Raw genomic sequence first — 57,671 nt, 5'->3', positions numbered from 1 at the left:
ACACGTACGAAAATAAGTATTTTAATAGAGTCTGGCGAACCGAGAGAAGTCCATCATTTCGCCACCTTACTAGGTTACGGTGCAGAAGGAATCAATCCATATTTAGCCTTTGATTCCGTAAACGCACTGATCGAAAAAGGCGATATCGATATAGAGTCAGTGGAGTTAGCGGTAAATAACTATATCCATTCAGTTACAGATGGAGTCATTAAAGTCCTCTCCAAAATGGGGATTTCCACGATTCAAAGCTATCGTGGAGCCCAAATATTTGAAGCCGTGGGCATTCACCTGGATGTAATCGATAAGTATTTCACCCGAACGTCTTCACGACTGGGTGGAATCGGCATGAAAATGATTGAAAAAGAAGTGCTCATGCGTCACGAAATCGCGTTTGGTGAAAATCGTGGAGACAATCAGACATTGGAGGCAGGCGATGAATTCCAATACCGTGCGAACGGGGAAGATCATCAATACAATCCGAGTACAATCCATACACTTCAACATGCATGTAGAACGAATAACTATGAAGTGTTCAAAAAGTACACAAAACTATTAACAGACGAAACAACCAATCTCCAATCATTACGAGGGCTCTTGAAATTTAAGAAGAGAGAGTCTGTGCCGATTGAAGAAGTAGAATCTGTCGAGGAGATTTGCAGACGTTTCAAAACCGGTGCGATGTCTTATGGCTCCATTTCGAAAGAAGCACATGAAGCCTTGGCAGTTGCGATGAACCGTGTTGGCGGGAAAAGTAACACGGGTGAAGGTGGAGAAGATATCGACCGCTTTACGCCGGATCCAAATGGAGACTCAAGAAGAAGTTCCATTAAACAAGTGGCATCAGGCAGATTTGGTGTGACGAGCCATTACTTGGTCAATGCAGATGAAATACAGATTAAAGTGGCACAAGGGGCCAAACCTGGTGAAGGTGGGCACTTACCTGGTAAGAAAGTATATCCGTGGATTGCGGAAGTACGTGGCTCCACAACTGGAGTTGAACTGATCTCTCCGCCACCGCATCACGATATTTATTCAATTGAGGATTTGGCAGAGCTCATTCATAATTTGAAAAATGCTAATCCTCGAGCTCGCATTAGCGTTAAATTAGTTTCCGCTGTCGGGGTGGGAACAATAGCTGCAGGCGTTGCCAAAGGAAGAGCGGACCTTGTCTTGATCAGTGGTTACGATGGCGGTACGGGAGCAGCACCTCGTACGAGTTTAAAACATACTGGATTACCATGGGAAATCGGATTAGCCGAAACCCATCAGACACTCCTGTTAAATGGACTTCGTGATCGCATCGTTGTGGAAACGGACGGCAAAATGATGACCGGAAGAGACGTGGTATTAGCTACACTTCTCGGTGCGGAAGAGTACGGATTTTCAACAGCCCCACTTGTGGTGCTCGGCTGTGTCATGATGCGCGTCTGTCATATGGATACATGTCCAGTAGGAATTGCAACGCAAAATCCTGAACTGCGCAAAAAATTCACGGGAGATGCTGAACATGTCGCGAACTTCATGCGTTTTGTTGCTACTGAAACGAGAGAGCTAATGGCTGAGCTTGGCTTCAGAACCATCAACGAAATGGTCGGACGTACAGACGCGCTTGAAGTAAACGAAGCGATTGACCATTGGAAGGCAAAAGACATCGATTTGTCGGCTCTTCTGTACTCACCTGATTTGCCAGCAAAAGTAGGGCGTTATCATACTGTTGATCAAGATCATGACTTAGAGAAGACGCTCGATTTCCAGGAACTGATTCCAATTTGTCGTAAAGCCATCGAAAATCAGCAACCGGTGGAATTTACAACAGCGATTCGAAATATTAACCGGGTCACTGCAACGATGCTTGGCAGTGAAATCACACGACGATACGGGGAAAAAGGATTGCCTGAAGATACCATTCGTCTGACCTTAAAAGGATCTGCTGGTCAAAGCTTTGGTGCATTTATTCCCCGGGGAATAACACTTCGACTCGTTGGGGACTCAAATGACTTCGTAGGAAAAGGATTGTCTGGCGGGAAAATTATTGTCCATCCCGATCCAGTGGTCACTTTCCCTCCTGAGAAAAATATTATTATCGGCAACGTAGCTTTCTATGGAGCTTCTGCTGGTGAAGCCTATATACAAGGAATCGCCGGTGAACGTTTCTGTGTACGTAATAGTGGCGCCAATGTAGTAGTTGAAGGAGTTGGCGATCACGGTTGTGAATATATGACGGGTGGAAAGGTTGTCGTTTTAGGTTCGACAGGACGCAATTTTGCTGCAGGAATGTCAGGTGGCGTAGCGTATGTTTTTGATGAAGATGAAACATTCCTATCCAATTGCAATACGGAACTAGTTCAAATACAACCGGTTGAAAATAATGAAGAGATGAAAGAGCTCTACTCGATGATTGAAAAGCACGTGGATTATACAAATAGTGGACTCGGAAAACGCATTTTAGCGTATTGGGAGAAATATTCTTCACAATTCGTCCGTGTTATTCCAAAATCCTATTTGACGATAAACAATCGAATCAAAGAGCTTCAGGACACTGGTTTGTCCATATTCGATGCACAAATGGCGGCATTCGAGGAAAGTAAAAAGGTTGGATCCGCAAAATAATCTGGCGAAAAGGAGGGATATGATGGGAAAACCAACTGGATTTATGGAGTATGAGCGTCAATCACAACGTGAACGCGAACCACAGCAGCGTGTAAAGGATTGGCAGGATTATACGGAACCGATGACGGAACAGGAAGTCCAGACACAAGCAGCACGTTGTATGGATTGTGGCGTGCCTACATGTCATACTGGAACCGAAATCAATGGGGTGACATCCGGATGTCCGGTCTATCACTTGATACCTGAGTGGAATGACCTCGTCTATCAAGGACAATGGAAAGAAGCATTGAAGCGCGAACATGAAATGAATAACTTTCCTGAGTTTACCGGCACTGCCTGTCCAGCTCCATGTGAAGGAGGATGCGTCCTTGGAATAAACGAACCTCCTGTCGCCATTCGTACGGTGGAACGTGCCATTATTGAAAAAGGCTTTGAAGAAGGTTGGGTCGTTCCGGAACCTCCCGAAAAACGGACAGGTAAAAAAGTAGCGGTCATCGGGTCTGGACCAGCTGGTCTCGCAGCTGCAGCGCAACTCAATAAAGCCGGTCACTGGGTAACGGTCTTTGAACGTAACGATCGCGTAGGTGGCCTCCTGACGTACGGGATTCCTGAAATGAAACTGCCATACGAAATGGTAGAACGACGTGTTGCTTTATTGGTGCAAGAAGGCATTACGTTTATGACAAACATGGAAGTCGGCAAGAATTATCCCGTCGAAAAACTGCAATCAGAGTTTGATGCCAGCATTTTATGTGGGGGTGCAACCATTCATCGGGACATTCAAGTGGAAGGACGCGAATTGAAAGGAATCCACTACGCAATGGAATTTCTTCATGCCAACACCAAAAGTTTGCTAGATTCGAATCTACAGGATGGCAAATACCTTTCAGCGAAAGGAAAAGATGTCATTGTCATCGGTGGTGGAGATACAGGGACAGATTGTCTGGCAACTGCCGTTCGACATGATTGTAAGAGTTTAACGCAGTTTGATATATACGATAAAAAAGGCGCAGTGCGTGATGAGCTGGGCAATCCTTGGCCGCAGTATCCGATCATTCATCGGTTGGAGTATGGGCAAAAGGAAGCGGCAAGTAAATTCGGAGAAGACCCACGAGCTTATGCCGTTCAGACCACGCGTTTTGTGGGGAACGAAGAGGGTCACGTTAAAGAAGTTCATACTATCCATGTGAAACTCCGAATCGATGAAAATGGAAATCGAATACGCGAAGAAATACCGGGTACTGAAAAAGTATGGCCAGCAGACCTTGTGTTGCTAGCCATTGGATTTAATGGTCCGGAACAAGGACTTCTTCAGCAATTGAATGTGGAAACAAACCCCAACTCAACTGTGAAAGCCGAATACGGCAAGTATGCAACCAATGTAGAAGGCGTTTTTTCTGCCGGTGATATGCGCCGTGGACAAAGCTTGATTGTATGGGCGATTAACGAAGGACGTGAAGTAGCGAGGGAATGTGATCGCTACTTGATGGGGGCGACGGTACTACCATAGACATAAAAAAAGGAGTGTACTTCCACGATGGAAAGTACACTCCTTTTTTATGAAAAAATTTCTTATTGAGCTGTGTAGCCACCATCAAGAATTGCCGCTTGTCCTGTGATACCTTTTGCTTTATCACTTGAAAGGAATAGAGCATAGTCAGCAATTTCATCAACTGACAATAAACGTTTTTGAGGAACAAGAGGGTAGATTACTTCTTCTAATACTTTCTCCAGTTCTACATTGCGTGTTTTTGCTAAGTCCGATAACTGATTTCTTACAAGTGGCGTGTCCACGTAGCCAGGACATAATGCATTGACCGTAATGCCATGTTCTGCACCTTCTAAAGCAGCAACTTTTGTTAAACCGATAACGCCATGCTTCGCACTGTTATAAGCTGCTTTTCCGGCGAAACCAATTACGCCATTAATAGAAGCCATATTAATAATACGACCATATTTTTGTTTTTTCATCTGAGGGAACACATGCTTAATTGCCATGAACGGAGCAGTTAACATGATTTTGATCAGCAATTCGAATTTTTCTGTTGGGAATTCTTCGATTGGTGATACATATTGCATGCCAGCGTTGTTAATCAAGACATGGAATTCACCGAAGTGCGCAATCGTTTGATCGATGGCAGCTTTCATTTCTTCTTCGTTTGTTACGTCACACTTGATGCCAAGAGTTTCGTATCCTTTGTCAGCAAGTTGCTGAGCGGCTTTTTTAACGCCTTCTTCATTTAAATCTGTCAGGACAACCTTTGCTCCATTTTCAGCAAAACGTTCCCCAACTTCATAACCAATTCCTTGAGCCGCACCTGTAATAAATACTACTTTATCTTTTAACATAATCAGATCTCCTTTTAAATTAATAAAGTCCCATACTTGCTAAAATTATCGCTGCAATGACAGCAATGGTTGGAATGATAAAACCAACAACCGCAACGTCTAAATATGAATCTTTGTGTTTTAGCCCCGTTACAGCCAATAAGGTCAGTAACGCGCCATTATGTGGCAGAATCGACGCCCCTGAAGCGACAGAAGCAATTCGGTGAAACGCCTCTGGGTCGATGCCGGTTGTTTGGGATAATTGATAATATTTATCCCCTAAAGCTTCGAGCGCAATCCCCATACCGCCAGATGCAGAACCAGTAATACTTGCTAGTAACTGAACAGCAACTGCTTCTGAAATCAAAGGATTTCCTTTAATACCAAGAATCAAGTCGGTTAACTGTTTAAAACTTGGTACGGCCGTAACAACTGCACCGAATCCGACAGCCGCACTCGTATTTAAAATGGCCATCGCTGAACCTGCTGCACCGCCATTAATCGATTTAATGAACGTTTTGAATTTCTTGAAACTCAACAGCATGATCGCAATGATCCCAATCAATAAAGATGGAAGAATATCCAGTTTTAAAATATTTAACACAAACACTACGATCAGTAATGGCAAAATGGACAGGTAAGGATTTGGAAGAGTGGAAGCATCAATTTCTTTCACTTCATCCCCGTTTTTAGGTTCTGTGTATCCATCGCCTTTGCTTTGCAGTCGTTTACTTCTCCAAGCTAAGTAAAGGTAACCACCCACTGCCATGATTAGTCCAGATACCACACCCATAATTGGGCCAGCAGTCGGAGTCGTCTGGAAGTACTCAGTCGGAATAATATTTTGAATCTGCGGAGTTCCAGGAAGTGCCGTCATCGTAAACGTAAAAGCTCCAAGTGTAATAGTAGCCGGAATGAGCTTTCTTGAAACATCGGCTTCTCGGAATAGCGCAATAGCTAGAGGATAAATAGCAAAAACAACCACAAATAAACTAACGCCTCCGTAAGTCAGTACAGCTGCTCCAACCAATACACCTAAAACCGCTCGTTTTTTTCCTATGAATTGAGTGATTTTATATGCTACTGATTGGGCCATGCCCGTTTCTTCCATTAGTTTCCCAAAAATTGCCCCGAGTAAAAATACAGGGAACCACTTTTTAGCGAAATTTACAAACCCAGTCATATAAATTTCTGTATATGCTGGCAATAAATCAAGTCCCTCTAACCCTGCAACTAAAAGCGCAATGAGAGGTGCTATCCAAATGATGGACCACCCTAAATATGCGAGGGCCATTAGCAAAATCAATCCGATAATAATGTTAATCATGATTACGTGCTCCTTTATTTAAAATACCCCTATAGGTTTGTAATTTTGGCAACAAGTACTGTAACTGTCAAGGAAAAAGTCGCACATTATTACAAGTAAGACTAGGTATAATATTCAGTTTTTAATCACTCATATTCCTTTGGTTGTAATACCCACTTTGCAAGTGCTTTGAACATCCAGGATTTCACATATGAACAGACTTAAGTTAAATGGATAGGTTATATAATACGGGCAACAATAGTTGTAGCGCTTTACCAAGTTTTTAAGAAGACCAGGAAAGGGTGGTAAAAATGAAAGAACTATTTACAGCAACTGTTACGGCGACTGGAGGGCGGGAAGGAAGAATCCGCTCAGAAGATGGCGTACTCGATCTTGCCTTGGCAATGCCAGGTGTCAAACAGGATACAACGAATCCAGAACAACTTTTTGCGGCGGGTTATGCAGCTTGTTTTGATTCCGCTTTAAATTTGGTGGCCGCACAAGAAAAAATTAAACACGGCGGATCGGAAGTCACAGCTCATGTTACATTGCACCAAAATACGGATGGCTATTCACTTTCCGTTAAACTAGATGTTCTTGTTCGCGATGTAGAGTTGGAAGTTGCTCAAAAGCTTGTCACAGCTGCACACAATGTATGTCCATATTCACGCGCGATAAAAGACAACATCAATGTGGATGTTGGCAGTCGAATTAGTTAAAGTCCTAATAATTTCTCCAATTAGCTGAAGCCAACCGGATATTCAATGTTGGTGAAATTGTTATATGGAAATGAATGTTGGTTCTCATTAAAATAATCAAAACACCTTCGACAGACGTACTTTATGTACATGACTCGAAGGTGTTTTTACATTTTGTTGAATGTTCTATAATTACGAAAGGGTAAATAAAGGAAGTTACTGTATTGGTGTAGAAAACAAATCCATGGAATTTATTTGAGAAGTTGTGGAGTTATAACTTATAGCAATTTCGCGATGCGTTATAACGAATTCGTTTTTTGGAGAGGAACAGAAATATGAAATTTATTATAATCGTAGGACCGCAGGCTGTCGGGAAAATGACAGTCGGGCATGAACTGGAAAAAATAACGGATTTAAAGTTGTTTCATAATCATTTGACTATCGAGCTTGTCCATCCGTTTTTTGATTATGGCACGGAAGCCGGAAATCGGTTGGTTAAATCATTTCGTCAGCAAATGTTCGAGGAGTTTGCGGTAAGTGATCTGTATGGCGTGATTTTTACATTTGTGTGGCGCTTCGACGTTCAAGTCGACTGGGATTATGTCGAGAAAACCAGCCAAATATTCGAATCAAAAGGCGTAGAAGTTTATATCGTCGAGTTGCAGGCAGATTTGGATGAAAGACTTGAAAGAAATAAATCCCCTCATCGACTTGAACACAAACCAACGAAACGTGACATTGTATGGTCAGAGGAGCATCTGAAAAGCGTAGCTAATAAATTCAGGCTCAATTCGTTCGATGGAGAAGTGACGAGAAAGAACTACATAAAAATTAATAATACAAATTTAACTGCAGCCGAAACAGCGAAGTTAATTCAAGAACGATTTGATCTGTAAGTGTGCAATGAGAGTGGAGGTAAAAGTTGATGACCGAAAAAGAGAAAATGCTTGCGGGTGAAATGTACGACCCCGCAGATCCAGAACTTATAACTGAACGCGGAACAGCCCGTCTTAAAACCAGACTATATAACGAAACCCTAGAATATGAAACGGACAAAAGAATAGAGATGTTGAAAAATTTGTTTGGCTCCACGGGTAAAAGCTTATACGTTGAACCTACATTCAGATGTGATTATGGATACAACATCCATGTAGGAGAGAACTTTTTCGCTAATTTTGATTGCGTCATTCTCGATGTATGTGAAGTTCGAATAGGAGACAATTGCTTTGTGGCACCTGGCGTCCATATCTATACAGCTACTCATCCGATTCATCCGACGGAACGCAACACGATGCGCGAATATGGCAAACCAATCACAATCGGTGACAACGTCTGGATCGGAGGACGATCAATCATTAATCCTGGTGTTACGATTGGTGATAATGTGGTAGTTGCTTCTGGGGCGGTCGTGACGAAAGATGTTCCTGCTAATGTGATTGTCGGTGGAAACCCGGCAAGAGTGATAAAGAAAATAGAATTTTAGTTTTTGTTTAAGAAATCAATTTTCAATTATAAGGGACACGGAAATGGAGTACAGAATTAAAAATCTTGATTTTGAAATGACTACAATGCAAGATTGTGTCCATTTTTATTTCAATATATTGTTCGGGGGACGTGCAATTATTAATCAGCCATAAAGGGTGATAATCTTCATGTGGTGGGAACCCTGCTAAAGTAATTAAAGACATAGAATAGAAAACTAAAGGGTTCTAATACTAAAGTATTAGGAAGAAATATTTCTTTTGCTGAATAGATAACAATCTTTTTCTTTGAGATAATAACTGCAAACAAACCATTCTTGTTTGTCCCAGCATCGGTCAGTGTATTTCATTGGACTGGTCTGGGTTTTTTAAATTGTTCATTCCTTTAAACCTCTTCTCAAAAGAAGGGGTTTTCTTTGTCTTTACTACATAAATCAATTAAGTTATTATTATCAGAAAATTTTAATATTAAGCAATTAGGGGGGTGGTCCAAGTGAAAATTAATTCCAGATTACAAAAGACTGAGAGTTTTGCTAGTAAAGCGATGATGTTCATTTCAATTATAGGACTATGGATTTTTGTGCAATTCGGTTTGATGGATTTGAACTCCTTGCAAGAGCCTCTTATTTTTGGATTTTTAGTGTTGTCTTTAATAATTGTCGAGCTATATCCGATGCCAGTTTGGCGTGGATTTACTACGATAAGCTTTCCTCTTGTGTATACCATTTACATAATGCATGGTTTGGGGTACAGCGTAGTAATCTATGCAATGATTGTTTTTACAATAAACCTTTTGAAGAGACGACCATTAAGAATTGTTTTTTTCAATCCTGCCCAACTTATTATTGGATTTGTAAGTGCATACTTTCTAGCCAAAAAGATTCTTCCAATTCTACCAATGGACGACTTTTCCACACTCACTCAGGGCATCATTCATTTTAGCTTAATTATTATCCCATTCTACCTATTCAACAATTTAATTGTCGACTTCATTTTAGTGGTAAGGCCCCAACCTTATGCGTATAAGGTATGGAAACAAAAGACCTTGCAAGAATTAAATAGCTTATTGATTTCCTATGTTTATCTTGTACTCTTTTATGTCCTAGGTAGCCAGAACAGAGGAGATATCGACGTCATTTCCTTTTTCTTCTTTTTCTCCCCATTAGTTGCATTGGCGTTGCTCAGCTCAATCATTGTCCGTTTGAACAAAGAGAAGACCAGATTAAAAGCGCTTTTCAAAATATCCAGTGAGTTGAATAGAAAGATTCCAACAGAAGAATGGCTCAGCTTTTTAGAGTCACACCTGCAGGAATTTATCGCTGCCGATGCGTGGACTTTATGGATAAATGAAGATGAGGATTGGAAATTGAAGGTAGCGAAGGGTCTTGAAAAAAATCATCTTGAAAAAATCGAGAATATAAGGATTACATTAGACACGATTGAAGAACTCACCATCTTCCATGATGCAAAAAAAGACGGCGGTCCGGCCTTATCTATTTTCAATGCTGAAATTCGAACTTTATTATATGCACCTTTAATTCTTGACGATGAGGTAGTCGGTCTATTTATTTTCGGACGTAGCAGAACAAATAGTTTTCAAGAAGAAGACATTCAAGCTGCAGCAACCATTGCCAACCAATTAGCTGTTCTAATAAAAACCAAGATGCTTATTGAGGAGCAGGAAAAAACAATTATTTTAGAAGAAAGAAATCGTATAGCCCGTGAAATTCACGATGGAGTTGCTCAGTCACTTGCAGGTGCCGTTATGAAGCTGGAAACAGCAGAGCGTAAATTCAGTAAAATGCCAGAAGACTCGCTTCGCCTCATGCATGAAAGCAAAGAGAAGCTTAGGCAGAGCTTAAAGGAAGTTAGGGAATCCATTTATGCACTTCGACCTTATCCAACAGAAAGAATAGGGTTGAAGGCAGCCTTGGCAGCACGAATCAACCTGATTCAAAAAGACCATTCCATCGAAATTGCACTGGAATCACGTGGTCACGAATTTACGCTGAGTTCAATGGTAGAAAAAATCATTTTTGATATTTTTCAAGAGAGTGTTCAAAACGCCATTAAGCATTCCAAAGCAAACAAGATTGAGATTCTATTAAGCTATCAGAAAGAACATGCTTTGCTCAAAGTAAAGGACGATGGTGTCGGATTTTCGCTTTTTCAAGCCATGCTCAAGGCTCGTAAAGAACCACATTTCGGAATTTTGCATATGAATGAAGCGGCAGAGAAAATCCATGCATCCTTACAAGTTGATAGCAGGGAAGGTGAAGGAACAGAAATAACGCTTACCGTGCCAAAGATGGGAATTGAAGGGGGAGAATCTGATGATTAAACTGATGTTGGTCGATGATCATGCAGTATTACGTGATGGACTTAAGAATATTTTAGGTTTGGAAGACGGGATTGAAGTAGTGGGTGAAGCTATTTCAGGCAATGATGCTCTAGAAAAGGTAGGGACACTTTTACCGGACGTCATATTGATGGATATCAATATTCCTGATAAAAACGGGATTGAAGTCACGAGTATTATAAAAAGGGACTATCCGGATATAAAAGTTTTAGTTTTAACGATGTATGATCATGACGAATACTTTATGTCTGCTATCCGTGAGGGCGCGGATGGTTACTTGCTTAAAGATGCACCATCACAACAAGTGGTAGATGCAATTCATTCTGTGTCAAAGGGACAGTCGGTCTTCCACTCATCGATGACAAAAAAGTTTTTAAGCTTCAATCAGTCTGAGCCAGAACCTATCAAGCCTAAAGATACCCTTACTGAAAGGGAAAAAGAAGTGCTCAATTGTTTAGTTCAGGGAATGAGTAATAAAGAGATAGCAAAGGTATTATTTATTACTGATAAAACAGTCAAAATTCATGTCAGCAATATTTTTAAAAAGCTGGATGTAAAGAGCCGTTCCCAAGTAGTGATTTATGCCGTGCAAAATCAGCTTGTCCCTTTGCCATAATACTTTTGGCGTATATGAGTTAGTACCTTTGCTAATGCAAGTTATAGCCTCTGTAGAATAGAACTTTTCTGAAAAAATGCAATAATTAATTTAAAAGTTAGAATATTCAGGGAAGAGGCGATTATTTTGAGATGGTTATCAACTATATTGGCAATTTTACTGATTTTTAGTTCGTGGTTTATGACACCAGTCCCTTCGGCCTATGCTTCAACTTCAACCAATACGTCAGCAGTAGTTGATTCAAAGTTAACAGAGCTTTTGGAAAGTACAACTACTGCACAAGAGATTATTGTCACCTTTAAGAAAGAGAGTATACCACAAGCAGAGATATTGAATGTATTGAAAGATGCGGGCATTTCTAAGGGTACAGTCTTGAAGGAACTGCCGATTGCTGGGGTCCTCGCAACAAAAGCGCAGGTAGAAATATTGGCGTCTAATGAAAACGTTTTTTCCATTTATTCGAATAAGAAATTGCAATACGAAAATAAAGAAGCAACAGAATTGACGGGCGTTGACCGTCTAAGAACAGATACTCAAATTCGCAACGAAAACGGCGGCTTGCCTGTTACAGGTAAGGGAATAGGCGTTGTTATTAACGATAGTGGTATTGATGCGACACATAAAGACCATGAATTAGGTTCACATGTAGTCCAAAACGTTCTTGGGGGCACCAATTTACACGCTCAAAATGAATTGCTGCCGATTACGTATGTTGAAAATGTTCCAAACACGGATACTAGCTCTGGCCACGGAACGCATGTTGCAGGAATTGTAGGTGCTACTGGGGCGATGTCAGGTGGGGAATATGAAGGAGTGGCACCTGGAGCACAGTTGATTGGATATGGATCCGGTGCAGCAGTAGCGATGTTGGATACAATCGGTGGTTTCGATTATGCATTGACACACCAAGCTCAATACAATATTCGTGTCATAACGAATTCCTGGGGAGATACGAGTGATTCAGGGACTGATTTTGACCCGTACAATCCGATAAACGTTGCAACGAAAGCACTTTATGATCGCGGAATTGTCACGGTTTTCTCTGCCGGAAACTCTGGACCTGCAGATGCGACGATTACTGGAAACTATAAAAAAGCTCCGTGGGTGATTACAGTGGCAGCTGGGACGAAACAAGGTCAGCTTGCAGACTTTTCATCTCGTGGAGTGAAAGGGAAAGGTGGAACAGTTGTAGTAGATGGAGAAACGTGGAATTGGGAAGATCGTCCGACCGTCACATCTCCTGGGCAAGCCATTGTTTCCACACGAGTGATTTCACCAGTCGCTTCATTAGGTGCGCCGGACGACGTGGAAAATATACCACCTGCGTACATTCCTTTTTATACGACAATGAGTGGAACTTCAATGGCGGCGCCGCATGTAGCAGGTATTGTTGCTCTCCTCTTGGAAGCAAACCCACAACTTTCGCCAATGGAAATTAAGAGCATAGTAGAGCAGACTGCTGCGAATATGCCAGGCTACGAAACATGGGAAACAGGTTCCGGCTATGTGAATGCCTTCGCTGCAGTAGATGCTGCATTTACGAACAAGAGCTATGGTTCTACGTTAAATATGAATCGTACGTTTAATGCAAACGCTAAAATGACAGAGAACAAACAGGACTTTACGATAGAATATAATCCGGCATCACTTGATTCGAATAAAACGACATTCTCCGTTCCGGCTGCTCAGACCGAGTTAACCGCCCGCTTCAACGCAAAAGGATTGGTTGAACAGACGGGAAATCCAGTGAATCTTGTTTTGACATCACCAGATGGCACAAAATACAGCTCGGGAATTTCAGTACTATTTCCGCTTTACACGGATCGGACGGTACAAGTAGTGAATCCGTCGCCAGGTACATGGACATTAAGTGTTGAAGGTCTGCGAGGAAGTGTCTCTTTACCGGAAACTATTACTGGAGTAATAGGTATGAAGCAAATGAGTGGTTTTTCCGGCTTGAACGATGTCAGTAGTCATGCGGCGGAATCGGCAATAAAACTTGCGGTCAATGAAAGACTAGTGGACAGTAAGAATACACGTAATTACGAACCTAACCAAGCACTAAAACGAAGTGAATTAGCAAGGTTCCTTGTTATGGGAGCAGGTGTGAGACAATACCTGCCTTTTGATGGATTAAAGACGGTTAATGATGTAAAAGCGGGAGATATGCAATTTGTTGAGGCCGTTTTAGCTGATGGAGCTGCTTTAAAGGATGGGAGGCAAGTTTCGAAAGGTGTGATGCTGCCAGTCGTAGCAGGAAAGTTCTCACCCCATGATAACGTAACGCGCGAAAGCTTGGCGTATTCACTTGTGCAGGCGCTTGGTTTGGAAGAAGAAGCGAAGACAAGAAATGGAGACTCTTTGACGGTTCAATATAAAGAGAGTCGGATTGCTATTTCCGATGCTTCGTCAGTTCCGGCTGAATTAAGAGGGTACGTCCAATTGGCGCTTGATTTAAACATTCTCAATGCCTATTTCTCAGTGGAGCAAGGACCTTATGACTTACAACCAACTGTCGTTGCTAAGTTTGAACCGAAAAAAACAGTAACACGCGGTGATTACGCGGTAACGATTACCCGTTATTTTGCAAATTACCACGTTCAATAATAATATCAATGAATTCCCTCGCAGACTTTTGCGGGGGATTTTTTAATGATGATCGGAGCTATCAGCATTACATCTATAACTTTTGTATGACATAAAGATAGTACTTTTACTTACCTCATTACATCCTTTGCTGAATAGTAATATTGCTTTAATTTTCAGATAATAAAAGAAAACAATAAAATATGAAGAGGAGATTGAATGTATGAAAAAATGGCTACATGGTTTTATGTGTGTTTTGATGATTAGTGCCGTGTTCTTTGGTGGTCTTCAAGGTGGAAAAGTAAAGGCAGCCACTACCGCGGTAATTGACAGTAAGCTGACTAAGGTTCTTGAAACAGCTACTGGCCCTACGCAAGTGATTGTCACTTTTAAGGGGGATGGAGCTCCTACAAGTGCGCAACTTGGTATTCTGAAGGATCTTGGAATTTCAACTGGTGTCACAATGAAGGCAATGCCAATCGCAGGGATTCTTGCGACGAAGGAACAAGTGAACAAACTAGCAACGTTTGATAGTGTCAGATCTCTCTACTTAAATAGTAAGTTAAGTTACTCCAACTATGATGCAACACAATTGACTGGTGTTGACAAGGCGCGCACGGATGCAGCCATGAAGAAGGCTAACGGTGGTTTTCCGGTAACTGGAAAGGGCGTTGGGGTGGTAGTCAATGATAGTGGGGTTGACGGAACACATAAAGATCATGAATTTGGAAAAAACCTTGTACAAAATGTAATGGGAAGCACAAATTTAAATAGCCTTGAACCCGAACTATTGCCAATCACTTACACAGAAAATGTTCCAAATACGGATACGAATTCTGGACATGGTACGCATGTTGCCGGTACAGTCGGCGGTACGGGTGCAAGTTCTGGTGGTAAGTATGAAGGTGCGGCACCAGGAGCTAATCTGGTTGGTTATGGATCTGGTGCAGCGTTGTTTGTATTAGACGGGATTGGCGGATTCGATTATGCGATAACTCATCAAACACAATACAACATCCGTGTAATTACTAATTCATGGGGTTCATCAGGAGATTTCGAGCCGAATGATCCTATTAACGTAGCTAGTAAAGCTGCATATGATCGTGGAATAGCGGTTCTGTTTGCCGCAGGTAACGAAGGACCTGGAGAAAATACACATAATCCTTATGCAAAAGCTCCATGGGTCATCTCAATCGCCGCTGGTGAAAAAGATGGCAAACTTGCCGACTTCTCCTCAAGGGGCACGAAAGACGTAGGTGGAACCTTCGATTTGGATGGCAAGACTTGGACTTGGCAAGACCGTCCAACAATTACTGCACCGGGTGTCGATATTGTTTCAACCCGAGTTATTGGACCGGTATCCTCGTTAGGAGCAACTGCAGATGCGGAAACGATAGAACCAGCTTATCTCCCTTTCTATACAACGATGAGCGGAACATCGATGGCAACACCACACGTGGCTGGAGTCGTTGCATTAATGCTTGAAGCCAAGCCAACATTATCACCTGAAGAAATCAAACAAGTTCTGCAAGATACGGCAACAAACATGCCTGGATATGAAACATGGGAAGCGGGAACAGGATATTTGAATGCTTTTGCAGCACTGGATCATGTGTTGTTTGGAAACGAGTATGGAAGTACGGTAAATGCAAATCAACAATTCAATAGCAACGTAGAGGCTACTACGGAGAGAGCATCTTTCGAAGTAAACTATAACCCTGCAACACTTGCTTCCAATAGTTACACTTTCCAAGTTGGGGAAGGAATCTCTCAATTGACAGCTAAGGTAAACGGAGAAGGAATTCTTGAGGAAACGGGTAACCCAATCAATCTAGTTTTAGTAGCACCAGATGGTACTGAAGTTAGCTCAGGTACTAGCCTTTTATTCCCTCTTTACACCGATCGAACGGTTTCAGTTAATTCGCCGAAAGTAGGAGAGTGGAAAGTAGAAATTCGCGGTTTGAAAGGAAATGCAGCTAATCCGATTGGTGTAGCTACCCCTGAGACAGTTAAAGGCACACTCGCATTTTCAAAAGTTGCCGGTTTTACAGGCTTAGCTGATATTGAAGGTCACGCTGCTGCTTCTGCTATTAAAATGGCTGTAAACGAAAGATTAATAGATGGATATGCAGATGGTTCGTTCAAACCAGATCAAAATCTCGTGCGTAGCGAACTGGCACGTTCGCTTGTCATGGGAGCTGGGATTCGCCAAAGCCAAACACTTTCACCAAAAGACGTGAGTAGTTCTGATATGCCATTCGTTCAAGCGGTGATTTCAAAAGGCGCGGCAATCCGCAACACGGACCTCTGCAATAAAGGAGTAATGCAACTTAATCCATTAGGTGAATTTAATCCGGGTGGAGAAGTGAATAGAACGGAATTAGCATACTCATTCGTTCAAGCATTAGGATTGGAAAAAGAAGCAAATGAACATATCGGTGAAGTAACAGTTCTTTTTAACGGGGAAAGAATTGCAATTAAGGACAGCGATAGCATTCCAGAAGCAATGAAAGGATATGTACAGGTAGCTCTAAATCTAAATATTCTTAATGCTACCTTTAATGTCTCGCAAGGTCCCTATGATTTAAAACCAACTATGGAAGCAGTATTTTTACCAGAAAAGAAAGTAACACGAGGAGATTATGCCGTTGCAGCAAGCAGATACTATGGTTCTTGGTTTACACAGCAATAAAGGGAAAAACAATTAACTTTATGAGGGAGAAATGTGTGAATGGAAATTTATCACCCATTGTTGCAAAGCGGTTTAATTAAACCACCTCCACTAGAAGAGATGTTGCTAGATGAGAATCGAATGGTTAGCTCAAAGGAAATACGAGATCAAACCAAATCAATGAGGTTGAAAGAAGTGAATAAGAAGACACGTCCAACTGATAAAAAAAAGTAACAAAGGAATCTTTTTGAAAGTTTTTTCGTGAACACTATAAAGGAAACCAAGAGAATGAGACGACCTTGAAGAGATTGATTCTTTTGGGTCGTTTCTTTTCAATTCCATTTGTACAAGAGTATAGAATTTGTGAAACCTATGGTCACGCCAATGAAAAAAGGTCATCAAAAATTGATGACCATGGATTAACATTAATAAAGCAAAATATCATTTCACATCACTCAACCGAACAAAGCCTTTGAATCCTGTGTTTGATTGATTAATTATGTTTGTTTTTACCTGCATTGCTTCAGAACTTTTAGTACATACAAACACCTTCCTAAAGTTCAGGGTCATGCCAAAAGTTTTGAGGAACATGCATTTCAGCCCTATAAGGTTGAATCGAATACCCTTGTTGCTGAAGCCAAGAAATGATTCCTGGTAACGCTTTAGTGGTCTGCACACGATCATGAAGCAATATGACGATGTGTTGATCCTTAGCCTGGCGAGCTTTCTCCACGCCTGTTTTAACCCTCGTTATGATTTGTTGGAAATTGGCTTCGTTCACTTGCCAGTCCAATGTATCGACATCCCAATCCCACAGTTTGTAACCTTCCTGTTTAAGCAAACCACGCATTGCTGACGTAACGTATGGTTTACTTCCATAAGGGGTCCGAACCAACGTAGGCTTGAACCCGGTCAGTGAATGAATCATTTCAGCCTCTTGTTTCATTTCATTAATGAATGCTGGCGCGGAAGCGTAAACCTTATTGCGATCGTGCGTCATGCTGTGAAGCGCAAGTGTGTGACCTTCCTTATAAGTCAACTGGGTCAAAGATTTATAACTGGCGATCTGATTTCCTACAAAAAAGAATGTACCTTTTACATTAAATTTTTTCATGATGTTTAAATGCTCGGATGTAAACCGATTCGGACCATCATCGAAGGTCAAATAGACAATGGGTTTTCCAGGATCAACAGGTGTTGTTGGTTTAGGTAATGGAATTTCTTTACGCTGCTTCTTCAATTTTTGAATAAACTGTGGATGGCTCATATGTGGGTAATGATCTGTATAAAGTCGGACAGTCAAGATATCGGACAAATAATCGACTTTAAAACCTGTTGATTCTCCTAACAAGCGAACGGGGATGTACAGAATATCGTCAATTATTTTCATTGAGTAACCGGGAATAATCTCTTGATTGATTGTTGTTTCAGAGGTAACAAAATTATAAGAAATAGACGTAGCGTTTTTCGTGATAGTAATTTGTTCGTCTGACTTCTGAATATCCGCATACAAGTAGCGTGCCATTTTTTCAAATGGAACCATTATTTGTGCGTTCTCCAGACGGACTTCTTCTTTTTCAAAGGCCAATAAACGGTCATGTAATGCAATGTACCGGTTTGAAGTGTTTGTGGCTTGACTGGAAGTAGGCAAAGAAAATAAAGTGAGGACAAAAAACAAGATGCACAGCAATAAATATTTAAATTTCATCATTCATAACCCCTTTATCTATCAAACTTCTTAGTAAGTGTATGAAAGAAGGTCTCCCGATAGATTTGAAAAGGCTGAAAAATTTTTTGCTCGCTTCCATAAAAATCGATTTTCATCTCAAACGTAATGCCCAATCCCCCTTGTCATGCATAATATAAAAAAAGAATGGCAGGAAAGGGGTGTAAGTAGCGATGGGATTATTTATTAATACAAATAAGCACCCGGATGTTTATAAGAATCATGGACAAATAGTGGAGCCTAATCAGAAGTCTTTCAAACAGAATCACGTAGCTGATTTGCTAGAAGCGCAGGAAAAAACGAATGAAACATTACATCAATCATTCAGCGAGCTAAAAGATTTATTCGAAAAGCAAGCTACGAAACAAACCAACCAGTGGAAGTTTTTCCAACACGGGATTAGTGAACAGAAGAAATTGAACTTCCACCATGAAAAGATTGAAACTCAAGTGTTGGAATGGTTGAGGAAGTTAGATGAAAAAAGTGTCGCACTGCAATCAACATTGGAAAATGAAGTTTTAGCCAACAAAGATTTAATTAACTACATGAATCAGCTAAGCCAATCAAACCAAGAGGTTGTTCATCAGTTGGATAAAGTGGGGTTGAGAAATGAGCAACTGGAGCAAAAAGTGGATGAGCAACTAATACTCCAAAAACAAATCGCGCAACATATGAATACTCAGGAAAATACTCAATCTGAAGTACTGAACCGATTAGATAACCAAGAAGCATTGACGGAAAAAATCTTAAGACAAATCGACCATTTCCGTTCCGTTCTCTTTGAACGAACCAATTACTTAGCAGAAAAAATTGATACTGGGTATAACTACACGGCTTCTTATTTAGCAAAACTGTTCACGGGGTCAGATCAATCAATTTTTCTGGTTAACCAAAAACAAAAAGACAACGAGAAAAAACAACCTTGATAAAAATGTAAAGACGTTACCTGGAAGAGGGGCGTCTTTTTATATTGAAGTGGAAAATATTCATGGAATTGGTGCGAACGCAAATAGACGACAAAAATCCGTGAATTGAACTTCCGAAACCGCGAATATTCCTAGCCGCCAATACTTCAAAAGATTGACATATGACCTCTTAAGGATTAAAATCCTTAATGGCTTACCTGTTTATCAGGCAGAGCGGGTTGGGAGAGGGCTAATTTAATAGAAGGTTGAAAACATGCTTAATTGGTTTGACCGATTTTTCGGTCTTAAAACGAACGGAACGACAGTAAAGCGCGAAGTAATGGCGGGAGTCATCGGATTTTTCACGGTGGTTTACATCATTGCTGTAAATGCACTTATTCTGTCTGAAGCGGGAATGCCGCTTGAAGCAGCGATTGTCGCAACGATTGCAGCATCAGTGTTCGGATGTCTAGTTATGGGCTTCTGGGGGAATGTACCGATATTGCTTGTACCGGGAATGGGAATCAATGCGTTGTTTTCCTATACGATGGTTCAATCAATGGGTCTTTCTTGGCAGGAAGCATTGGCAGTTGTTTTTGTATCTGGCGTTATTTTCGTGTTTATCGCGTTTACGCCATTTTCAAAAATACTAAGTGCCGCTGTACCACATTCGCTTAAAGAAGCGATTACGGTCGGTCTTGGATTGTTCCTGATGCTCATTGGTCTAGAAAAAGGCGGCATCGTCGAAAAAGGCTCAAGTTCCATTTTGGCACTCGGGTCTTTGGGAGAAGCACAAGTGCTTGCGACCGTGCTGACATTTCTTGTAGCGATTGTGCTATTCATCCGCAACGTACCTGGGAATTTTCTTATTACGATTGTGGTCGGAACCATCATTGCGTCTTTCTTCGGATTGATTGATTTTAATCAGACAGACAGTGCTTCTTTAGGCTTGGCTGACGCATTTGGTGCATTCGGTGCATTATCGTTCGGGAATTTCCTGTCCATGACATTCTGGATTGCGGTATTTTCACTGACTATGGTCATTGTCTTCGAGAACATCGGGCTAGTCCATGGACACGTTGGGTTCATCAACCGTCCAGACAGATTCAGTCGTGCGTTTCAAGCGAACTCCGTGTCTGCGATGACATCCGGTATTTTCGGAACGAGTCCGACGGTAGCTTCGGTTGAAAGTGCTGCCGGTATGGTAGCGGGCGGTCGAACAGGACTGACAACTGTGACTGCAGGATTGTTGTTCTTAGTGGCAGCGTTTTTCATTCCGGTAATCAAACTGATTCCGGACAGCGCCATTGCACCGATTCTGATCATTATTGGCAGTTTGATGTTGCAGAACATTCGCAACCTCGAGTTGAAAGACTTGAGCGAAAGTTTCCCTGCATTGTTCATCATTGCGATGATTCCGTTCACTTATAGTATTGCAGATGGCATTGCAGTCGGCTTCATTATGTATCCAATCCTGAAAATTGCGATCGGTAAATGGCGGGAAGTAACACCGGCTCTTTACGTAATCGCAGGATTGTTCCTGATGAATTTCGTTGTTCATGTCATTGGCTAATTCGAATAAAAATGCACCCGCTTATCAATAGCGGGTGCATTTTTTTGATTCTAGTCAAAGTATTATGACTTCAATTGTTTAATATAGGTGTCTAATTGATCGAACGTTCCGGCCAATCCTTGTTGAATGCCTTCACGTGCGTTTTGGAATATGGAAAGTTCTTCTTCAGTAGCAGAAACCGGCATCCCTCGCATTGCAAGAACCGTTTTCCCGTCTTCATCTATGAAATTTAATGTATTAAGAATTTCAAGAGGCCAACTTGGATGGAATGGTGCTCGACAAGTTTGTCCATCTGGATTCGAAAAGGAACTGATGTAGACAAGTCTGTCAGGCTTTTCAATGTCTTTGTAGACAAATTTCCCCCACATCGTGTGACCTTCAGGAGACGTTTGATTGTAATGAAACGCTCCTTCCGGATGCAATTCAAACTTGACCACATCAATTGAATATCCTGTAGGAGTCCACCAGTGTTTTAAATGGTTCGCATCCGTCCATAGTTGAAATAGCGTTTCTTTAGGAACATCAAAGGTACGTGTGACCTGTAGTTCTGGATTTTCTGCCATTTTTAATTCCTCCCTATTTAAAAAATACGATTGTTTACTATTTCGGCATCAACTGTTTAAAACCCTTTCCAAGACTACGACAAAGATTTGTTGGGATGAATGGGGGAAAGGGAATAAGTCGCTCGTGAAGAGGAATAAACACAGCTTGAGAGTGAATCAAGGAATTAAAATTTATTAACTGTCCACCACGGCATCCTAAATCATGATTCAGACGTCTTGTTTATAAAGACTTTGATGAAACGGGTGGATATTATGAAAAAAAAGATCGTCTTAGCTGGAGGAACAGGCTTTATTGGACAATATCTGGAAGATAAATTTACAGCTACAGGTTATGAAGTGAAGATAATCTCTAGACAACCTCAACATATTGCGTGGTCAAATCAGGCGGGTATAATCAGTGCTCTGGATGGTGCGGAAATGCTCATCAATCTTGCAGGTAAATCCGTTAACTGTCGATACAATGACAAGAATAAAGAAGAAATCATCAGCTCCCGTACAAAGACAACTCAAATTCTTGGAAACGCACTGTTGGCTTGTGGCAGTCCTCCTCCCTTGTGGATCAATTCCAGCACAGCTACAATCTATCGGCATGCAGAAGATCGTCCCATGACAGAAGAGAATGGAGAAATTGGCACCGGTTTTTCGGTAGATGTAGCCAAAGCGTGGGAACAATCCTTATTCGATTATCAACTTCCACGTACTAGACAAGTAGCATTACGCATGTCAATTGTACTCGGTGCAGAGGGTGGAGTGATGGAGCCTTACTTCAACTTGGTACGCTTCGGACTCGGGGGAGTACAGGGGGACGGTAATCAAATGTTCAGTTGGATTCACATTGAAGATGTGTACCGGGCCATTCTGTTTCTTCAGGAAAGAACTGATTTAAAAGGTGCCTTTAATGTGTCGGCGCCACATCCAGTTTCAAATCGTGAATTCATGAAACAACTGCGCAAGACGATGAATCGAAAGCTTGGATTGCCGGCTCAAAAGTGGATGCTCGAAATCGGTGCAGTCTTCATGAAAACCGAAACGGAACTCATTTTGAAAAGTCGATGGGTGTTGCCAGAGCGACTCGAAAAAGATGGGTTTCAGTTTACATTCGATACACTCGAAAAGGCATTGCAGCAAATCATCCTAAAAAAACAGGCCATTTCATAATACGAAAAACCTTCAGGAGATTTAAGATCTTCTGGAGGTTTTTTACTGTTGAATTAAGTGTTCCCACACAGAGTTTTCAACAAGTTGTTCCCCAAGTGCATAGACTATTTTTAATACCAACTAAGTGAAGGGGAATACTAAGAGATGATGCATCCACATACGGAATTACGTTATATTAATGATCAAATTGGTTTCGGGGTATTTGCGACGAAATTTATTCCAAAGGGAACCATAACATGGGCAATGGATGATCTCGATCACATATTGGACGCAGATTATCTCCATAAGATTGACGAATACAGAGGAGAGATTTTGAAGAAATATGCGTACCGAAATCAAGAAGGGAAATACATTCTCTGCTGGGATCTCGGAAGATATGTAAATCACAGTTTTCATGCCAATTGTATGGGTACGGCTTATGAATTTGAAGTGGCCATTCGAGACATTCATCCCGGCGAACAGCTGACGGATGATTATGGAACATTAAATATCGATGAACCATTTGATTGTTTCCCGGAAGACGGGACGGACCGGATACGCGTTTACCCGGATGATTTACTTCGTTTCCATGAAGAATGGGATGCAAAGGTCATTGATTCCCTCCGATATTTTTACGAAGTGGAACAGCCACTTTACCCACTTATTCGCCCCGAATTTCTAAAGAAAGTAAACATCGCAGCTACCAAACAAGTTCTAATGGATTCAATTAAATCCATTTTTTACGATCGAACTGATTTGAAATCAAGAATGCCAAGAAGATGAACAGGAAAAAGCGAACTCCTTTAATTAATGGAGTTCGCTTTTATTCGTCTAAGCACTTGTATTAAATTTCAATAATGATGGGTAGAATCATCGGTCTTCTTTTCGTTTTTGCATATAAAAACTTCCCTAAAGTAGCTTTAATGCTTTGTTTCAGTACATTACGCTGGCGTCCATTTGGAGCTTCAGTCGTTTGGATAGTGGTTACCACTAATCGATCTACTTCCTTCATCAGCTCTTCTGCATCTCGTGCGTAGACGAAGCCTCGGGAAATGGTATCAGGACCTGAAATAATTTGACCATCTGACTTACTAAGAGTAATGACGATGACAATCATCCCGTCTTCAGAAAGCAACTTGCGATCACGCAGAACGATATTCCCTACATCCCCAATACCCAATCCGTCGACAAATATGTTTCCAGAAGGTACTTTTCGCGTTTGACGCGCAATGGAGTTATTGACGTCAACTACATCTCCATTATTGATGATGAAGACATTTTCTCTTTCCACCCCGACAGACTCGGCGATTAAACGATGTTGATGCAGCATTCTTAGCTCGCCGTGAATCGGGATAAAGTATTTCGGTTTCATCAAGGTCAGCATCAGTCTTAATTCCTCCTGGCACGCATGTCCGGATACATGCATCCCTGTAGCACTGCCAGAACCATAAATGACTTTTGCCCTTAAACGATACAAATTATCGATAACTCGCGAAACATTTCGTTCATTTCCAGGGATTGGTGAGGAAGCGAATATGACTGTATCTTCAGGCAGAATCTCTACTTGTCGATAGTTGGAGCTTGCGAGGCGCGATAAAGCAGCCATCGGTTCCCCTTGGCTTCCTGTACAAAGAATAGCCACGTTCTCAGGTGCCATACGCTTGATATCATGTGGTTCAATGATCATTCCTTCAGGAACATTTAAATGACCTTGTTCCATGGCGACGGAGACCACATTCACCATACTGCGACCTAATAAGACGAGTTTACGATTTGTTTTTTGGGCAGCATCCACGACTTGTTGTACTCGATGAACATTGGATGCAAATGTGGAAATAAAGATTTTTCTGTTGGCTTTCCGGAATGCATCTTCAATGTGCCCACCGACCAATGATTCGGATGGTGTAAACCCAGGACGTTCAGCATTCGTACTTTCCGACAATAATACGAGAACACCTTTCTTACCAAGTTCGGCCATTTCATGAATGTCTGCATATTCATTGTTCACTGGAGTCAAATCAAATTTAAAGTCACCAGTATGAACAATTACTCCTTCTGAAGTGTGGAAAGCAATGCCTAAACAATCTGGAATGCTGTGGTTTGTTTTAAAGAAAGTACATGTGATGGCATTGAAATTAATTTTCGACTTGGAATCAATCAGATTCATTTCGGTTTGTCTTAACAGGCCATGTTCTTTCAATTTAATTTCAATTAACCCCAATGTCATTCTGCTAGCGTAAACCGGCATGTTTAATTGTTTCAATAGATAGGGGATGCCGCCAATATGATCTTCATGTCCATGCGTAACGATTAATGCCCGAACCTTGTCCTTATTTTCTTGTAAATACGAAATATCTTGAATGATTAGATCGATGCCGAGTAAGCTTTCATCTGGAAATTTAGATCCGCAGTCGATGACCACAATGTCATTTTCAACTTGCAGGACATACATATTCTTTCCGATTTCATTTACGCCGCCAAGGGCGAAAATGGATAATGAGTTTTCTACAGTATCCAAATTAAATATCCTCCTAAGTGAAATGGCTAAGAGAAGTATTCCCACAAGAAATTATTTTTATGATTGTTTGGGAAAAGTTTTACATGTGAAGTCCTGTATCAAAAGCACGAATAGACTCATCCTATGACAGTATTTTAGTTTTTAAATTCTTCATATTTACATGGTTAAAGAGCTTATTTCAAACAATATCCATTTACTTATGTTCGAGGATTTGTTACGATTCCGATAAGTTGTCTGTCGTCAGACAACCTCCAATTTACATTAAACGCGAAAGAAAGCGTTTTCTTCTTGAGAGGGACAAAAATAATAAAAGAGGTGACATACTTGAATATTATCTGGGGAATCGGTGGTATTTTAGTTGTATTAGGAATCGCATTTCTATTATCAAGCGCGAAAAAATCGATTAATTATCGAACAATTTTAGGCGGCTTGGCAATCCAGATCCTGTTTGCTTTTATCGTATTGAAATGGGAAGCGGGACGAGCTGGATTAGTATGGTTTTCAGAAAGAGTTCAGAATGTAATCGGTTATGCAAATGAAGGTATTTCCTTCCTATTCGGACCGGCTGCTGATGTAGAGAATTTTGGATTTGTCTTTGCTTTTCAAGTACTGACAGTCATTATCTTCTTCTCAGCATTAATTTCTGTTTTGTACTACTTAGGGATTATGCAAATTTTGATTCGTATAATTGGTGGAGCTTTATCTAAATTGCTTGGAACAAGTAAAGCTGAATCCATTTCAGCAGCAGCGAATATTTTCGTTGGTCAAACGGAAGCACCATTGATTATTCGTCCATTCATCGCAAAAATGACGAAGTCAGAACTATTTGCAGTTATGACAGGTGGACTAGCATCTGTTGCAGGTTCAGTTCTTGTTGGATATGCGCTTCTTGGTGTACCTCTGGAATACTTACTGGCAGCAAGCTTTATGGCTGCGCCTGCAGGTTTAGTATTGGCTAAATTGATGATTCCAGAAACGGAAGAAATCGATGATTCGGAATTTGAATTAGAAAAAGATCAAGAATCAGTCAATGTAATTGATGCAGCCGCTCGTGGAGCAGGTGATGGTCTTAAATTAGCATTAAACGTTGGTGCAATGTTATTGGCGTTTATCGCTTTGATTGCAATGATTAACGGAATTCTTGGTGGTATTGGTGGCATTTTCGGATACGGAAATCTATCACTTGAAATGATTTTGGGTTATGTGTTCTCACCACTTGCATTTGCTATCGGTGTACCTTGGTCTGAAGCAGTAACTGCGGGAAGTTTCATCGGTCAAAAATTAGTTTTAAATGAGTTCGTTGCCTATTCTGCATTTGCTCCTGAAATTGCAAACTTATCTCCGAAGACAGTAATCGTCGTGAGTTTTGCATTATGTGGATTTGCAAACTTAAGTTCTATGGCAATCCTTCTTGGTGGATTAGGTGCACTTGCGCCGAACCGTCGTTCAGATATTGCAAAATTAGGTTTACGTGCGGTAGCTGCCGGGATGTTGGCATCTTTACTAAGTGCTGCAATTGCAGGTATGTTTATTTAATCGAAATAGCTATTAGCTTCCCAAAATGAAGTATTTGGTGTGTTCGATTGTAAATCACTTTTCTAAAATATAACCTTAAATAGACATCCAATTAGTTATACAATTGTATGTCTATTTTTTATTGAAATAACAAGTTTAGTGTTTATTTCTTTTTAATTTCTTCATTTTTCCAGGTCGATAGGTGTGGTTACAATGTTGTTGAAATGAGAAAAAACACTGAGTAGTATCTCAATGTTTTTCTAATTGTCCTAATTATTTTATCCAGATCTAGAAAAGGCATAAAACACCTAATCAATTCATTTAACTTTTTTATACAAATTAACTTCAAATAAAAAGAATGTGATTAAAGGAAGTACAAACATAATGAAGTATGTAAGCAATGAAGGAAATGCAAAATCCTCGTTCTTAATTAGACTAACGACGGATCCCATAGAAAAAGTAATCAGAAGCCAACCAATACAACAACTGTAAATGAAATTAAACAATTTATGGCTTTGGTTTTTGTTCTCAGTTAAAAAACCAATGCTGATGATTAACATTATAAAGACAAAAACAAAGTATAAATAGAGCAATCAATTCACTTCCTTACTATGTAATAAATTCATTCACTTTTCATTAATGTTTATTCAACAAAAAAAGTTCACATCCTGCTTATCTCCTTCGTTTTTGGACGTTTTACGTGACCTATGACGACGCTTTACTGATATTAAATGCTCTTTTTTATTTCTGAAAAAACGAACCCCCTTTATATGAGAAAGGAGGTTCGTCGTTATTAATGCCGTTTAATTTTTGAGCTGATGCTTTGTAATTGATTTTTCTTCATTTTCCTCGTGGTTTTCTCTTGCGATTTCCTCATTTAATGTTTCATCTTCAAACTTGTTATCTAGAAATACTTGAACTCCGTTTACACTCACAATCGTATTGGCTGGATCGGAAAAAATCTCTTTTTCGCGATTAAAACTCACGTCATATCACTCCAATTGATTACCGCTTAATTACCTTTTAGTTCGACCTTGTTGATCTGTCGATTTTCCAGCATTTCTATTTTTATTACTAAGTTCAGTGAACTCACGAGAAAATTCTTCTCTTGCTTGCTGAGGCGTTTGTTTCAAAGCTTTTGGTGTCTGAGGCAAGGAATTTTTGTTGTTGCTCGATGAATTATGGTTGTCTTTACCCATTTGTTCGCCCTCTTTCCAAAGTATGTGTTCTTGTAAAGTATGGCTAAAAAAGGGTGTTTTCATGTAACTGAGAATTACCTCATTAATCTCTAATCAATGCAACGCGATAAGGGAATAATGTAGCTGTCATAATACCTTCTTTTACTGCCGGATCGTTTTCCATCAACGTTCTTGCTTCATCTTCAGAGTCCACTTCCAAAATAACAATGCCAAATCCGGATGAATCCATCTCTAAAGTTCTGCCCGCCAAAATGAGCTTTCCTATTGCTTTCAAGTGCTGTAATTCTTCGAAGTGCTTCTGGACAATATTATTTTCTTGATCCGTCCAATTTGCTTCTTCCAGTAAAGACGGAATTAATTTTAGTTGATATAAAAATTGTAATTTTTCCAAGTTAAATCCCCCAAAAACATGATGAGTATATATTCTCCACTTTTAATACGGATTCCTTTCAGCAATGAGGAAATTGATTTATTTACCTATGCACAAGGAAAGCAAATACATATATATAATCATAAACTTAACAAAATAATTTGCCCTGTCTAAGTCAGAAAGGCTTTTTTATTTGTTTTTAGTAAATTGAGATAAGCAGAAAGGGGAAGACAGAATGAAAGATGAGTATTTAAGCTCATTGGTTGGAAGAGCGGTTCAAGTTTACAGAGGTGGCCCAGATTCGAATGTAGGCGTTTTATTGGATGTAAACGAAGATTATTTAACGCTACAAAAAGAAGATGGCGAAATTATTTATTACAAAACAGCTCACATAAAGAGTATTAAAGAAAATTCGCAGATTAGATACAATTCCATTTTAAAAGTTTACGACGCCAACAATTTAGTAAAAGCAGCTACATTTAATGAGCTTTTAGGTCATTTCAAAGATCAAACAATTCGAATTAACGGGAAAGGTCCAGAATCGAAGTTTGGAACATTGATTGATGTTAAGGATGATTTTTTAGTTCTTTACACGGAACAGGACGGATTAATATTTTACAAAGAACAACATATCAAGAGCTTCAGTCATGCCATTCCAACAACTAGCCAAGAAGTTGTGGAAGAGAAAGAAAGTGTTGACCAACCCACTGTAACAAAAGAAACACCAGAAGAAGTAACGGAAGAATCAACAGAAGAAGTAACTGAAGAAACAGCAGTGAAGAAAATGAAGGAAGTTTATGAACAAATAATTGCTGATAACACAGCTAATTTAATGACAAATCTTAAATATTCCTGGATTAAGATTAATAGAAAAGGTCCTGAAAGCATGGAAGGTCTATTAGTGGAAGCCAATGATGATTATCTTGTATTGGTTGTAAACAATGAAATTTTCAGAATCGCGACCTATCATGTGAAAAACTTCAGTTTGAGCATTAATCCATTAGAAGAGCAAAAAGACGAACAAAAAGATAATCAAAAAGAAGAAACCCAAAATGCTCAAACAACTAATACTTCAACTGATAACGAGCAATCTAATGAATCACAAAAGCAGGAATCAACTGATCAAGAAACATCAACTCGGTCAAAACTCACATATGAAGAAGAGTTGAATCTTGCTAATAAACGAAGAAATAGACGTTTGAAGAAAAAAGCTCGACAAGGAAAAACAAAGAAGTAGTAGTTGAGCATCCTGTCGTTTCGGCAAACAAATAAACGCAACCGCAGAATTCAGGAAGAAGAATATTAAATAGAGGGTGAAGAACACTCTCCATTTCAGTAGAAAGGAGGGAGGAAATGATCATTTTTTCTTTGTTAATGGTCTCGGGACTATTCTTTTATCAACTTTTAACACCTCCAATAGAAGAGCAGGCATTACCGATTGACCGTAAGAATAAGAAGAAAATGAAATTCCGTTTTAATGGGGTTAATTCAAATGCATGAATACGTACTCGTTTATACATTTACGATATTTGCACTCACGACTCTCTTTATCATGTGGAGACCTCGGGGAATAAATGAAGCCATTCCAGCAATTATTGGAGCTATGTTACTCTTTGTAGCAGGCGTTGTTCCATTTAGTGATATTCTCGAGATATTTAAGCTAGTAAGCGGCCCATCCATCACCATTATTTCAACCATAGTCATGTGTATAGTGTTGGAAAGTATCGGGGTATTCCGATGGGCAGCTGTTAATCTCGTCAATAAAGCAAAAGGGTCTGGAATGAGGTTATTCCTGTACATTATGGTTCTATGTTTTTTAATGACCATCTTTTTCAATAATGATGGCAGTATTCTGATTACCACACCAATCATTCTCCATATCGTAAACATGTTACAGCTGAAACCCCATCAAAAGTACCCTTATTTATTCGCAGGTGTATTTATTGCTACGTCAGCTAGTTTACCGATTGGTGTAAGTAATATTGCCAATCTGATTGGCTTGAAAATGGTTGGTCTGGATTTAATTTCGTATACGCATTTTGCTTTTGTTCCTTCCATGGTTGGGATTTTCACACTCAGCCTGCTACTATATCTTCTCTTTAAGAAAGATATCCCTAAGAACATATCCACGTTAAACAATACCTCGATTGAACGATTTATTTCAAATTCAAATCATGCACATCCATTGTCAGGGATACCTCAACCGTTGGAAGCTATCAATTGGCCGTTGTTCAAAGTGTGTATTAGTATGGTCGTCATCATAAGGGGAAGCTATTTTATTTTACCTACGTATGGCGTCTCTATAGAAGCGATAGCCATAGTCGGTGCAGTTTTATTGATCATGATTCGATGGATCAGTATGCGAATGGGAATCATGGACGTAATTAAAAAAGCGCCGTGGCATATTCTGGTTTTTGCATTTGGAATGTATGTCACGGTATATGCATTGAACAATACGGGAATCACCACATTTTTCAATGAATTGTTTGAAGGCTTGATGAAACAAAATTTCGTCTTTGCAAGTTTTATCACGGGTCTATTAGTTAGTATTCTTTCCAATCTGATGAATAACTTACCTTCCGTTATGTTAGGAACATTGATGATTACAGATATGGGGTTGGATTTGCAAACGCTACAAGTTTCTTATATAGCGATCATCATCGGGAGCGATATTGGCGCCTTGTTGTCTCCATTAGGAACATTGGCCACATTGTTATGGATGTTTGTATTAAGGAAAAATGGCGTTCATATCACCTGGTCCAAATATTTTAAAGTCGCTTTGTTAGTCATCCCATTAACTCTTTTCGTCACGTTGATTGCATTTAATTTGTGGCTTCTCTTCATTTTATAAGTAAAGGAGTTGAATAAATGAATAGCCTTAAATCTTATATAGGAAAAATAATAGAGGTTGAAATATCCTCCAAAAAAACGATTGTAGGAAAGCTATTGGAATTAGGTACTGACCTAATCGTACTCTTTAATGGTCAACAATATGTGTATTTGCCGCTCGTCCATCTTCTTTCCGTTAACAAAGGAGAATCCTCTGATACGGAATACATCATTGAAGAAACTGCACCATTTGAGGGGACGCAGCTATCCTTGAAACAGATCTTGACGAACGCATCGGGCATATTTGTGGAGCTTTTCTTAACCGGCAATCATATAGTTCACGGTTATATCCAAAACGTTCAGAAAGACTATATTGTATTCGATTCACCGGCATTTAAAACAATGTACATTCCAGTTGCGCACCTAAAATGGCTAATCCCCTACCTCAACCAAACCCCTTATCAAATCAAGACAGGCCAACAAATCAATTCTTCTGGCGAATCATTCGCTCAAACGTTTGAAGAGCAAATGAAAAAATCCTTAGGAAAAATAGTGCTATTTGATTTAGGGAAAGATTCCGAAAAGATCGGAATCCTGAATGGTGTTGAAAATGTTTTGGTGGAATTGGTAAAAGGAAATGGGAAAACCATTTATTTGAACATGGCCCATCTGAAATCGATGCATGAGGGAAAATAAAAACAGGCAGCAGTTTTGCCTTTTATATAGAGAAAAGAAGCAGGTATCCATTTTAGGAAAACCTGCTTCTTTTCATTTACATTTAATTACTTGTTGTTTTTACGTTTTTGAGCAGTTTTTTGATTTTGTCCTGTTTGCGTGTTTTTGTTAATGATTTCAGTCAATTCACGAGAGAATTCTTCACGACCTGTAGCACCATTTTTTGCTTGACCAGTTTTCGGTGGTGTTTGCGTGTTGTTGCGAGTGTTTTTACCTGAAGAATTCTGATTGTTTTTTGGCATTTGATCATGTCTCCTTTCAAGTTGGCCGTACGTAGTAAGTATGGGTAGAAAAGTTCCTCTTCATGTATTCAAAAAAAGTTTTTCTAAAATAATTTTATCGATAATAATTTGGTTAGTTATCGATAAGTTCTGTATATGAATTATTCTTCACTTTCCCGGCATAAATATTCGCCACTTGTTATACTAACAAGTAACTGCTCCTTCAAAGAGCATGCTAAAGGATGGGAATAATTTGAATCAACTTACGCCAACTGGTGACTTTATATATACATACGCATATACCGGTGACGAAGAATCTTTATGTCACTTGGAAATGAGGTCTTTTTTTGAAAAGGATACCAAAGCTAAAATACTCAAAAGCTCTATTGAAATAAACCCAAACAGAAGTCCTTTTATGAAGGAACGAATTCAAGTGATTTTCGAAGGAGACGAGCTTTCGGATATTTTAAAACAAGTGGAAGATGTCAACATGTTGGATTCCACGTTTAAAGTCATTTTCGTCAAAATTAATGATTTGGCTGCAACGGAAAAAGTGGAATACAAACAAAAGCGCGAAATTGAACGGGAAATAGGCCTGATTATTGAAGGGGAAGCGGATGTTCATCAACCCGATATAACATTTGGTTTAGTGCCATTTGAAGGACGATGGTATTTTGGGAAATATCTGAAAAACGAAGCCGTTTGGTTACATCATTTAAAAAAACCACGTGAATATTCCACTGCCCTAAGTACTCGAGTTGCAAGAGCAGTCGCGAATATTGCAGTACCGAATCCAGAAGGTGTCAAAGCAATAGATCCTTGTTGTGGAATCGGTACGGTCTTAGTGGAAGCACTGTCAATGGGAATTGATATAGTAGGCCGCGATATTAATCCACTGGTCGTTTTAGGATCACGTGAAAACATAGCGCATTTCGGACTATCCGGAGACGTTGACCTTGGACCAATTGCGGAAGTAACGTCCAGTTATGATGCCACGATTATTGATATGCCATACAATCTCTTTACTCACGCCACTCCTGGGGAACAACTTTTCATTCTCAAGCATGCAAGACCTTTTTCAAAGAAACTCGTGGTAGTCACGATTGAGACAATCGATCACATGATTGAAGAAGCTGGTTTCGACATCATCGACCGATGTGTAGCCAAAAAAGGCCTATTTTCCAGAGAAATCTTAGTATGTCAGTAAGGTAAAAAGTAAAACCTGTCCTCCAAATTTGTGGAAGACAGGTTTTTTGATAGGATAAGGTTTCTAATGGTTTTCTTCTATATAAATAGCGCGGAATTTTTAATAGGCTATGATTCCTACAATGTGAGGTAGATATTCCGCGAAACAGCTACGCTTTTAACGCCAAAAGATGCTTTTACAACGTGAACCTCGATTTTTCCTACGTCAGCACCTATAATTCCTACGTCAACGTCGATTCTTCCTACGTGACTGTCGATTATTACAACCAAGCCAAAAGAAAGACTGATAGCGTCACTCAATTTGCAGGTTTATTGGTAATAAAAGATGACAGCTTGCAGGAATTCGGCTAAGTTAAGTTGAATTAAGATGAAAAAGGAGAGATTTCTATGTTAGCAGCTTTAAACGAATTGAATGTACTTGCCATCATTATTGGTGGTTTTTTATACATGGTATATGGAGGGGTTTACTATTCGGTTAGATTGGGTGGTGATCAACATCCGGATAAAAAGCATAATGAAATTGAAGGGCCAATGAAGTATATCTTTTCAGGAATTGTAGCGTTCATTAGCTCATTCATCATCGCAATTTTAGTAGAGGCGACAGGGGCGGAAGGCTTTGGACCAGGGATGCTCGTAGGATTTATGGTTGGGTTTATTATTACCCTGGTATACATAAAAAATAGATTGTTTGGACTTATGACAAATCAATCGTTGATGATAGCGATTGGCGATCATCTAGTGATTTTTATCTTATTAGGTGCGTTGCACGGGTTCATGTCATAGGAAGTCATTATATTTTCAAATAATACAAAAAATTACAAATAAATATAGTCAGATAAGTTTAATAGAGTTATACTAAATGAAAATGAACCAAAATTAACAGCAACATTACTACAAAGGTAAACATTTTACCTATTGTATTATGTATATACACAAAAAAACATAGTTTTGGGGAGAGAATAAGACATGAAAAAATTGTTAGCAATTTTATTTACGGCATCATTATTCTTCAGTTTAGGAACAACTGCATCAGCAGAAGAACTTGAGCTTTCTGTGGTAAATGCACTTGAGCTTATCGAATCCACAAACGAAGCAATCGATGTAAAAATTGAAGAAGGTGTGAAAGCTGCAGATGAGCTTCAAGCTCAATACTTTATTGACGTTCGTAAAGCTAAAAGTGCATCTGAATTCCTTCAATTAACAAAAACGTATAATGCAAATCTTGATGTGATTATTGATGACGTTTATAACGAAACGCTGAAAATGTCTCAAGAAACGATTGCAATAGCTGCTGAAGCAGGAGTTCAAGCTGAATGTTCATGGGTACTAGTACGCTTTGCTCATCGTTTGGTATGGATTGATCCACTTCGCGTAATTGGAATTGGCGGACACTAAAACATCGAAATTATTATTTTAATAATCCTCTATCGTTTTATTTAAATATTGGTATAATTAGAAAAAATGAGTTCTTTCATAGAACTCATTTTTTTTGAGAAGTTTGTACAGAGGAGAATTCAGTATGGAAGGTTTTAGCATAGGACATAAAGGGTCATTTCTGGAGAAAGTAATATATGATAAAAACGAAATAAGCTTACTAGCTGATGGTGATGGAGTTGAAGTATTGCTTCAAACTATTGAGAAGGATAGATTATTCTACATTTACCCTACTGAGAATCCAGAAGTGATGGAGTACTATTTTATTTTGTCGGGGAAAATTGTCTGCGAATTTAATGGGGAAAAAGTGATTTTAGGTCCACATGATTCTTTCACAGCTAAAGGAATAACTGAGCCGACCCATTTTACAGCATTATCAGACGTAACCTTTCTATGGGTAATAACTGAAAAAACTTTTAGCGTCCTTAAAAATGAAATGTCTTCATTGATGGAGATTGTTAAACAAGTAGAAATCAAGGATCAACATACATATATGCATAGTGACCGAGTCGCTAATTATGCATTGAAAATAGCTAGGAAATTTAAATTAAATGAAGAGCAATTAGAAAATCTTGCAACGGCGTCTTTTTTACACGACATAGGTAAAATACACATTCCTAAAGAAATATTGAATAAGCCGGATAAACTGACGACCGAAGAATTTGAAGTAATTAAGAAGCATCCAGCTGATGGGGCTGAAATGATAAAAGGAAGCGCTTACGAGGATGTAGCCATCATTATCGAACAGCATCATGAACGGTTGAATGGCAGCGGCTATCCAAAGGGATTGAAAGATGACGAGATACTCCTTGAAGCCCGTATTATTGCCGTCAGTGATACATTCGATGCAATGACGGAAGACCGTGCATATCGGAAAGCATTTAGTGCTCAATACGCATTGGATGAATTGAAAAAACTATCGAATACTCACTATGATAAAGAAGTAGTAGATAAATTTGAACTGGTATTAAAAGAGGAAGGCGTTGTTTAATAAACTTCATCTTTTAACCATGCAAGAAAAGACTTATCACAGCGACAAGTCTTTTTTTGTGTTTTTAAATAACATTTTTAGAACATAGGATAACAATTAACTTCGCATTCAATCCCTCTGATTCGTAACGTAAACCATCAACTGGTTCTGCAATGAAAGCATTTCCTCATTTCCATCAAGGTTAGCCAACATTCCTTTTATGACAGGAATTCTGGGCTTATCTTTTTTTAATTCCTCCGCAATTACATCCAAGGTTACAAGTAAATCTTCATCGACTGTGTTCGTTCTGCAATCAAGGACTTCCTGAAGGAGGACTTTTTTTGGCGAATTAGAGGCTATATTTTGCAATAAATTCTTATTTAACATAGGCAGACTTAAAAAAGGTTCTGGCATTCTTGATAAAAAAGAAGCAACGATATCGTCTATTCGATCCATAAGAAAAGCGGATAATTGATGCGTATTTAATTGTTGGCGATGTGTCAGGATAATTTCGATATAGCCATGAACAAGACCTTTTACCATCACAATCAGATCGGCAACGTACGGTTCAATATCTTTCCCATAAGCATCCACAAACGTTTTATGCAAAATTGTATGATGTTGTATCTGCATCGAAGCCAACAGTTCTGTCATATTCTTGTTCAATGGGTTCGTCTGTTCTCTAATTTGCATCAAGATAAAATCGGCATGTCGGTCAATTTCTTCGAACTGAATAATCAACAACTGATGAAATTTTTCTTTAGGAGTTACGTGTTGCAAAGCATCAAGCTCTGTGAATCTTTTCGATATTTCACTGAAAAAATATTCAAAAATCGAAAGAAGCAATTCATCTTTTGATTTAAATGATAAATAAAAAGAACCTTTTGAGATGCCACAAGCATCGGTAATTTCTTGGATGGATGTAGATTCAAATCCTTTGGAGGCGAATAAGTGCAGAGCCTGTTCAATGATTAAATGTTTTTTATTTGTCATATTTAAGCCTCGTTTCTGAAAAAACAATGTAAAAAAATAGGTTGATAGTTGACCTTTGAATGACCAGTCAGTAATATTATGAGTGATTATGACCGGTTGGTCAAATAACGTAGGGTGGAAGTGAACAAACACAATGAACCACATCATTAATTTTGTTTTAAAGAACAAGTTTGCAGTATGGTTAATGACCATTGTTATAACAGTAGCCGGTATAACAGCTGGTTTACAAATGAAACTTGAAACAATACCGGATATCACGGTTCCTGTTGTTACTGCTACAACGATTTATCCAGGAGCGACTCCTGACCAGGTAGTCAGTGAACTATCTGAACCATATGAAAAAGCCGTTCAAAATTTAGAAGGCGTTAAGATGGTTATGTCTTCTTCTTATCAAAATGCTTCTTCACTCCAAATTGAATTTGAATTTGGTACAGATATGAAGGAGGCGGAAGCGGAAGTAGCTGCAGCTCTTAAAAATATTCCGTTGCCAACAGGTGCTCAAGAGCCCAAGGTTGCGCGGATTAGCATTAATGCATTTCCTGTAGCGGCAATCAGTGTATCAAGTGAAAAAGATAGTCTAGCCGAACTGACGGAAAACATAGAAACAAACCTCGTTCCTACGTTAGAAGGAATTGAAGGTGTATCTTCTGTTGCAGTTACTGGTCAACAACTGAATGAGATCAGTTTTAAATTCAATCAAGATAAGTTGGCTGAATACGGACTAAATGAAGAGACAGTAAAAGGAATGGTTAAAGGGTCTGACGTAACATTTCCTTTAGGTTTGTTCCCGTTTGAAGGTACGGAAAAATCTGTAGTTGTCGATGGAGATATTACATCTATTGAAGACTTGAATGCAATTCAAATTCCGGTTGTTCCATCGAATCCAGGTGCTGCTCCCGCACAACCTTCTATGGTTGAATTGGGAGAAGTGGCCGATATTGAATTCGTTGGAAAAGCAGAATCAATTTCTCGTACGAATGGGAAGGAATCGATCGCTGTCCAAGTTGTAAAGTCTCAAGGTGCCAACACAGTAGATGTTGTGAATTTGATGAAAGAAGAAGTGAAGGCATTTGAAAAGGACAATGCTGACTTCGAAATCGTCTTAACATTTGACCAAGGTGAACCAATTGAGAAATCAGTAGAAACGATGTTGAGTAAAGCATTATTTGGTGCTGGGTTTGCTGTATTGATTATTTTACTATTCCTGAGAAATATACGTTCAACTATGATTGCCATTATTTCAATCCCTCTATCATTATTAATCGCTGTATTGCTGATTAAACAAATGGACATCACACTGAACATGATGACATTAGGGGCTATGACCGTAGCAATTGGTCGAGTAATTGATGACTCTATCGTTGTTGTGGAGAACATATATAGAAGAATGGCATCACCAACTGAACAGCTAAGAGGGAAAGCCCTCATTCGAGAAGCGACAAAGGAAATGTTTGTCCCAATCCTTTCATCGACTCTTGTGACGATTGCTGTATTTTTACCAATTGGTTTAGTTGGAGGAATGGTTGGCGAATTATTCTTACCATTCGCATTAACGATTGTGTTTGCATTACTGGCTTCACTATTAGTGGCCATTACGTTAGTACCAATGTTATCCCATTCACTATTTAAAAAAGGATTAGGTGACAAGCATACACATGATCCTGAGAAACCAGGTAAAATTGCTGGTGTTTACCGTTCCATTCTTAAATGGACACTTAATCATAAATTAATTACAACATTATTGGCAATTGCCCTTTTCGCAGGCAGTCTAGCTTTAGTACCTTTCGTTGGAACAAGTTTCTTGCCTGAAGAAGATGAAAAAATGATGTATGTTACCTATACACCTAAACCAGGTGAAACGAAAGAAGATGTAGAAGAGGCAGTTTCTGATGTCGAGGCTTTCTTCATTGATCGTAAAAATGTGGAAAGTGTTCAAGTATCAATCGGTGGTGAAAATCCGATGATGCCCGGACAAAACAACGGAGCATTGATGTATGTGATTTATGAAGATGAGACACCAGAGTTTACATTAGAAAAAGAACAAGCGATGAAAGAAGTTCAAAAGTTCAAGACGGCAGGGGAATGGAAATCACAAGACTTTGCAACAAGTGGTGGCAGTAATGAAATAAGCTACTATGTATATGGTAAAGATTTGGAAACGATTGAACCTGTAATTCGTGATATTGAAGAGATTCTAAATGAAGGTAAAAACATTGCTAATATAGGATCAACGATTGCAGATTCCTATGAAGAACACACTTTAGTGGCAGATCAAACAAAACTTGCTCAATACGGATTGACAGCCGCTCAAGTGGGAATGGCACTAAATCCAAATGTGCAGCGTGAAATGTTGACGACGATTGAGCAAGATGGCGAAACATTCGAAGTGTACATTGATACTGTGAAACAAAAACCAGATTCATTGGAAGAATTATTAAATAAAACAATTCCTTCTCCACTTGGAATGGAAGTAGCAGTTAAAGATGTTGTCACAGTTACAGACGGAAAAACGTCTGATACCGTTACGAGAAGAGATGGACAGATTTATGCGAGTGTGAAAGGGAAAATAACGACCGATGACATCTCTGCCGAATCGAAAGTAGTGCAGGAAAAAGTCGATAAACTCTATATTCCTGCGAACGTTAGCATCGAAACAGCTGGAGTAACGGCGGATATGCAAGAATCGTTCACGCAACTTGGTTTGGCTATGTTAGCAGCGATTGCTATTGTCTACTTAATTCTAGTGGTGACATTTGGCGGAGCGATTGCACCGTTTGCAATATTGTTCTCATTACCTTTCACTATCAGTGGCGCATTAGTTGCTTTGCTAATCGCTGGAGAAACAATTAGCATTTCCACGATGATAGGAGCACTTATGCTTATTGGAATCGTGGTAACAAATGCCATTGTATTAGTCGATCGTGTCATTCATAAAGAAAAAGAAGGTTTGAGTACACGTGATGCAATTTTGGAAGCTGGCGTAACAAGATTAAGACCAATCTTGATGACAGCAATTGCAACAATCGGCGCATTGATTCCATTAGCGATTGGCGCAGAAGGCAGTGGCTTGATTTCCAAAGGATTGGGCGTTACGGTAATTGGTGGACTTACAAGCTCGACGTTACTAACACTGATTGTAGTGCCTGTGGTATATGAATTTTTAGGGAAGTTCCGAAAAAGAAAACTTTCCGAAGAAGAAGAATAAAAATTAGATGGCAAAAACGTGCCATTGCAGTAAATGTTGATTTCCTTTGCGACGAGTAACCGCAGGAGCAGTCTTGTTTTCGCCGCCTCCACTCCAATCAACAGAAAGCGCTTCTCACAGAGTTTCGCTTTTAAAATATTTAGTAAATGTAGCCGACCACAATTATAATAGAGTTGTCTATATTTAAACGTGCAGAGGATTATTTTATCCTTCTGCACGTTTTTTATTTATCGCGATTATTAAGATTGTTTCGATTGAATTTTGGATTTGATTCAAACGACTTTTTTAAGTTATTGTGAATAGCATTTTCATTTCGTTGCAAACTAGTTCTGATGCACATTACATGAAACAAGGAGGAAATTCATTAATGACTCAAAATCCACAAGGTCAAATGCACGAAAATATGCATACAGGTCCAGTGCCTCCACAAATGAATCATGGTGGACACGAACTGTTTGATGTTCATGAAGTATTGTCTTCTGCTGTTGCGGGATTAAACCAATACACTTTATTGCGCCCTCATGTGCAAGACCAAGAATTATTAACGATGATGGATCGTCAATTCCACTTTATGCAAGAGGAGTACAACATTACGGCTGAGTGTTTCAAAACAGGGATGGACCCATCGAAACCAACGCAAAAATACATGATGAAACAAGACAATGATTTCATTTATGGATTAAAACCTTCACAACCGAAGAAACCGATTCAATCCTCTGCTGAGCTGACGGATGAAATCATTTCAGGCTTTATGCTAGGCGTCCACAAGTCAGGTGCAGCACTCAAAACAATGGCGGCCTTAGAAACGTCAAATCCAGTCGTTCGTCGAGTACTGGCAGACTCAGTACCGAACTGTATTGAAATGGGATACGAAGTCTCAATTTATCAAAACAAACACCACTACTATCAAGTGCCACAACTTGCACAACAAGACACAATGGCTATTGTAAATTCTTACGCACCATCAAATATTCAACCAGGTACAATGCCTAATTAATGTTAATTTTGTTTCTTGTCACGATTTAATCGTGACAAGAAACTTTTATTTATTACCACGTTTAATTCCATCGATCAATTACTTGTCCGTAATTTCCGAATACGGGATCCATTGAAGGGGAGGCAACTTGCTTAATTTCTTTTAAAACATGTGGTCTTTCATTGGATTGACCTGTTTTAAGGTTGTATTCTTTGCCCTCAGCGTATGCACCAACAACTTCGAAATCTGCACTGCCCTTTATTTTTTTATGCCCCGTACCGGCAGGCAATATCAAAACATCTCCTGTTCTAACTTCAACCGTTTCCCCGCTTTTACCACCCAGAATTAATACGGCCGATCCAGCGCGCACCCCTAATACTTCATGCGCATTGCTATGGTAATGATGATAGTCAAATACGCCATCAACCCAACTGTTTCGCCAATTATTCAATCTGAAAGTCGGTTCGATTTCTTGTGGATGCTGCTTGAACACACCGGGATATAAGATAACTGGTAATTCCGGATTATTAGGAATAGTGCCATCATCATCAAACTTGAAAAGTTTATAAGTTGAATTAATCACAATTACTCCTCCCTCTTGTTGCTGTTAATAGCATAACTACCCGTTTGGACAAAAAATAATCTTTCGGTTTGATTGAATCCAAAGAAGGAAAGATTATAAGTATCAATAGGGAAACACGTTACCTAGAATAGTTCATTTAGGAGGAAGAGAATGATAGATTGCACAGTAGTAGGTGGAGGTCCAGCAGGATTAAATGCCACTCTCGTATTAGGAAGAGCAAGAAGAAATGTAGTGTTAGTCGATAGCGATGAGGCGCGCAATAAAATAACGGATGCATCTCACGGTTTTATCACGAGAGATGGCGTAAAACCAGCAGAATTCAGAGCCATTGCCCATCAAGAGTTCAGTCAGTACCCAACTATCCAGACTTTGAAAGACAAAGTGGTGGAAATTACGAAAGAAAAGAATGGGTTCTTAGTAAAAACTGAAATGAAAAAACAATGGGCCACTCGTAAAGTCATTTTGGCCACGGGTGTGAAAGAAAAATTTCCGAACATCCCAAATTTGCGCGATTTTTATGGGACAAGTATCTTCAACTGTCCGTATTGCGATGGTTGGGAAGTGCGAGATCAACCACTCGCTTTATTTGGAATAATTGATTACACCCTTCACACAGCCAAAATATTACGCAATTGGTCTCAAAATCTCGTCATATTCACGAATGGGGAAGAACTGACGAAAAGCCAAGCGAAAGAAATTCAAAAAAATGAGCTTAGGGTTGAGACAAGTCCGATTCGACTTTTGATTGGAAAAGAAGGTAAGCTCCAAAAAATTGAGTTGGAAAATGGAAACATCATTGAACGAGTGGGTGGGTTTGTTACACCAGAGCTCGTACAGGCAAGTGAGTTAGGTACTCGTCTTGGAATTAAACTAAATGATACGGGTGGGCACCATTCAGATGAGGTAGGAAAAACGAAGATTCATGGCCTATTTGTTGCAGGAGAAGCGTCTAATGTTTACCCAGCTCAATTAATCATAGCGGCTGCTAGTGGGGCCGAAGCTGCGATGGCAGTAAATGTAGAGTTAACTCACGAGGGAATATTAGGAAGCGATAAATAAGATTCATCACCTTCATTTGTAATTAATGGGGGTGATTTTTTTTGATATGCCATGAACTAGTATGGCAGGTGTTTTTATAACCACTTTAAATTTAGAAATGAATGTTGACTATAGGATGCAATTAAAAGTTGTTCAATCGATGTTCTGTAAACACATCATCTAGTGGTAGAAGGTCATTATGAATTAACCTCATACTCGTAATAAATGTAAGGCAGGGAACGCCACGAAGACTCCTGTGGGAATAGCTTGAGCTGAAGACCCCCGTAGGTGGCTGAAGCCAAGCCCACGGAAAGCGAAGTGGCGGTCACTGCCATTTTTCCACGTCGATTTTTAAGTGAATTAGTCAGAAATACCTATGTTTTGTTGAACTTTAAAAAAGCAATATTTTTCCTTAGTAATATAAACACCCTCAAATTGTAAAGAAATATCTTATGTTTTGTCATGAAACTGTAATGTTTAAATGTTATTTTATTTCTACAAACGAGAAATAAAGGAGAACTACCAACTTGAAAAAATTCAGTTTCGTGTTAAGTTTTGTACTAATGTTCCTCGTCGCATTTGCCAATGATTCGGAAGCTGCTGCTTCTGTGCACACTGTAAAAAAAGGTGACACATTATATAAAATTTCCAGACAATATAACATTACAGTTTCTTCATTAAAATCAATTAATAACTTAAAATCCGACTTAATTAAACCGAACCAAAAAATCAAATTAAAAAAAGGCACTACTACTGCTGCAGCTAAGAAAAAGACTCCATCCCGTTCGAATGGCACAGTCGTAAAAGAGTTCATGGTATCGACAACTGCCTACACAGCGAATTGCCGAGGGTGTTCTGGCATTACGGCAACTGGAATTAATTTAAAAAAGAACCCACACTTAAAAGTAATTTCTGTTGACCCACGCGTTATTAAACTTGGAACAAAAGTATACGTTGAAGGTTACGGATACGCGATTGCAGGCGATACAGGCAGTGCAATTAAAGGAAATAAAATCGATTTGTTTATGCCAAACCAGACAAGTGCTTTAAAATGGGGACGCAAAACAGTTAAAATTAAAATTCTAAAATAAACTTATTATTAAAGCTCACTTGCCATAACGGTAGGTGAGCTTTTTTGTCATGAATCCATGGAAACTTCCAACCTTTTTCGCATACTTAAAAGAGCAGTAAACTAATAGAAACATCTATTATTACTCTTCCTCTTCCAGTTCTTCTATAAGTTTTTTCATTTCTTTTATCTCTTTACGCTGTGCCTCAATTATACTATCTGCAAGCACTTGTACACGTGGGTCTGAGAAATTTGCACGCTCGCTTGTCAAGATTGCAATAGAGTGGTGGGGAATCATTGCTTTCATCCAAGAAGTATCTTCGACTGTTGATTGACTACGGACCAGTCCAAGTGAGCTAGCAAAAACGATTGCACTAACAACAAAGATAATCACATTCAATCGTTTATTCGTGTACATATGGCGCATAAAAAGCAACATTACGACAGCCATAACAGATCCCATAATAAAGGCCATGTAAAGTCGAGTTTCACTGAAAAATATATGATCTAATTGATAAACATTAAGATACATAAGTGCATACATAATAGTGGTAGAGGTAACAATCATTAATCCGAAATTGACATATTTCTTCATTAAAACCACTCCTTCTATATTTGGAATCATAAAAAATACCTTAATTTAAAAGCTACCCGGTTAAATGTTTATGAAACATAGAGGACAATCTAAAAGAATATTTGGTTAAAAAATCCATTATTGGATTCAATAGCATTCAACAATATTGTTCATTAATCTATGTTAATAAACCAATCACCCTCAGTTTTAAACTCGTCTTCTCGTGGATATGACAGGCGTCTCATACTTGTTATAAACATGGCAGGGACCATCACGAAGACTCCTGTGGGAATAGCTTGAGGTGAAGACCCCCGAAGGTGGCTATAGCCAAACCCACGGAAAGCGAAGTGGCGGTCCCTGCCATTTTTTATAATTAGTGAAAAGTATTCGTTACGTCATCTAATATTACATGGATATGACAAAACTTGCAGGAAAACCTGCAAGTTGTTACAATGAAGGAGTCAAGCAGTTCGATTAACCGTTTCGGAGGGAATATTAATGAAGGATTTACTGCATAAGATAGAAAATTCCTATAAGGATTTTTCGGCAGGGCAAAAAAGAATTGCAGATTTGTTTAAAGAAAATCAAATCTTGCTGGCTTTTTCTTCAGCTTCAGAGATCGGCAAAAAGGTAGAAGTTAGTGAATCAACCGTAATCCGGTGGGCACAGAAACTTGGATATAAAGGATATGCGGAGTTCCAGCATGTACTTCAAAAGAAACTTGCAGAGCGACGTATTGAACAAGTAGAAGACCAAGATACAACCGAATACTCTTCACAATCCATCGTGAAAAATTTGCTTGATGCAGATATAAAGAGCATTTCACAATTGAAGGAAACATTGAAGGAAGAACAGTTACTTCAAGTTGTGGATTTGATTGGCTCAGCTAAGAAAATATATGTGACAAGCAACTTTTTCGATTTCGGTTTAGCTCATTCGTTTACTCATTGGATGAATAGGGTATTAGACAAAACAGAATTGTTAATGCAAGGAGACATGCAATACTACCATCAATTGTCCAAACTGACGCAAGATGATATCCTCATTGCCTTCGCTTTTCCGCGTTACACAAAAAATGTGATGGAGACATTACAAACGGCCAAAGAACAAGGTTCTACCGTTATTGTCATCACAGATCATGTTGACGCACCTGTTGCCCCGTTCGCGGATGAATTGCTACTCGTACCGATTACTACGACGCTAAGCATCGATTCCTACACGGCTGTACACGCTTTACTTACTTCAATCATGCGCTTCATTTATGTGAAAGAGCACGAAAAGGTAAAACAAAACTTGGCAAGAATTGATGCCATGTACGAAAGAAAGGGTATTTTCACCCGAAATGAAACAACCGAACTAACTGACGAAAAATAACATCTAAGGGGAGATTTATTTTGAAAAAGAAATACTCATTTTTAACTGCGCTTGCAGCAACAGCTATGCTTATTACAGGTTGTGGAAGTGATGAATCAAAGTCCAATGGTGAAACTAATTTAACTGAGGATGGGAAACTTACCTATGCATCTAGTGGATTATATAAGCCATTTAACTATGAAGAAAGTGGTAAACTGACTGGTTTCGATGTTGAAATCGGTGCTGCTATCGCTGAAAAAATGGGGTTAGAACCTAACCCAGTTACGACTCCGTGGGAAACAATTATTCAATCCCTTAAAGGCAACAAGTTCGATGCAATCATCGGATCAATGGCAATTACAGATAAACGCTCAGAACAAGTAAGCTTCTCTGATCCTTACTATTACTCTGGTGGAATGATTTTTGTGCCAGCCAACAGTGATATTTCTTCAGCAGAAGACTTAAAAGGCAAGCGAATTGGTGTGGTAGCACAAAGTACTTACGATACAGCGGCTCAAAAATATAGCGATGACATCAAATACTATAGTAGTGATGTTGTAGCATTGAAAGATTTAACTGTCAAAGGGCGCCTAGATGCAGTAATCACTGCGGACGTTGTTGGGTATGAAGCGATTGCTTCAGGAATGGAAATTAAAGAAGTAGGCGAACCGTTATGGATCGAACAAGCTGCAGTTGCCGTACGTCCGGAAGATGAAAAATTATTAAAAGACATTAATGCAGCTATCAAAGAAATGGTAGAAGATGGAACATATGAAAAGATTTCAAACAAATGGTTCGAACGTAATCTCCTTGATGTGGATTTAGAAGGAATCGAGATTTTGAAATAATTCACATTACAAGTATGAAAGGAGACGACCATGGAATTATTGAACACAGTATTTGAAGTATTCATGCGAACTTATCCAGGGTTCCTCGAAGCGGCGCTAATGACATTAAAAATCACAGCTGTCGCACTAGTATTAGGGACAATTCTGGGATTAGTTTTTGCACTGATGAAAATATCACGCTCAAAAATTTTACAAACAATTGCTAATGTATATATTACGATTATCCGAGGTACACCTTTAATCGTACAAATCATGTTCCTGTATTTCGGGATAACTGAATTAATTACCCTGTCTGGTTTTTGGGCAGGAGCCATCGCACTAGGGATTCATAATGGTGCCTATATTGCGGAAATTTTCCGTGGCGCTATTCAAGGGATTGATCGCGGTCAACGCGAAGCAAGTAGCTCACTTGGGATGACAAGAGCGCAGAGTATGCGACGCATCATTTTCCCACAAGCTTTGAAGCGCTCAATTCCACCTCTTGGCAATCAGTTCATCATCACATTGAAAGATTCTTCATTGGTTTATATCATCAGTGTGCAAGAACTGTTTGCCTTGGCAAACCGAGAAGCGGCCCAGTCTTATCAACCACTGGAAACCTTCTTAGTAGTAGGGGTTTACTATCTAATCTTGGTTATGATCTTCACGTATTTACTGAAACTGTATGAAAACAAATTGAATGTCGACAAATAAGAAGGAGGAGATCAAATGTTAAAAGGGACAAATATCCATAAGTCGTTTGGCGATTTGGAAGTTTTGAAAGGCATTGATCTGGAAGTCGCTCCTTCGGAAGTGGTCGTCCTGGTCGGAGTCAGTGGATCCGGTAAAAGTACGCTTTTAAGATGTTTCAATTTTCTTGAACGAATTAATAAAGGTACCATTGAGGTGGATGGACAAGTAGTGGATCCCAAGAAACATAAATTATCAAAAATCCGTGCAGAAGTGGGGATGGTTTTCCAACATTTCAACCTGTTCCCGCATATGACTGTGCTTGAAAATGTCATCGAAGCACCGATGATTGTGAAAAAGATGAAAAAAGAGGATGCTGTTGTTTTGGCTAAAGGCTTACTTGAAAAAGTAGGTTTGGCTGACAAAGCAGATGTCTACCCAAGTAAATTGTCTGGTGGACAAAAGCAGCGTGTCGCAATTGCACGTTCACTTGCAATGGAACCTAAAGTTCTATTGTTTGATGAACCAACATCAGCGCTTGATCCGGAGCTTGTAGGGGAAGTGCTGAGTGTTATGCAGCAACTAGCACAAGAAGGCATGACGATGGTTGTGGTGACACATGAAATGAAGTTTGCGCGTGAAGTAGCAGACCGTGTCATTATGCTAGATGAAGGTCGGATTATAGAATCTGCAGATCCAGTTACTTTCTTTGAAAATCCGAGTCACGAACGTACTAAACAATTTATTCAATTAGTTGATTAAATGGAAAAAACCCCGATGATCAGTTTAAGCTGGTCATCGGGGTTTTTGTATGGGGAGAAAAAGAGGAGTATCTGTTCGGGATTCGTCTGACAGTCAACCCCACATTTGGACTTTACATCAGAACGAATGAAAATATTCGGTTTATCGGCGACCGAAGCCGTATGGGTTCATCCCGCCAAAACGCATTTGGTTCGGAGGAACAACAACGTTTTGAGTAATTTCACGGTAATAAGTTTTAGGAACGTCAACGATGTGTTGTCTGTTGCATGTAATTAAAGGTTGAATATATGGAACTTCACGTTTCACATACGAGTCCGTGTAACGGCATAAAGGAGGACATACAACTGGTTGAACACCTGGTTGCATACCTTGTTGCATCCCTTGAACACCTGGTGGCATATTGGTTTGCATCCCTTGAACGCCTGGTGGCATATTTGGGTGCATCCCTTGAACACCTTGACGGCCCCAGTTTGATCCTGGCATATTGCGATACATAATGAATTCACCTCCATTCTATCTCTATTAATAGATGCTACTATGTTCCTTTTGGAAACGGCGTTCAAATCATTTATTGCAGAGGGATTTTTATTCACGTAAAATAATTAGAAATAGTATGAACCGGGGAAAGGGTGCGACGAGTGTAAGAATTCTTCTTTCAATCTAATAAACTGAATAGAGTGAAGGAGAGATTCATGTGAACAATCGTCGTTCTTTTTATTTTCTATGGGTAAGTCAGATGATGGCCAATGGTGGGGATGTCCTTTATATTGTAGGACTGATACAACTGGTTTATGTCTCTAGTGGTTCTGTATTAACACTGACACTTATTCCATTAACCATTACGTTTTCACGGCTGGTTGGGAGTTTCTTAACCCCACTTCTTTTGCATCGGTTCCCTTTACGTCAAATATTACTGTTTTCGATGGTCGGGAAAATCATTTTCTTAAGTGCCGTTTTTTTCAGCAAAGAAGAAAGTATCCTATGGATTCTTATTTTGGTTAGTGTCATCGCCTTTCTGGATGGGTGGGCAACGCCAATCCGACAAGCCATGCTACCTGAATTGGTTGGGAAATCGGATTTGCCAAAGGTTAATAGTTTAGTAGCCATTTCCGATAACACAATCAATCTGGTAAGTTGGCCGATCGGCGCATTTTTTGTCGCTCTTTTTAGTGGGGGAACCCTCTTACTTGTAACCATTGGGTTATATATATTCGCATGGATGCTCACGTACGGAATTAAAGCGATACCCCATGCCAAGACGGAAGTGCAATCATTATTTCAGCAGCTTTCCGGAGGGTGGAAGTATAGCTTTTCCGTAAAACCTATACGTAATATACTGCTGCTTGATACATTGACAGCATTTGCAGGAGCGGTTTGGATTTCTGCCATTCTGTATGTTTATGTTGACGAAGTTCTTGAGAAAAGCACGGCTTGGTGGGGATATATCAACGCCTTTTATTCAGGTGGCTTTTTGATTGGTGGGTATTTGTTTGCCAAATTAATGAGAGTACCTGCACATCTGATAATTGGAGCGGGTTGTTTCCTTACAAGCCTATTAACTGTGTGGTTTCTGTTTCCACATTACGCATCTATTGCGCTGGTCATTTCATTGTTCCTTGGCGTCTTTGGTCAATTACAACTGATTGCCCAATTGACTGTAATGCAAACGCAAACGGATACGGATCAACTAGGTCATGTATTTTCAGTTCAATCTGTATTGGTGACTGGTGCATTTGGCTTTGCTACATTAATGTTCGGGTGGATAGCGGAATCTTTTGGAATTGAAAATGCCTTTTATTTCTCTGCTCTATTATCGTTAGGAGCGGGCGTATTTGCTTTCAGTAAAAAGAACACTTTGATGTATGTGATAAATAACTAGTACGCAGCACTTGGAATTCGGTGAATTCCAAGTGTTTTTTTTGTTCTAATTACCGTAGGGTTCTGTTTTTTAAAAGAAGAAACATTAAAAAGTACTTGAGGTATTTACTATTAACGTCTTTATCATGAATTTCTAAAGAGTTAGCACATTAAAATGTTTCATACAAATGCTGTCGTGTAGTGTGAGAGTATGGAGTGTGACTAGATGACTACAGATGAGCAATTATTCATCTGACTTTATAGCCAGGAAAAACAGTCTTTGGCCGATTTATATGACCGCTACTCTCAGATTTTATGGAAAATATCGTACAGGACTGTTGCTGATGATGCTATCTGTGAGCAAATTTTACGCGAAGTCTTTCAAGATATATGGGCAAATCCATCGATTTACTTGTTATTCAAAAGATTTCCTAATCAAAATGTCGATTCAGAGAATAATGAAAATGTTTCACGTGGCACATTTTGTTGAAATTTAATGAAGAGTTTCCTTTAATATCGAAACATGAATGTTTAACATTGTGAAAACTTGAGGGTTAAAAGAGATGTATCCTAATATATAGAAGAATCAAACGCATACAATGTAAGTTAAAAAATCGAACCTAACGAGTAGGATCGATTTTTTTAATGTTTTAGGAAGTGTTAATCGGAAAGTCGAGCCTTCTTCCGAACTTTTAATCAACTGTAAATCCCCACCGTGTGCGCGTGCAATCATTCTTGAATAGGAGAGACCTAATCCTAGACCACGTACGCGTGTCAAAAGAAAAAAGAGCGCGAAATTCGCACTCTTCCATTATTACCACTCAATTTTTTCAGGATACTCTTTTGTAATGGACATATCATGAATATCGCTTTTCGTTGGATTGGCGGACTTAATTACTTGATTGCGAACGGCATGATAGTCTTTGTCTTGGACTGCCAGTTTTAATGCCAGTTTGCCCAACCCTTTTTCGCGTTGTTCTTTCGTTAAGTCAATATAACTTAAATTCAGCATATCAACAAATTGGACCGCATACTCTTGTACATTTGTTTCATTGCTGCTCAGGATCTTCATAAATTGATTATGCTCTTCTTTGGTCATAACGGATTGCAAGGCTTCTCCAACCACAGATTGAAATTTACGAAGCGTTGTGACATGAACATCCAACGTTGGATGTGGGTGCTTACTGGTGTATAAACGCACAAAATCATTTAACGCAATGACTGTAAAAATGAGCTCGGGCCATAATACTTCTACAGAATAATATATATTTTTCTCAGAAGTCACAATTTCATGTTGTTTCATCGTTTCTTTATTTAAACCATTCGCTACAAAATCAACATGATGCTCAGCGCGTGAGGCTTGTTGGATGAAAATTGCAACATCCAGTATCCGTTTCCGTGAGCCAGCCCAGTCATAATACTTCTTTTCATCGCCAATTACTTGATTAATAGCTTGATTGACTTCGTCGAGATCCCAATAGTCGCCACGTATAAGTGCGCCGGTGAAATTTGGTGTATGAGTTATCGATAACATTGGTATCGCCTCCTACTACTCTATTACCTTTTTGGCGAATAGTTAAGCGTCCTAAATAGTTCTTCCAGCTCTACTTTCGTTAAATCGCGCCATTCACCGACCGTCAGGCCATCCACATGAATGTTCATAATCCGTATACGTTGTAAGCTTTTGACTTCGTATCCCAGTGCAGAACACATTCGGCGAATTTGACGGTTCAGTCCTTGTGTCAACGTTATTTTAAACATATGGGAAGAGAGTTTTTCTACTTTACAAGGTAATGTTTTCGTATCCAAGATTTCTACGCCTTCAGACATTTCTTTAACAAAGTCTTGCGTGACGGGTTTGTCCACTTTAATAATATATTCTTTCTCATGCTCATTTTCTGCACGCAAAATTTCATTTACTATATCTCCGTCGTTCGTTAGTAAAATCAATCCATGCGAATCTTTATCCAGTCGGCCGATATGAAAAATACGTAAAGGATGATTGACGAAATCCACGATATTTCCCTTAATATGACGTTCGGTTGTGCTTGTAATACCTACTGGTTTATTCAGGGCAATGTAGACATATGGATCTTCGTGTTTGACCGGTTTGCCGTCTGCACGTACATCGTCTCCAGGTTCCACTTTGCTGCCAAGTTCAGCTTTTTTACCATTGATTGTGATGCGTCCATCTTCAATCCATTTATCGGCACCGCGTCTTGAGACAATGCCGGCTTCACTTAAAAATTTATTTATGCGCATATCATCACCTGCTTCATTTAGTACATTAATTATACCCCATATTCTATACCTATATGATTCACGTAGGAAAAATCGAGGGTGACGTAGGAATTATCGGGGGTCACGTAGGAAAAATCGCGAGTGACGTAGGAAAAAATGACGTCCACGTAGGAATCATCCCAAATCTGTCCATGTCGTGCAGGTAATACTATCCAATAGAAAAGGTTCTATGATAACCTTGACCCAAGAGTAAACGAAGAAAGGAGTGTTTTGATTGAAAGAAGGGATGATTGATACGTCCGTTGAACTGCAAGAGTTGCTTTCCATACGCCACAGTATTAAAACGTATAATAAAGACTCTTATCTGTTCCAAGAAGGCGACCCTATCAAAGGGATTTACTTCATACGAACTGGAAAAGTTCAAATTGGCAAAGTCACACCTGAGGGTCGAGAATTGACGCTGAGGATTTGTGGACGCAATCAGTTCGTCGGGGAATTCACGCTCTTTGCAGAGTCAGCCAAATATATGTTGGATGCCAAGGTCATTGAAGAAGTGGAATGCATCAAGATTAGTGTCGAGGACCTGGAAGAAGAACTGACCCATAATGCCAAGCTAGCTGTTACCTTTATGAAGTGGATGGGCATCAATCACCAAAAAACACAGACCAAATTCCGTGATCTTTTGTTACACGGAAAAAAAGGGGCTCTCTATTCAACATTAATCAGAATGACGAATAGCTATGGCGTTCCTAACGAAAAGGGCATCCTGATCGATATGACACTCACCAATCAGGAACTTGCAAATTTTTGCGGCATGACACGTGAAGTGGTAAACAGGCTACTAAGTGACTTGAAAAAACAAGACAAACTTTCCATGGTGGATGGAAAGATCCTAATACACGACTTAGATTTTCTGAAAGATGAAATCAATTGTGAAGACTGTCCGATTGCTTTCTGTAAAATTGACTAATGAAGTGATTTGCCTCCTAGGTAAGTCGCTTTTTTTGTGGGGAAAATCGGGTGATGCCAATTGAATTTAGCTGCACGCCGATTAAAATGTCTGCGATGCGATTTAAGACCCATCGCCAACATCTAGCCCAATACAGACTAATTCTAATTTTGACAAATTAACGACACTCGTGGTAAATACCACGGCATCTGTGATTTATGTCACAGTAACAGACGCATCAATGGCTTACGCTGAAGATACAATATAGAAACGCAAAGAGGTGAATGAGATTGAGTAAAAAAGGTCAATCGTCAGATTTGAATTTAAAAGGAACTTTAATCAGTGTATTTTCAGTCGGGGTCATAATTATCGTCATGTGGTTTGTTGTTTATTTCATGTATGTAGCACGATGAAAGGAGTAGATTTATATGCATTTTCATAAATATGAAAAGATTTGGCTTGTCTTTGGTTTAGTATCACTCATCTTGTTTTTAAGTATAGTCGGCGTAAGCGCATTCTCCCACGGCCACACACCATCGGGAGGAATGGATACCATTGATCCTAAAAAAGTAAATGAAACCGCACCATTTGACAAACCTGGCGTGACACAGCTCGATGATGATACGTATCAAGTGGCGATAGTGGCATTGGCTTTCGGATATAATGCACCAGAACTGAAAGTACCTGCAGGAAAAGAAATTATTTTTAAAGTAACCAGTACGGACGTTGTTCACAGTTTTACGATTGATAATACAAAAGTAAATATGATGGTGGTTCCAGGGCAGATTACAACAAAATCGTATACCTTCGATAAACCAGGTAAATATTTAATTCTTTGTAATGAATACTGCGGTGCTGGACATCACTTGATGTCTACAGAAATAGAGGTGTATTAAAGATGATTGCTGCACAAGATCGAAAGTTGGCTTTATGGAATATCGGAGTAGCCTATATCGCTTTTCTGATTGGGACATTATGCGGGTTGTTGCAAGTTTTTATAAGAAATGATGCACTTCAATTACCAAGTTGGCTGGACTATTATCAAATATTAACGGCACATGGCGTATTACTTGCACTTATATTTACGACATATTTTATTTTCGGTTTCTTTATTACGGGTATGAGTAAAAGTTTAGGAAGTTTCGGTCCAAAAGTTCGTCTCTATTCTTGGTTAGGCTTTTGGGTGACAACATTAGGTACAATCATGGCGACAGTGATGATTGTTTCTGGGGAAGCTTCAGTTCTCTATACTTTCTATGCACCCTTGAAAGCAAGTGGTTGGTATTACGTAGGTTTGGCTTTGTTTGTAGTAGGTACATGGATTAGTAGCTTTGCATTGGTAGGTCACTATCTCGTTTGGCGCAAAAAGCATAAAGGTCAGTTAAGTCCATTATTTGCTTTCATGACCATCACAACAATTATCCTGTGGATTATCGCTTGTTTAGGTGTGGTAGCCACTGTACTATTCCAGTACATCCCGTGGGCGTTTGGTTGGGTGGATACAATTAACGTGGAGCTAAGTCGCTCACTATTCTGGTATTTCGGTCATCCGCTTGTGTATTTCTGGTTGTTGCCAGCATATATGGCGTGGTATGTGATCGTTCCAAAATTAATCAGTACGAAAGTATTCAGTGATTCGTTAGCACGGTTGTCATTTGTTTTATTTATTCTCTTTTCAATTCCGGTTGGCTTCCACCATCAATTAACAGAACCGGGAATCTCGAATTTCTGGAAGTTCCTACAGGTCGTGCTGACATTCATGGTCATCATACCATCGTTAATGACGGCGTTCTCTATGTTTGCAACTTTCGAAATTTCTGGTCGTAAAAAGGGAGCAAAAGGGTTATTCGGCTGGTTCACGAAACTTCCTTGGAAAGACGTACGCTTTACATCCATTTTTGTAGCGATGGCATTCTTCATTCCCGGTGGAGCGGGCGGGATCATCAACGCTAGTTTCCAATTAAACGAAATCGTTCATAACACATTATGGATTGTAGGACATTTCCATATCACGGTCGGAACACCTGTAGCAATGACGTTCATGGGACTGACGTTCTGGCTGATTCCATATTTAACAGGTCGTAAATTTTCGAAGGCCATGCAAAAGCTAGGGTTTGTGCAAATTATTACTTGGACGATCGGTATGCTCTTAATGTCAACATCGCAACATATTTTAGGACTTCTCGGTGCACCAAGACGTACTGCCTATTCCAATTACAATAACCACCCTTCCGCTTTGGAATGGTTTGACGGAATACTTACGAATCATGTAACAATGGCAATCGGAGGAAGCATCCTGTTCCTATCTGCCATGATCTTGATTTATATCGTTGTGATGTCACTGTTTTTATCACCAAAAGCTGTACGTGCCGAGGATTTTGTTGAATTTCCAATGGCAGAAAGTGACGTTCAAAACACACCTAAATTTCTTGAAAACTGGTGGATCTGGATTGGGATCGCATTCGTCCTTATCATTATTGCCTATGCCATTCCTTTAACAGGAATGATTCACCATGCACCTCCTGGTTCAGAAGGATTCAAAACATGGTAGGAGTTGAGTGAAATGGTCTTAATGCTGATCTGTTTCTTTGTCGTCATTACCTTGGTAGTAGGCATGATGGTTGAAATTAACACAATGGAAGATTAGTTGAATGAAAAAGCATGCAGTGAGAATTTTCACTGCATGCTTTTTTTAATATTGATTTTATTGAGTTCATCTAAAAAAACGGTTCTTTCTGCGTAAAATACGGGAAGGAACTGATTTAAGTTTAAAAAATTCATAATCAACGACCTCCACTGAAAAACAACCCCAAGGAATCTATTCTATTTAGTTAAATGAATCAATTAAAATTTTAATAGAATATTAGTTGTAATTTTCGGTGTTATCTGACAATATAAGAGGTACGGACTTCTTAATTTTGTAAGTATGCTAGATTGTGAAAGCGCATACATATAAAGAGTCAGTCAAATAAAGGGGGAACTTGAGAATGGTATATGCATTTCCAAACACTGAAGGTTCAATCGTAACTTTTAAAGAGAAGTATGATAATTATATTAATGGTGAGTGGACAGCTCCGGTAAATGGTCAATATTTTGATAACTTGACTCCTGTCACAGGTCAAAACTTCACACAAATCGCTCGTTCAACTTCTGAAGATATTGAATTGGCGCTTGATGCAGCTCATGCAGCAAAAGATGCTTGGGGAAAAACGTCTGTTGCTGAACGTGCGAATATCTTAAACAAAATCGCGGATCGTATGGAAGAAAATCTTGAAATGCTTGCTGTTGCAGAAACTTGGGACAACGGGAAAGCCGTACGTGAAACGTTAAACGCTGACTTACCACTTGCGATTGATCATTTCCGTTACTTCGCAGGAGCAATTCGTGCGCAAGAAGGATCTTTAAGCCAAATTGATGACGATACAGTTGCTTATCATTTCCATGAGCCAATCGGTGTTGTTGGGCAAATCATTCCTTGGAACTTCCCATTGTTAATGGCAGTTTGGAAGCTTGCGCCAGCACTTGCTGCAGGTAACTGTGTAGTTTTGAAACCAGCTGAGCAAACGCCAGCTAGTATTCTAGTATTTGCTGAACTTGTGGGCGACTTATTACCTCCTGGTGTTATGAATATCGTTAATGGTTTCGGTTTGGAAGCTGGTAAACCACTTGCTTCGAATCCACGTATCGGCAAAGTTGCTTTCACTGGTGAAACAACTACAGGCCGTATGATCATGCAATACGCATCACAAAACTTGATTCCAGTTACATTGGAACTTGGCGGTAAGTCACCGAACATTTTCTTCGAAGATATTATGGATCATGACGATGCGTTTCTTGATAAAGCAGTAGAAGGCTTTGTATTATTCGCATTGAACCAAGGGGAAGTATGTACATGTCCTTCACGTGCATTGATTCAAGAATCGATCTACGATAAGTTCATGGAAAAAGTATTGGCTCGTGTTGAAGCAATCAAGACTGGTAACCCATTAGATCCAAATACAATGATGGGTGCACAAGCTTCAAATGAACAATTAGAAAAAATCTTGTCTTACTTGGACATTGGTAAACAAGAAGGCGCTGAATGTTTAATCGGTGGAGAGCGTAATAACATTGAAGGCGATTTCGCTGGCGGATACTATGTGAAGCCAACTGTCTTCAAAGGAAATAACAAAATGCGTATTTTCCAAGAAGAAATCTTCGGGCCAGTTGTTTCTGTTACAACGTTCAAAACACAAGAAGAGGCACTTGAAATTGCCAACGATACTTTATACGGTCTAGGTGCTGGTGTATGGTCTCGTAACATGAACACAGCATACCGTTTCGGTCGTGCGATTCAAGCGGGCCGTGTTTGGACAAACTGTTACCACGCATACCCAGCTCACGCTGCATTCGGTGGTTACAAAATGTCAGGTATCGGTCGCGAAAACCATTTGATGATGTTAAACCATTACCAACAAACGAAAAACTTGCTAGTTAGCTACAACGAAAACAAATTAGGATTCTTTTGATTGAAAGGAGAATGACCAATGATTGAACGTGTCATCGCAACGGACGCTACGCTTGAACTGATTGAGTTATTGAAAAGCAAGCATGGTCCTGTTATGTTCCACCAATCGGGAGGTTGCTGTGATGGGTCTGCACCGATGTGCTACCCGGATGGTGACTTAATAGTAGGGGATCAAGATGTGCTTCTCGGTTCAATCGGAGACAGTCCTTTCTATATGCATAAAAGCCAGTACGACTATTGGAAACACACACAGTTAATTATTGATGTGGTAGATGGTCGAGGAGGCATGTTTTCACTCGAAGGCGTGGAAGGGAAAAGGTTTCTGACTAGATCCCGTGCTTTCACAGCTGAAGAGAATAAAGAAATACAAGCAAATTCCAATTAATAGTTTTGAATCCGTTATGTTTCAAGTGAAAACTTGGGGCATGACGGTTTTTTTGTGGGATTAACTTGGTCAAAGGCTTAAACTGTTGTTGATAGGGGTTAGACGG

The 57,671-nt window shown here is 39.5% G+C and carries 53 protein-coding genes and 1 pseudogene (1 of these 54 cut by a window edge); 38 read left to right on the top strand and 16 right to left on the bottom strand.

The features are described 5' to 3' along the window. A protein-coding gene (gene gltB / locus M9R32_RS11575; RefSeq protein ID WP_269926888.1) for a glutamate synthase large subunit crosses the window boundary here: on the top strand, positions 1-2,610 show its 3' portion. Its footprint begins 1,983 nt before the window's first position; the window shows 2,610 of its 4,593 coding nt (coding positions 1,984-4,593); its start codon lies off the left edge, out of view; its stop codon occupies positions 2,608-2,610. Between the two features lie 22 nt (positions 2,611-2,632). Continuing rightward, entirely contained in the window at positions 2,633-4,120 is a 1,488-nt protein-coding gene (locus M9R32_RS11570) for a glutamate synthase subunit beta (protein ID WP_269926887.1), read from the top strand. A gap of 62 nt (positions 4,121-4,182) precedes the next feature. Here M9R32_RS11570 and M9R32_RS11565 read toward each other — a convergent pair whose 3' ends face one another. Together M9R32_RS11565 and M9R32_RS11560 are read right to left on the bottom strand one after the other, a co-directional pair. After that, positions 4,183-4,959, bottom strand: a complete 777-nt coding sequence (locus M9R32_RS11565) for a 3-hydroxybutyrate dehydrogenase (protein ID WP_269926886.1) — start codon at positions 4,957-4,959, stop codon at positions 4,183-4,185. 19 nt (positions 4,960-4,978) lie between these two features. After that, entirely contained in the window at positions 4,979-6,265 is a 1,287-nt protein-coding gene (locus tag M9R32_RS11560) for a GntP family permease (RefSeq protein ID WP_269926885.1), read from the bottom strand. 290 nt (positions 6,266-6,555) lie between these two features. Here M9R32_RS11560 and M9R32_RS11555 point away from each other — a divergent pair, with 290 nt between their 5' ends. The 8 genes from M9R32_RS11555 (at position 6,556) to M9R32_RS11520 (ending at position 16,889) form a co-directional block, all read left to right on the top strand. Beyond that, the gene (locus M9R32_RS11555) at positions 6,556-6,963 is read left to right on the top strand and encodes an organic hydroperoxide resistance protein (protein WP_269926884.1); all 408 of its coding nucleotides are present in this window, start codon (positions 6,556-6,558) and stop codon (positions 6,961-6,963) included. 314 nt (positions 6,964-7,277) lie between these two features. Beyond that, positions 7,278-7,838: a DEAD/DEAH box helicase family protein gene (locus M9R32_RS11550; protein ID WP_269926883.1), complete on the top strand. Its 561-nt coding sequence runs from the start codon at positions 7,278-7,280 to the stop codon at positions 7,836-7,838. Positions 7,839-7,864: 26 nt separating this feature from the next. Next, positions 7,865-8,425, top strand: a complete 561-nt coding sequence (locus M9R32_RS11545) for a maltose acetyltransferase domain-containing protein (RefSeq protein ID WP_269926882.1) — start codon at positions 7,865-7,867, stop codon at positions 8,423-8,425. Between the two features lie 491 nt (positions 8,426-8,916). Continuing rightward, positions 8,917-10,764, top strand: coding sequence for a GAF domain-containing sensor histidine kinase (locus M9R32_RS11540; protein ID WP_269926881.1), 1,848 nt, complete (start codon positions 8,917-8,919; stop codon positions 10,762-10,764). Beyond that, positions 10,757-11,398 carry a response regulator gene (locus tag M9R32_RS11535; RefSeq protein ID WP_269926880.1) on the top strand — a complete coding sequence of 214 codons (642 nt, stop codon included), beginning with the start codon at positions 10,757-10,759 and terminating at the stop codon, positions 11,396-11,398. Before M9R32_RS11540 ends, M9R32_RS11535 begins: the two co-directional genes overlap by 8 nt. 126 nt (positions 11,399-11,524) lie before the next feature. After that, entirely contained in the window at positions 11,525-14,005 is a 2,481-nt protein-coding gene (locus M9R32_RS11530) for a S8 family serine peptidase (protein ID WP_269926879.1), read from the top strand. A gap of 202 nt (positions 14,006-14,207) precedes the next feature. After that, the gene (locus M9R32_RS11525) at positions 14,208-16,676 is read left to right on the top strand and encodes a S8 family serine peptidase (protein ID WP_269926878.1); all 2,469 of its coding nucleotides are present in this window, start codon (positions 14,208-14,210) and stop codon (positions 16,674-16,676) included. A gap of 39 nt (positions 16,677-16,715) precedes the next feature. Continuing rightward, complete coding sequence (locus M9R32_RS11520) at positions 16,716-16,889, top strand: hypothetical protein (protein ID WP_269926877.1); 174 nt, start codon at positions 16,716-16,718, stop codon at positions 16,887-16,889. A gap of 319 nt (positions 16,890-17,208) precedes the next feature. Here M9R32_RS11520 and M9R32_RS11515 read toward each other — a convergent pair whose 3' ends face one another. Further along, positions 17,209-18,366, bottom strand: a complete 1,158-nt coding sequence (locus M9R32_RS11515; protein ID WP_269926876.1) for a polysaccharide deacetylase family protein — start codon at positions 18,364-18,366, stop codon at positions 17,209-17,211. A 188-nt stretch (positions 18,367-18,554) separates the two neighbouring features. Between M9R32_RS11515 and M9R32_RS11510 the strand changes: the two genes are divergently transcribed. Then, positions 18,555-19,307: a hypothetical protein gene (locus M9R32_RS11510; protein ID WP_269926875.1), complete on the top strand. Its 753-nt coding sequence runs from the start codon at positions 18,555-18,557 to the stop codon at positions 19,305-19,307. Between the two features lie 253 nt (positions 19,308-19,560). After that, positions 19,561-20,859, top strand: a complete 1,299-nt coding sequence (locus M9R32_RS11505) for an NCS2 family permease (protein WP_269926874.1) — start codon at positions 19,561-19,563, stop codon at positions 20,857-20,859. Positions 20,860-20,921: 62 nt separating this feature from the next. Here M9R32_RS11505 and M9R32_RS11500 read toward each other — a convergent pair whose 3' ends face one another. Next, positions 20,922-21,422, bottom strand: a complete 501-nt coding sequence (locus M9R32_RS11500) for an SRPBCC family protein (protein WP_269926873.1) — start codon at positions 21,420-21,422, stop codon at positions 20,922-20,924. Between the two features lie 252 nt (positions 21,423-21,674). On the opposite strand from M9R32_RS11500, the gene M9R32_RS11495 reads away from it, so the two are divergent. After that, positions 21,675-22,580, top strand: coding sequence for a TIGR01777 family oxidoreductase (locus M9R32_RS11495; protein ID WP_269926872.1), 906 nt, complete (start codon positions 21,675-21,677; stop codon positions 22,578-22,580). A 144-nt stretch (positions 22,581-22,724) separates the two neighbouring features. Beyond that, a complete protein-coding gene (locus M9R32_RS11490; protein ID WP_269926871.1) occupies positions 22,725-23,342 on the top strand; it encodes an SET domain-containing protein in 618 nt (205 codons plus the stop codon). Positions 23,343-23,403: 61 nt separating this feature from the next. Here M9R32_RS11490 and M9R32_RS11485 read toward each other — a convergent pair whose 3' ends face one another. Beyond that, positions 23,404-25,077, bottom strand: a complete 1,674-nt coding sequence (locus M9R32_RS11485; protein WP_269926870.1) for a ribonuclease J — start codon at positions 25,075-25,077, stop codon at positions 23,404-23,406. A gap of 324 nt (positions 25,078-25,401) precedes the next feature. Here M9R32_RS11485 and M9R32_RS11480 point away from each other — a divergent pair, with 324 nt between their 5' ends. Continuing rightward, positions 25,402-26,613: a NupC/NupG family nucleoside CNT transporter gene (locus tag M9R32_RS11480; protein WP_269926869.1), complete on the top strand. Its 1,212-nt coding sequence runs from the start codon at positions 25,402-25,404 to the stop codon at positions 26,611-26,613. 782 nt (positions 26,614-27,395) lie between these two features. Here the strand turns inward: M9R32_RS11480 and M9R32_RS11475 are convergent. Genes M9R32_RS11475 through M9R32_RS11465 form a run of 3 tightly spaced genes read right to left on the bottom strand, consistent with a single transcriptional unit; the run spans position 27,396 to position 28,182 of the window. Next, positions 27,396-27,578, bottom strand: coding sequence for a hypothetical protein (locus tag M9R32_RS11475; protein ID WP_269926868.1), 183 nt, complete (start codon positions 27,576-27,578; stop codon positions 27,396-27,398). 30 nt (positions 27,579-27,608) lie between these two features. Beyond that, on the bottom strand, positions 27,609-27,854 hold the full coding sequence (locus M9R32_RS11470; RefSeq protein WP_269926867.1) for a YfhD family protein: 246 nt from the start codon (positions 27,852-27,854) through the stop codon (positions 27,609-27,611). A 19-nt stretch (positions 27,855-27,873) separates the two neighbouring features. Beyond that, positions 27,874-28,182 carry a YciI family protein gene (locus tag M9R32_RS11465; RefSeq protein WP_269926866.1) on the bottom strand — a complete coding sequence of 103 codons (309 nt, stop codon included), beginning with the start codon at positions 28,180-28,182 and terminating at the stop codon, positions 27,874-27,876. A 214-nt stretch (positions 28,183-28,396) separates the two neighbouring features. Here M9R32_RS11465 and M9R32_RS11460 point away from each other — a divergent pair, with 214 nt between their 5' ends. The 4 genes from M9R32_RS11460 to M9R32_RS11445 all read left to right on the top strand — a co-directional run bounded on the left by M9R32_RS11460 (position 28,397) and on the right by M9R32_RS11445 (position 31,686). Beyond that, complete coding sequence (locus M9R32_RS11460) at positions 28,397-29,398, top strand: hypothetical protein (RefSeq protein WP_269926865.1); 1,002 nt, start codon at positions 28,397-28,399, stop codon at positions 29,396-29,398. Between the two features lie 116 nt (positions 29,399-29,514). Continuing rightward, positions 29,515-29,661: a hypothetical protein gene (locus tag M9R32_RS11455; protein WP_269926864.1), complete on the top strand. Its 147-nt coding sequence runs from the start codon at positions 29,515-29,517 to the stop codon at positions 29,659-29,661. After that, positions 29,654-31,012: an arsenic transporter gene (locus tag M9R32_RS11450; protein ID WP_269926863.1), complete on the top strand. Its 1,359-nt coding sequence runs from the start codon at positions 29,654-29,656 to the stop codon at positions 31,010-31,012. Before M9R32_RS11455 ends, M9R32_RS11450 begins: the two co-directional genes overlap by 8 nt. Before the next feature lie 17 nt (positions 31,013-31,029). Then, on the top strand, positions 31,030-31,686 hold the full coding sequence (locus M9R32_RS11445; protein WP_269926862.1) for a DUF2642 domain-containing protein: 657 nt from the start codon (positions 31,030-31,032) through the stop codon (positions 31,684-31,686). A gap of 86 nt (positions 31,687-31,772) precedes the next feature. Here the strand turns inward: M9R32_RS11445 and M9R32_RS11440 are convergent, their stop codons facing one another. Further along, complete coding sequence (locus M9R32_RS11440; RefSeq protein WP_269926861.1) at positions 31,773-31,967, bottom strand: hypothetical protein; 195 nt, start codon at positions 31,965-31,967, stop codon at positions 31,773-31,775. 232 nt (positions 31,968-32,199) lie between these two features. On the opposite strand from M9R32_RS11440, the gene M9R32_RS11435 reads away from it, so the two are divergent. The 4 genes from M9R32_RS11435 (at position 32,200) to M9R32_RS11420 (ending at position 35,577) form a co-directional block, all read left to right on the top strand. Next, positions 32,200-33,153, top strand: a complete 954-nt coding sequence (locus tag M9R32_RS11435) for a TRM11 family SAM-dependent methyltransferase (RefSeq protein WP_418936245.1) — start codon at positions 32,200-32,202, stop codon at positions 33,151-33,153. A 386-nt stretch (positions 33,154-33,539) separates the two neighbouring features. After that, positions 33,540-33,935 carry a DUF1761 domain-containing protein gene (locus M9R32_RS11430; RefSeq protein ID WP_269926859.1) on the top strand — a complete coding sequence of 132 codons (396 nt, stop codon included), beginning with the start codon at positions 33,540-33,542 and terminating at the stop codon, positions 33,933-33,935. A gap of 183 nt (positions 33,936-34,118) precedes the next feature. After that, positions 34,119-34,547: a hypothetical protein gene (locus tag M9R32_RS11425; protein ID WP_269926858.1), complete on the top strand. Its 429-nt coding sequence runs from the start codon at positions 34,119-34,121 to the stop codon at positions 34,545-34,547. Positions 34,548-34,671: 124 nt separating this feature from the next. Continuing rightward, positions 34,672-35,577 (top strand): HD domain-containing phosphohydrolase, encoded by a 906-nt coding sequence (locus M9R32_RS11420; protein ID WP_269926857.1) that lies wholly within the window; start codon positions 34,672-34,674, stop codon positions 35,575-35,577. A gap of 108 nt (positions 35,578-35,685) precedes the next feature. On the opposite strand, the gene M9R32_RS11415 is transcribed toward M9R32_RS11420, so the two are convergent. After that, positions 35,686-36,549: a TetR/AcrR family transcriptional regulator gene (locus M9R32_RS11415; RefSeq protein WP_269926856.1), complete on the bottom strand. Its 864-nt coding sequence runs from the start codon at positions 36,547-36,549 to the stop codon at positions 35,686-35,688. A 133-nt stretch (positions 36,550-36,682) separates the two neighbouring features. Between M9R32_RS11415 and M9R32_RS11410 the strand changes: the two genes are divergently transcribed. Together M9R32_RS11410 and M9R32_RS11405 are read left to right on the top strand one after the other, a co-directional pair. Further along, a complete protein-coding gene (locus tag M9R32_RS11410; protein ID WP_269926855.1) occupies positions 36,683-39,754 on the top strand; it encodes an efflux RND transporter permease subunit in 3,072 nt (1,023 codons plus the stop codon). Positions 39,755-40,121: 367 nt separating this feature from the next. Next, positions 40,122-40,751: a spore coat protein gene (locus tag M9R32_RS11405; RefSeq protein WP_269926854.1), complete on the top strand. Its 630-nt coding sequence runs from the start codon at positions 40,122-40,124 to the stop codon at positions 40,749-40,751. Positions 40,752-40,812: 61 nt separating this feature from the next. Here M9R32_RS11405 and M9R32_RS11400 read toward each other — a convergent pair whose 3' ends face one another. Beyond that, a complete protein-coding gene (locus M9R32_RS11400) occupies positions 40,813-41,313 on the bottom strand; it encodes a cupin domain-containing protein (protein WP_269926853.1) in 501 nt (166 codons plus the stop codon). A gap of 150 nt (positions 41,314-41,463) precedes the next feature. Between M9R32_RS11400 and M9R32_RS11395 the strand changes: the two genes are divergently transcribed. Both M9R32_RS11395 and M9R32_RS11390 read left to right on the top strand, forming a co-directional pair. Beyond that, entirely contained in the window at positions 41,464-42,372 is a 909-nt protein-coding gene (locus M9R32_RS11395) for an NAD(P)/FAD-dependent oxidoreductase (RefSeq protein ID WP_269926852.1), read from the top strand. 506 nt (positions 42,373-42,878) lie between these two features. Beyond that, positions 42,879-43,442, top strand: a complete 564-nt coding sequence (locus tag M9R32_RS11390) for a 3D domain-containing protein (RefSeq protein WP_269926851.1) — start codon at positions 42,879-42,881, stop codon at positions 43,440-43,442. Positions 43,443-43,562: 120 nt separating this feature from the next. On the opposite strand, the gene M9R32_RS11385 is transcribed toward M9R32_RS11390, so the two are convergent. Further along, positions 43,563-44,015: a DUF305 domain-containing protein gene (locus M9R32_RS11385; protein WP_269926850.1), complete on the bottom strand. Its 453-nt coding sequence runs from the start codon at positions 44,013-44,015 to the stop codon at positions 43,563-43,565. 477 nt (positions 44,016-44,492) lie between these two features. On the opposite strand from M9R32_RS11385, the gene M9R32_RS11380 reads away from it, so the two are divergent. The 4 genes from M9R32_RS11380 to M9R32_RS11365 are packed head-to-tail and all read left to right on the top strand — an operon-like array spanning position 44,493 to position 47,626. Beyond that, positions 44,493-45,368, top strand: coding sequence for a MurR/RpiR family transcriptional regulator (locus tag M9R32_RS11380; protein WP_269926849.1), 876 nt, complete (start codon positions 44,493-44,495; stop codon positions 45,366-45,368). 20 nt (positions 45,369-45,388) lie between these two features. Beyond that, a complete protein-coding gene (locus tag M9R32_RS11375) occupies positions 45,389-46,195 on the top strand; it encodes a transporter substrate-binding domain-containing protein (RefSeq protein ID WP_269926848.1) in 807 nt (268 codons plus the stop codon). Positions 46,196-46,225: 30 nt separating this feature from the next. Beyond that, positions 46,226-46,888 carry an amino acid ABC transporter permease gene (locus M9R32_RS11370; RefSeq protein ID WP_269926847.1) on the top strand — a complete coding sequence of 221 codons (663 nt, stop codon included), beginning with the start codon at positions 46,226-46,228 and terminating at the stop codon, positions 46,886-46,888. Positions 46,889-46,903: 15 nt separating this feature from the next. Further along, entirely contained in the window at positions 46,904-47,626 is a 723-nt protein-coding gene (locus M9R32_RS11365; RefSeq protein WP_269926846.1) for an amino acid ABC transporter ATP-binding protein, read from the top strand. 141 nt (positions 47,627-47,767) lie between these two features. On the opposite strand, the gene M9R32_RS11360 is transcribed toward M9R32_RS11365, so the two are convergent. Beyond that, positions 47,768-48,121 (bottom strand): hypothetical protein, encoded by a 354-nt coding sequence (locus M9R32_RS11360; RefSeq protein ID WP_269926845.1) that lies wholly within the window; start codon positions 48,119-48,121, stop codon positions 47,768-47,770. A gap of 199 nt (positions 48,122-48,320) precedes the next feature. Here M9R32_RS11360 and M9R32_RS11355 point away from each other — a divergent pair, with 199 nt between their 5' ends. Next, complete coding sequence (locus M9R32_RS11355) at positions 48,321-49,505, top strand: MFS transporter (RefSeq protein ID WP_269926844.1); 1,185 nt, start codon at positions 48,321-48,323, stop codon at positions 49,503-49,505. Between the two features lie 564 nt (positions 49,506-50,069). Here the strand turns inward: M9R32_RS11355 and M9R32_RS11350 are convergent. From M9R32_RS11350 to rluF, 3 genes and pseudogenes are all read right to left on the bottom strand, one after another. Beyond that, a pseudogene (locus M9R32_RS11350) lies at positions 50,070-50,255 on the bottom strand (ATP-binding protein); the annotation flags it as partial. Positions 50,256-50,297: 42 nt separating this feature from the next. Beyond that, the gene (locus tag M9R32_RS11345) at positions 50,298-51,017 is read right to left on the bottom strand and encodes a DUF6904 family protein (protein ID WP_269926843.1); all 720 of its coding nucleotides are present in this window, start codon (positions 51,015-51,017) and stop codon (positions 50,298-50,300) included. Between the two features lie 23 nt (positions 51,018-51,040). Continuing rightward, a complete protein-coding gene (rluF, locus tag M9R32_RS11340) occupies positions 51,041-51,745 on the bottom strand; it encodes a 23S rRNA pseudouridine(2604) synthase RluF (RefSeq protein WP_269926842.1) in 705 nt (234 codons plus the stop codon). A 253-nt stretch (positions 51,746-51,998) separates the two neighbouring features. Between rluF and M9R32_RS11335 the strand changes: the two genes are divergently transcribed. The 6 genes from M9R32_RS11335 (at position 51,999) to M9R32_RS11310 (ending at position 57,565) form a co-directional block, all read left to right on the top strand. Further along, on the top strand, positions 51,999-52,694 hold the full coding sequence (locus M9R32_RS11335) for a Crp/Fnr family transcriptional regulator (RefSeq protein ID WP_269926841.1): 696 nt from the start codon (positions 51,999-52,001) through the stop codon (positions 52,692-52,694). A gap of 269 nt (positions 52,695-52,963) precedes the next feature. Then, on the top strand, positions 52,964-53,086 hold the full coding sequence (locus M9R32_RS11330; RefSeq protein ID WP_269926840.1) for a cytochrome C oxidase subunit II: 123 nt from the start codon (positions 52,964-52,966) through the stop codon (positions 53,084-53,086). A 15-nt stretch (positions 53,087-53,101) separates the two neighbouring features. Next, positions 53,102-53,569, top strand: a complete 468-nt coding sequence (locus M9R32_RS11325; protein WP_269926839.1) for a cytochrome c oxidase subunit II — start codon at positions 53,102-53,104, stop codon at positions 53,567-53,569. Positions 53,570-53,571: 2 nt separating this feature from the next. Continuing rightward, positions 53,572-55,224 (top strand): b(o/a)3-type cytochrome-c oxidase subunit 1, encoded by a 1,653-nt coding sequence (locus tag M9R32_RS11320; protein WP_269926838.1) that lies wholly within the window; start codon positions 53,572-53,574, stop codon positions 55,222-55,224. 436 nt (positions 55,225-55,660) lie between these two features. Further along, positions 55,661-57,181, top strand: coding sequence for an aldehyde dehydrogenase (gene adh, locus M9R32_RS11315; protein ID WP_269926837.1), 1,521 nt, complete (start codon positions 55,661-55,663; stop codon positions 57,179-57,181). Positions 57,182-57,199: 18 nt separating this feature from the next. Next, positions 57,200-57,565 (top strand): DUF779 domain-containing protein, encoded by a 366-nt coding sequence (locus tag M9R32_RS11310; RefSeq protein WP_269926836.1) that lies wholly within the window; start codon positions 57,200-57,202, stop codon positions 57,563-57,565. Positions 57,566-57,671: the final 106 nt, after the last annotated feature.

Source organism: Paenisporosarcina quisquiliarum (assembly GCF_027563315.1).
Lineage (GTDB): Bacteria > Bacillota > Bacilli > Bacillales_A > Planococcaceae > Paenisporosarcina > Paenisporosarcina quisquiliarum.
This window is presented reverse-complemented; position numbering and strand designations above follow the sequence as displayed.

Excerpts from the sequence above, each read along its gene's own strand:
- M9R32_RS11570 (WP_269926887.1), top strand. The coding sequence starts at position 2,633 with ATGGGAAAACCAACTGGATTTATGGAGTATGAGCGTCAATCACAACGT.
- M9R32_RS11565 (WP_269926886.1), bottom strand. The coding sequence starts at position 4,959 with ATGTTAAAAGATAAAGTAGTATTTATTACAGGTGCGGCTCAAGGAATT.
- M9R32_RS11560 (WP_269926885.1), bottom strand. The coding sequence starts at position 6,265 with ATGATTAACATTATTATCGGATTGATTTTGCTAATGGCCCTCGCATAT.
- M9R32_RS11555 (WP_269926884.1), top strand. The coding sequence starts at position 6,556 with ATGAAAGAACTATTTACAGCAACTGTTACGGCGACTGGAGGGCGGGAA.
- M9R32_RS11550 (WP_269926883.1), top strand. The coding sequence starts at position 7,278 with ATGAAATTTATTATAATCGTAGGACCGCAGGCTGTCGGGAAAATGACA.
- M9R32_RS11535 (WP_269926880.1), top strand. The coding sequence starts at position 10,757 with ATGATTAAACTGATGTTGGTCGATGATCATGCAGTATTACGTGATGGA.
- M9R32_RS11525 (WP_269926878.1), top strand. The coding sequence starts at position 14,208 with ATGAAAAAATGGCTACATGGTTTTATGTGTGTTTTGATGATTAGTGCC.
- M9R32_RS11520 (WP_269926877.1), top strand. The coding sequence starts at position 16,716 with ATGGAAATTTATCACCCATTGTTGCAAAGCGGTTTAATTAAACCACCT.
- M9R32_RS11515 (WP_269926876.1), bottom strand. The coding sequence starts at position 18,366 with ATGATGAAATTTAAATATTTATTGCTGTGCATCTTGTTTTTTGTCCTC.
- M9R32_RS11510 (WP_269926875.1), top strand. The coding sequence starts at position 18,555 with ATGGGATTATTTATTAATACAAATAAGCACCCGGATGTTTATAAGAAT.
- M9R32_RS11505 (WP_269926874.1), top strand. The coding sequence starts at position 19,561 with ATGCTTAATTGGTTTGACCGATTTTTCGGTCTTAAAACGAACGGAACG.
- M9R32_RS11500 (WP_269926873.1), bottom strand. The coding sequence starts at position 21,422 with ATGGCAGAAAATCCAGAACTACAGGTCACACGTACCTTTGATGTTCCT.
- M9R32_RS11495 (WP_269926872.1), top strand. The coding sequence starts at position 21,675 with ATGAAAAAAAAGATCGTCTTAGCTGGAGGAACAGGCTTTATTGGACAA.
- M9R32_RS11490 (WP_269926871.1), top strand. The coding sequence starts at position 22,725 with ATGATGCATCCACATACGGAATTACGTTATATTAATGATCAAATTGGT.
- M9R32_RS11470 (WP_269926867.1), bottom strand. The coding sequence starts at position 27,854 with ATGAAAACACCCTTTTTTAGCCATACTTTACAAGAACACATACTTTGG.
- M9R32_RS11460 (WP_269926865.1), top strand. The coding sequence starts at position 28,397 with ATGAAAGATGAGTATTTAAGCTCATTGGTTGGAAGAGCGGTTCAAGTT.
- M9R32_RS11455 (WP_269926864.1), top strand. The coding sequence starts at position 29,515 with ATGATCATTTTTTCTTTGTTAATGGTCTCGGGACTATTCTTTTATCAA.
- M9R32_RS11450 (WP_269926863.1), top strand. The coding sequence starts at position 29,654 with ATGCATGAATACGTACTCGTTTATACATTTACGATATTTGCACTCACG.
- M9R32_RS11445 (WP_269926862.1), top strand. The coding sequence starts at position 31,030 with ATGAATAGCCTTAAATCTTATATAGGAAAAATAATAGAGGTTGAAATA.
- M9R32_RS11440 (WP_269926861.1), bottom strand. The coding sequence starts at position 31,967 with ATGCCAAAAAACAATCAGAATTCTTCAGGTAAAAACACTCGCAACAAC.
- M9R32_RS11430 (WP_269926859.1), top strand. The coding sequence starts at position 33,540 with ATGTTAGCAGCTTTAAACGAATTGAATGTACTTGCCATCATTATTGGT.
- M9R32_RS11425 (WP_269926858.1), top strand. The coding sequence starts at position 34,119 with ATGAAAAAATTGTTAGCAATTTTATTTACGGCATCATTATTCTTCAGT.
- M9R32_RS11420 (WP_269926857.1), top strand. The coding sequence starts at position 34,672 with ATGGAAGGTTTTAGCATAGGACATAAAGGGTCATTTCTGGAGAAAGTA.
- M9R32_RS11415 (WP_269926856.1), bottom strand. The coding sequence starts at position 36,549 with ATGACAAATAAAAAACATTTAATCATTGAACAGGCTCTGCACTTATTC.
- M9R32_RS11410 (WP_269926855.1), top strand. The coding sequence starts at position 36,683 with ATGAACCACATCATTAATTTTGTTTTAAAGAACAAGTTTGCAGTATGG.
- M9R32_RS11405 (WP_269926854.1), top strand. The coding sequence starts at position 40,122 with ATGACTCAAAATCCACAAGGTCAAATGCACGAAAATATGCATACAGGT.
- M9R32_RS11395 (WP_269926852.1), top strand. The coding sequence starts at position 41,464 with ATGATAGATTGCACAGTAGTAGGTGGAGGTCCAGCAGGATTAAATGCC.
- M9R32_RS11385 (WP_269926850.1), bottom strand. The coding sequence starts at position 44,015 with ATGAAGAAATATGTCAATTTCGGATTAATGATTGTTACCTCTACCACT.
- M9R32_RS11380 (WP_269926849.1), top strand. The coding sequence starts at position 44,493 with ATGAAGGATTTACTGCATAAGATAGAAAATTCCTATAAGGATTTTTCG.
- M9R32_RS11370 (WP_269926847.1), top strand. The coding sequence starts at position 46,226 with ATGGAATTATTGAACACAGTATTTGAAGTATTCATGCGAACTTATCCA.
- M9R32_RS11365 (WP_269926846.1), top strand. The coding sequence starts at position 46,904 with ATGTTAAAAGGGACAAATATCCATAAGTCGTTTGGCGATTTGGAAGTT.
- M9R32_RS11360 (WP_269926845.1), bottom strand. The coding sequence starts at position 48,121 with ATGTATCGCAATATGCCAGGATCAAACTGGGGCCGTCAAGGTGTTCAA.
- M9R32_RS11345 (WP_269926843.1), bottom strand. The coding sequence starts at position 51,017 with ATGTTATCGATAACTCATACACCAAATTTCACCGGCGCACTTATACGT.
- rluF (WP_269926842.1), bottom strand. The coding sequence starts at position 51,745 with ATGCGCATAAATAAATTTTTAAGTGAAGCCGGCATTGTCTCAAGACGC.
- M9R32_RS11325 (WP_269926839.1), top strand. The coding sequence starts at position 53,102 with ATGCATTTTCATAAATATGAAAAGATTTGGCTTGTCTTTGGTTTAGTA.
- M9R32_RS11320 (WP_269926838.1), top strand. The coding sequence starts at position 53,572 with ATGATTGCTGCACAAGATCGAAAGTTGGCTTTATGGAATATCGGAGTA.
- adh (WP_269926837.1), top strand. The coding sequence starts at position 55,661 with ATGGTATATGCATTTCCAAACACTGAAGGTTCAATCGTAACTTTTAAA.
- M9R32_RS11310 (WP_269926836.1), top strand. The coding sequence starts at position 57,200 with ATGATTGAACGTGTCATCGCAACGGACGCTACGCTTGAACTGATTGAG.